The 57,105-nt window shown below is 64.7% G+C and carries 55 protein-coding genes and 3 riboswitches (2 of these 58 running past the window's edge); of the genes, 41 read left to right on the top strand and 14 right to left on the bottom strand.

Features of this window, described 5'->3' with window-relative positions; translation table 11 throughout:
* A protein-coding gene (locus tag ABH924_RS04205) for a GAF and ANTAR domain-containing protein (protein ID WP_404497134.1) crosses the window boundary here: on the top strand, positions 1-479 show its 3' portion. It extends 235 nt beyond the left edge of the window; 479 of the gene's 714 nt are visible here — the last part of the coding sequence; the start codon falls outside the window, past its left edge; its stop codon occupies positions 477-479.
* Positions 480-500: 21 nt separating this feature from the next.
* On the opposite strand, the gene ABH924_RS04200 is transcribed toward ABH924_RS04205, so the two are convergent.
* Positions 501-722, bottom strand: coding sequence for a hypothetical protein (locus tag ABH924_RS04200; protein ID WP_404497132.1), 222 nt, complete (start codon positions 720-722; stop codon positions 501-503).
* Positions 723-956: 234 nt separating this feature from the next.
* On the opposite strand from ABH924_RS04200, the gene ABH924_RS04195 reads away from it, so the two are divergent.
* From ABH924_RS04195 to ABH924_RS04150, 10 genes are all read left to right on the top strand, one after another.
* Complete coding sequence (locus ABH924_RS04195; RefSeq protein ID WP_404497130.1) at positions 957-1,853, top strand: flagellar motor switch protein FliM; 897 nt, start codon at positions 957-959, stop codon at positions 1,851-1,853.
* A complete protein-coding gene (gene fliN, locus ABH924_RS04190) occupies positions 1,850-2,581 on the top strand; it encodes a flagellar motor switch protein FliN (RefSeq protein WP_404497128.1) in 732 nt (243 codons plus the stop codon). Before ABH924_RS04195 ends, fliN begins: the two co-directional genes overlap by 4 nt.
* Entirely contained in the window at positions 2,582-3,034 is a 453-nt protein-coding gene (fliO, locus tag ABH924_RS04185; RefSeq protein ID WP_404497126.1) for a flagellar biosynthetic protein FliO, read from the top strand.
* A gap of 2 nt (positions 3,035-3,036) precedes the next feature.
* Complete coding sequence (gene fliP / locus ABH924_RS04180; protein ID WP_404497393.1) at positions 3,037-3,906, top strand: flagellar type III secretion system pore protein FliP; 870 nt, start codon at positions 3,037-3,039, stop codon at positions 3,904-3,906.
* The gene (fliQ, locus tag ABH924_RS04175; RefSeq protein WP_078106307.1) at positions 3,906-4,181 is read left to right on the top strand and encodes a flagellar biosynthesis protein FliQ; all 276 of its coding nucleotides are present in this window, start codon (positions 3,906-3,908) and stop codon (positions 4,179-4,181) included. The genes fliP and fliQ overlap by 1 nt, the downstream gene beginning before the upstream one ends.
* 1 nt (position 4,182) lies before the next feature.
* The gene (locus ABH924_RS04170; protein WP_404497124.1) at positions 4,183-4,941 is read left to right on the top strand and encodes a flagellar biosynthetic protein FliR; all 759 of its coding nucleotides are present in this window, start codon (positions 4,183-4,185) and stop codon (positions 4,939-4,941) included.
* Positions 4,941-6,044: a flagellar biosynthesis protein FlhB gene (locus ABH924_RS04165; protein ID WP_404497122.1), complete on the top strand. Its 1,104-nt coding sequence runs from the start codon at positions 4,941-4,943 to the stop codon at positions 6,042-6,044. Before ABH924_RS04170 ends, ABH924_RS04165 begins: the two co-directional genes overlap by 1 nt.
* Before the next feature lie 79 nt (positions 6,045-6,123).
* On the top strand, positions 6,124-8,172 hold the full coding sequence (locus ABH924_RS04160; RefSeq protein ID WP_404497120.1) for a flagellar biosynthesis protein FlhA: 2,049 nt from the start codon (positions 6,124-6,126) through the stop codon (positions 8,170-8,172).
* Positions 8,150-9,151 (top strand): hypothetical protein, encoded by a 1,002-nt coding sequence (locus tag ABH924_RS04155; protein ID WP_404497118.1) that lies wholly within the window; start codon positions 8,150-8,152, stop codon positions 9,149-9,151. The genes ABH924_RS04160 and ABH924_RS04155 overlap by 23 nt, the downstream gene beginning before the upstream one ends.
* Before the next feature lie 4 nt (positions 9,152-9,155).
* Positions 9,156-9,404 carry a carbon storage regulator gene (locus tag ABH924_RS04150; RefSeq protein WP_236815615.1) on the top strand — a complete coding sequence of 83 codons (249 nt, stop codon included), beginning with the start codon at positions 9,156-9,158 and terminating at the stop codon, positions 9,402-9,404.
* A gap of 328 nt (positions 9,405-9,732) precedes the next feature.
* Here ABH924_RS04150 and ABH924_RS04145 read toward each other — a convergent pair whose 3' ends face one another.
* Positions 9,733-10,332, bottom strand: a complete 600-nt coding sequence (locus ABH924_RS04145; RefSeq protein ID WP_404497116.1) for a hypothetical protein — start codon at positions 10,330-10,332, stop codon at positions 9,733-9,735.
* Positions 10,333-10,507: 175 nt separating this feature from the next.
* Between ABH924_RS04145 and ABH924_RS04140 the strand changes: the two genes are divergently transcribed.
* Positions 10,508-11,341 (top strand): sigma-70 family RNA polymerase sigma factor, encoded by an 834-nt coding sequence (locus tag ABH924_RS04140; protein WP_234751530.1) that lies wholly within the window; start codon positions 10,508-10,510, stop codon positions 11,339-11,341.
* A 41-nt stretch (positions 11,342-11,382) separates the two neighbouring features.
* Here ABH924_RS04140 and ABH924_RS04135 read toward each other — a convergent pair whose 3' ends face one another.
* Positions 11,383-12,924 carry an MFS transporter gene (locus ABH924_RS04135; protein ID WP_404497114.1) on the bottom strand — a complete coding sequence of 514 codons (1,542 nt, stop codon included), beginning with the start codon at positions 12,922-12,924 and terminating at the stop codon, positions 11,383-11,385.
* An 82-nt stretch (positions 12,925-13,006) separates the two neighbouring features.
* Here ABH924_RS04135 and ABH924_RS04130 point away from each other — a divergent pair, with 82 nt between their 5' ends.
* The 6 genes from ABH924_RS04130 (at position 13,007) to ABH924_RS04105 (ending at position 21,904) form a co-directional block, all read left to right on the top strand.
* On the top strand, positions 13,007-13,555 hold the full coding sequence (locus ABH924_RS04130; protein ID WP_404497112.1) for a TetR/AcrR family transcriptional regulator: 549 nt from the start codon (positions 13,007-13,009) through the stop codon (positions 13,553-13,555).
* A 188-nt stretch (positions 13,556-13,743) separates the two neighbouring features.
* Positions 13,744-13,841, top strand: a riboswitch (glycine riboswitch).
* A 161-nt stretch (positions 13,842-14,002) separates the two neighbouring features.
* Positions 14,003-16,873, top strand: a complete 2,871-nt coding sequence (gene gcvP / locus ABH924_RS04125; protein ID WP_404497111.1) for an aminomethyl-transferring glycine dehydrogenase — start codon at positions 14,003-14,005, stop codon at positions 16,871-16,873.
* A 12-nt stretch (positions 16,874-16,885) separates the two neighbouring features.
* Positions 16,886-18,019 carry a glycine cleavage system aminomethyltransferase GcvT gene (gene gcvT / locus ABH924_RS04120; protein ID WP_404497110.1) on the top strand — a complete coding sequence of 378 codons (1,134 nt, stop codon included), beginning with the start codon at positions 16,886-16,888 and terminating at the stop codon, positions 18,017-18,019.
* Positions 18,020-18,526: 507 nt separating this feature from the next.
* Positions 18,527-18,910: a glycine cleavage system protein GcvH gene (gene gcvH, locus ABH924_RS04115; RefSeq protein WP_404497108.1), complete on the top strand. Its 384-nt coding sequence runs from the start codon at positions 18,527-18,529 to the stop codon at positions 18,908-18,910.
* Positions 18,907-20,229: a serine hydroxymethyltransferase gene (gene glyA / locus ABH924_RS04110; protein ID WP_404497106.1), complete on the top strand. Its 1,323-nt coding sequence runs from the start codon at positions 18,907-18,909 to the stop codon at positions 20,227-20,229. The genes gcvH and glyA overlap by 4 nt, the downstream gene beginning before the upstream one ends.
* Positions 20,230-20,473: 244 nt before the next feature.
* Positions 20,474-21,904: an L-serine ammonia-lyase gene (locus tag ABH924_RS04105; protein WP_404497104.1), complete on the top strand. Its 1,431-nt coding sequence runs from the start codon at positions 20,474-20,476 to the stop codon at positions 21,902-21,904.
* Here the strand turns inward: ABH924_RS04105 and ABH924_RS04100 are convergent.
* On the bottom strand, positions 21,885-22,049 hold the full coding sequence (locus ABH924_RS04100) for a hypothetical protein (RefSeq protein WP_234751539.1): 165 nt from the start codon (positions 22,047-22,049) through the stop codon (positions 21,885-21,887). The genes ABH924_RS04105 and ABH924_RS04100 overlap by 20 nt on opposite strands.
* Before the next feature lie 229 nt (positions 22,050-22,278).
* Here ABH924_RS04100 and ABH924_RS04095 point away from each other — a divergent pair, with 229 nt between their 5' ends.
* Positions 22,279-23,352: a lipid II:glycine glycyltransferase FemX gene (locus ABH924_RS04095; protein WP_404497101.1), complete on the top strand. Its 1,074-nt coding sequence runs from the start codon at positions 22,279-22,281 to the stop codon at positions 23,350-23,352.
* A gap of 78 nt (positions 23,353-23,430) precedes the next feature.
* The gene (locus ABH924_RS04090) at positions 23,431-24,909 is read left to right on the top strand and encodes a threonine/serine exporter ThrE family protein (protein WP_234751541.1); all 1,479 of its coding nucleotides are present in this window, start codon (positions 23,431-23,433) and stop codon (positions 24,907-24,909) included.
* Positions 24,910-24,947: 38 nt separating this feature from the next.
* Here the strand turns inward: ABH924_RS04090 and ABH924_RS04085 are convergent, their stop codons facing one another.
* Both ABH924_RS04085 and ABH924_RS04080 read right to left on the bottom strand, forming a co-directional pair.
* Entirely contained in the window at positions 24,948-25,787 is an 840-nt protein-coding gene (locus ABH924_RS04085) for a siderophore-interacting protein (protein ID WP_404497099.1), read from the bottom strand.
* Positions 25,788-25,802: 15 nt separating this feature from the next.
* Positions 25,803-26,570: a uracil-DNA glycosylase gene (locus ABH924_RS04080; RefSeq protein ID WP_404497097.1), complete on the bottom strand. Its 768-nt coding sequence runs from the start codon at positions 26,568-26,570 to the stop codon at positions 25,803-25,805.
* A gap of 136 nt (positions 26,571-26,706) precedes the next feature.
* Here ABH924_RS04080 and ABH924_RS04075 point away from each other — a divergent pair, with 136 nt between their 5' ends.
* From ABH924_RS04075 to ABH924_RS04050, 6 genes are all read left to right on the top strand, one after another.
* Positions 26,707-27,042: a DUF3263 domain-containing protein gene (locus tag ABH924_RS04075; RefSeq protein ID WP_028266152.1), complete on the top strand. Its 336-nt coding sequence runs from the start codon at positions 26,707-26,709 to the stop codon at positions 27,040-27,042.
* A gap of 49 nt (positions 27,043-27,091) precedes the next feature.
* Positions 27,092-27,718, top strand: coding sequence for a LytR C-terminal domain-containing protein (locus ABH924_RS04070; RefSeq protein WP_404497095.1), 627 nt, complete (start codon positions 27,092-27,094; stop codon positions 27,716-27,718).
* 139 nt (positions 27,719-27,857) lie between these two features.
* A complete protein-coding gene (locus ABH924_RS04065; RefSeq protein WP_234751546.1) occupies positions 27,858-28,061 on the top strand; it encodes a cold-shock protein in 204 nt (67 codons plus the stop codon).
* Entirely contained in the window at positions 28,061-29,425 is a 1,365-nt protein-coding gene (locus ABH924_RS04060) for an ABC transporter substrate-binding protein (RefSeq protein WP_404497093.1), read from the top strand. Before ABH924_RS04065 ends, ABH924_RS04060 begins: the two co-directional genes overlap by 1 nt.
* Positions 29,426-29,722: 297 nt before the next feature.
* Positions 29,723-31,351, top strand: coding sequence for a chaperonin GroEL (gene groL / locus ABH924_RS04055; protein ID WP_234751548.1), 1,629 nt, complete (start codon positions 29,723-29,725; stop codon positions 31,349-31,351).
* A gap of 136 nt (positions 31,352-31,487) precedes the next feature.
* Positions 31,488-32,582, top strand: coding sequence for an RNase H family protein (locus ABH924_RS04050; RefSeq protein WP_404497090.1), 1,095 nt, complete (start codon positions 31,488-31,490; stop codon positions 32,580-32,582).
* A 102-nt stretch (positions 32,583-32,684) separates the two neighbouring features.
* Here ABH924_RS04050 and ABH924_RS04045 read toward each other — a convergent pair whose 3' ends face one another.
* From ABH924_RS04045 to ABH924_RS04030, 4 genes are all read right to left on the bottom strand, one after another.
* The gene (locus ABH924_RS04045; protein ID WP_404497089.1) at positions 32,685-32,975 is read right to left on the bottom strand and encodes a WXG100 family type VII secretion target; all 291 of its coding nucleotides are present in this window, start codon (positions 32,973-32,975) and stop codon (positions 32,685-32,687) included.
* 150 nt (positions 32,976-33,125) lie between these two features.
* On the bottom strand, positions 33,126-34,607 hold the full coding sequence (locus tag ABH924_RS04040) for a sensor histidine kinase (RefSeq protein ID WP_404497087.1): 1,482 nt from the start codon (positions 34,605-34,607) through the stop codon (positions 33,126-33,128).
* Positions 34,608-34,609: 2 nt separating this feature from the next.
* On the bottom strand, positions 34,610-35,320 hold the full coding sequence (locus tag ABH924_RS04035; protein WP_234751552.1) for a response regulator transcription factor: 711 nt from the start codon (positions 35,318-35,320) through the stop codon (positions 34,610-34,612).
* An 84-nt stretch (positions 35,321-35,404) separates the two neighbouring features.
* Positions 35,405-36,040 (bottom strand): LysE/ArgO family amino acid transporter, encoded by a 636-nt coding sequence (locus ABH924_RS04030; RefSeq protein WP_404497085.1) that lies wholly within the window; start codon positions 36,038-36,040, stop codon positions 35,405-35,407.
* 69 nt (positions 36,041-36,109) lie between these two features.
* Between ABH924_RS04030 and ABH924_RS04025 the strand changes: the two genes are divergently transcribed.
* Together ABH924_RS04025 and ABH924_RS04020 are read left to right on the top strand one after the other, a co-directional pair.
* Positions 36,110-37,018: a LysR family transcriptional regulator ArgP gene (locus ABH924_RS04025; protein ID WP_404497083.1), complete on the top strand. Its 909-nt coding sequence runs from the start codon at positions 36,110-36,112 to the stop codon at positions 37,016-37,018.
* Positions 37,019-37,087: 69 nt separating this feature from the next.
* Positions 37,088-37,309, top strand: coding sequence for a hypothetical protein (locus ABH924_RS04020; protein ID WP_404497081.1), 222 nt, complete (start codon positions 37,088-37,090; stop codon positions 37,307-37,309).
* A gap of 33 nt (positions 37,310-37,342) precedes the next feature.
* On the opposite strand, the gene ABH924_RS04015 is transcribed toward ABH924_RS04020, so the two are convergent.
* Genes ABH924_RS04015 through ABH924_RS04005 form a run of 3 tightly spaced genes read right to left on the bottom strand, consistent with a single transcriptional unit; the run spans position 37,343 to position 41,724 of the window.
* A complete protein-coding gene (locus ABH924_RS04015; protein ID WP_404497079.1) occupies positions 37,343-38,986 on the bottom strand; it encodes a DNA repair helicase XPB in 1,644 nt (547 codons plus the stop codon).
* A gap of 10 nt (positions 38,987-38,996) precedes the next feature.
* Entirely contained in the window at positions 38,997-41,459 is a 2,463-nt protein-coding gene (locus ABH924_RS04010; RefSeq protein WP_404497077.1) for a helicase-associated domain-containing protein, read from the bottom strand.
* A 49-nt stretch (positions 41,460-41,508) separates the two neighbouring features.
* On the bottom strand, positions 41,509-41,724 hold the full coding sequence (locus ABH924_RS04005) for a hypothetical protein (RefSeq protein WP_234751558.1): 216 nt from the start codon (positions 41,722-41,724) through the stop codon (positions 41,509-41,511).
* Between the two features lie 243 nt (positions 41,725-41,967).
* Between ABH924_RS04005 and ABH924_RS04000 the strand changes: the two genes are divergently transcribed.
* The 3 genes from ABH924_RS04000 to ABH924_RS03990 are packed head-to-tail and all read left to right on the top strand — an operon-like array spanning position 41,968 to position 44,241.
* Positions 41,968-42,351 carry a cold-shock protein gene (locus ABH924_RS04000; protein ID WP_059388199.1) on the top strand — a complete coding sequence of 128 codons (384 nt, stop codon included), beginning with the start codon at positions 41,968-41,970 and terminating at the stop codon, positions 42,349-42,351.
* A 7-nt stretch (positions 42,352-42,358) separates the two neighbouring features.
* Positions 42,359-42,913: a DUF3027 domain-containing protein gene (locus tag ABH924_RS03995; protein ID WP_404497075.1), complete on the top strand. Its 555-nt coding sequence runs from the start codon at positions 42,359-42,361 to the stop codon at positions 42,911-42,913.
* 44 nt (positions 42,914-42,957) lie between these two features.
* Positions 42,958-44,241, top strand: coding sequence for an MFS transporter (locus tag ABH924_RS03990; protein WP_404497073.1), 1,284 nt, complete (start codon positions 42,958-42,960; stop codon positions 44,239-44,241).
* A gap of 91 nt (positions 44,242-44,332) precedes the next feature.
* Here ABH924_RS03990 and serC read toward each other — a convergent pair whose 3' ends face one another.
* Entirely contained in the window at positions 44,333-45,463 is a 1,131-nt protein-coding gene (gene serC / locus ABH924_RS03985) for a phosphoserine transaminase (RefSeq protein WP_234751561.1), read from the bottom strand.
* Positions 45,464-45,814: 351 nt separating this feature from the next.
* On the opposite strand from serC, the gene ABH924_RS03980 reads away from it, so the two are divergent.
* The 10 genes from ABH924_RS03980 to ABH924_RS03935 all read left to right on the top strand — a co-directional run.
* Positions 45,815-46,510 carry a metal-dependent transcriptional regulator gene (locus ABH924_RS03980; RefSeq protein WP_234751562.1) on the top strand — a complete coding sequence of 232 codons (696 nt, stop codon included), beginning with the start codon at positions 45,815-45,817 and terminating at the stop codon, positions 46,508-46,510.
* Positions 46,511-46,636: 126 nt separating this feature from the next.
* Positions 46,637-46,844: riboswitch (cyclic di-AMP (ydaO/yuaA leader) on the top strand.
* Between the two features lie 2 nt (positions 46,845-46,846).
* Complete coding sequence (locus ABH924_RS03975) at positions 46,847-47,665, top strand: M23 family metallopeptidase (protein WP_404497071.1); 819 nt, start codon at positions 46,847-46,849, stop codon at positions 47,663-47,665.
* Positions 47,666-47,794: 129 nt separating this feature from the next.
* Positions 47,795-47,977: riboswitch (cyclic di-AMP (ydaO/yuaA leader) on the top strand.
* A 5-nt stretch (positions 47,978-47,982) separates the two neighbouring features.
* Positions 47,983-48,747 (top strand): NlpC/P60 family protein, encoded by a 765-nt coding sequence (locus ABH924_RS03970; RefSeq protein ID WP_234751564.1) that lies wholly within the window; start codon positions 47,983-47,985, stop codon positions 48,745-48,747.
* A 248-nt stretch (positions 48,748-48,995) separates the two neighbouring features.
* Entirely contained in the window at positions 48,996-49,496 is a 501-nt protein-coding gene (locus ABH924_RS03965; RefSeq protein WP_028266173.1) for an HNH endonuclease, read from the top strand.
* A 37-nt stretch (positions 49,497-49,533) separates the two neighbouring features.
* A complete protein-coding gene (locus ABH924_RS03960) occupies positions 49,534-50,166 on the top strand; it encodes a molybdenum cofactor guanylyltransferase (RefSeq protein ID WP_404497069.1) in 633 nt (210 codons plus the stop codon).
* Between the two features lie 31 nt (positions 50,167-50,197).
* Positions 50,198-50,485, top strand: coding sequence for a DUF6457 domain-containing protein (locus ABH924_RS03955; RefSeq protein WP_234751566.1), 288 nt, complete (start codon positions 50,198-50,200; stop codon positions 50,483-50,485).
* On the top strand, positions 50,482-51,807 hold the full coding sequence (locus ABH924_RS03950; RefSeq protein WP_404497067.1) for a molybdopterin molybdotransferase MoeA: 1,326 nt from the start codon (positions 50,482-50,484) through the stop codon (positions 51,805-51,807). The genes ABH924_RS03955 and ABH924_RS03950 overlap by 4 nt, the downstream gene beginning before the upstream one ends.
* Before the next feature lie 62 nt (positions 51,808-51,869).
* On the top strand, positions 51,870-54,200 hold the full coding sequence (locus ABH924_RS03945) for an FdhF/YdeP family oxidoreductase (protein ID WP_404497065.1): 2,331 nt from the start codon (positions 51,870-51,872) through the stop codon (positions 54,198-54,200).
* Position 54,201: 1 nt separating this feature from the next.
* Entirely contained in the window at positions 54,202-55,128 is a 927-nt protein-coding gene (gene fdhD, locus ABH924_RS03940; protein ID WP_404497391.1) for a formate dehydrogenase accessory sulfurtransferase FdhD, read from the top strand.
* Between the two features lie 196 nt (positions 55,129-55,324).
* Positions 55,325-57,105 carry the 5' portion of an alpha-mannosidase gene (locus tag ABH924_RS03935; protein ID WP_404497063.1) on the top strand. 1,246 nt of this gene lie beyond the right edge of the window, so only the first 1,781 of its 3,027 coding nucleotides appear in the window; it begins with the start codon at positions 55,325-55,327; the stop codon falls past the right edge of the window.

Raw genomic sequence — 57,105 nt, 5'->3', positions numbered from 1 at the left:
GCTCCGGTCCTTGTGTTGAGTGCTACCGGACAGGAACGCCGGTGGTCGTGGAGGACATACGCTCCTTGAGCGGCCAATGGCCGGAATTCCGGGAGGCCGCCCTGTCACAGGGATTCCGTTCTGTCCACGCAGTACCGATGCGCGTTCAAGGCAGAACCATCGGAGCCATGGGTCTTTTCGGCGAACATTCCGGCGCCTTGACGCCGGAGGACGTTGCCATCGGCCAAGCGCTCGCAGACGTGGCGACCATCGGCATCCTGCAGGAACGCACCATCCGCGAATCGGCGGTGGTCAACGAACAGCTGCAGCGCGCCCTGAACAGCCGGGTCCTCATCGAACAGGCCAAAGGGGTCGTTGCCTACACTGCCGGAGTGGACATGGAAGAGGCATTCGGCCGCTTACGCTCATTTGCACGCGCCAACAACCAGAATCTGCATGACACGGCGGCGCGCGTCATCGACCGGACCCTGACCCTCTAGGCGGCAAAGCCGTCCGCCGGGCTATGCTCTGGTGACCGAGCGAATCCGGAGAAATTCCTGGTGGGACGCTAATTCGATGCCCAGCGCCGCCGCCGAAATATCCTCGAGGGCGTCGATCATCGATTCAAAGGCAGCCCCGTTTCCGGGTTCCGAAGCCTCATCGCCGAATTGGATCGACCGGAAGAACGTAAAGCGCGCCACCTTTATTTTCAGCTCCGAGATGAGCTCCTCGATCTCCGCCAACGGATAATCCCGCCAAATTTCGGAGTCTGGTGGGGCAGAGGGGTGCCTGGCGTGAGAGGTGCGTGTGCTGGGGGCGCCTGGCATGATGTGTGATGTCCTCCTGAAGCGTGCGCCGACAAAGGGCGCTGCCAAGGTCCGGGGCAACACGCCCAGCCTATCCGACATCCAGTCACGCGGAAAGGCTCCGATAATTAGTCCCTTACGCTCACACTTTCCTTGCCGATAGTGGCAACCGTGAGTGAACAGGAAGATCAATCGGCGGGACGGCAGCGCACCGTGGACGTCTATGACTTCCGGAGGCCCACAACTTTGCCGCGCCAGCACAGCCGCGTCCTGGAAGTCGCCTTCGAGACGTTCGCCCGCCAATGGGGAACACAGCTCACGGCCAAGGTCCGCGTGAAATCCGCCGCGACCCTGGAACAGCTCATCATGCAGAGCTACGACGAATACGCCGCGTCCCTCCCTTCGGTCACCTCGATGGTGCTCTGCCGCATTGAGGGCAGCGAGTCGCGGCTGGTCATGCAGTTTCCTGCTACGGCGGCATTGTCCTGGGTCACCCGCATGTTGGGTGGCGCCAGTGAGACGGCGGTCCCGGACCGGAAGTTCACCCAGATCGAGCAGGCGCTCATCAGCCGCATGGTGGAAGACGGACTGGAGGACCTGAGCTATTCGCTTGGCGCCCTGCTGACCACCCCGGTGCGCATGGACGTCATCCAGTACAACTCCCAGTTCGCCCAAGCCGCTGCTCCGGCGGAGCTCATGATCGTGGCCTCATTCACCGTGAAGGTGGGCGAAAGCCTTGCGGCAGCCAGTCTCGCGATGCCCGCAGACGTCCTCCTTTCCGGGCTCGGCGACGTGAATCCCACTGTCCACAGTCGCGACGCCGAGGCGCTGGTCCGCGCCCAGGTCACCCAGGTGCCGGTAGACGTAGCCATCCAGTTGAGCCCCACTCCGGTGACGCCGGCGCAGATCCTGGGCCTCGCCGTCGGGGACGTCATTCCGCTGCCGCATCTGGAGAACCGGCCGTTCGACGTCGCCATCAACGGCACCCGCCTGGCCACCGCAGCACCGGCCCGCAACGGCTCCCGTGCAGCCGCCGTCATCGTAACAATCGAGGAGAACCAGCGATGAGCATCACCCTGACCCTGCACGAGTCCGCGGCCGAGCGTTTGGCGATGCAGTTGCCGACTCCTGCCACGCTTCAGGTCACCGGCATCGTCCCGCCCCAGGCCGCTGCGCCATATGCACCCCTGGCGATCACGGCCACTTTCGTGGGTGCCGTGACCGCGGACTTCGCACTCCTCCTCACGGACCGTTCCTTCCTGGCCGCTGCCGGCGGCGGCTTGAGCGGCGTCGTCTCCGCCGTCGACATCTTGCGTCCGGCGATGGAACACGCAGCCGACGCGTTCGACGCCGGCGTGCTGGGGGAGTTGCGCGAAGAAGACGCCGCCGGGCTGCTGTCCGACTCCGAAACCGCTGTTTTTGAACTGCGCCAAACTACCTTGTCCGACGGCGGGCAGGCGTTCGGCTGGTTCGCCGTCCGGGTCCGCGAACACGGGACCGTGCGGGACACCGCCGCCGCACGGAACGCCCAGTCCGGTGCGGTTTCGGCCCGCCTCGGACTGATCAGCAACGTCGAAATGGCCCTCACCGTGGAAATCGGCCGCACCCGTATGTCCGTGCGCGACGCCCTCGCCCTGGAACCGGGCAAAGTGATCGAACTGGACCGCTCGGCCGGTGCACCCGCGGATGTCCTCCTCAACGGACGGCTGATCGCGCACGGTGAAGTCGTCGTCGTGGACCAGGACTACGCGGTGCGCATCACCCGCATCCTGGACGTCGCCGAGGGAATCTACTAGATGGATTCGCTCATCCTCGGGCTGCGCGTGCTCGTGGCCTTGGGTGCGGTACTGGGGCTCATCTGGATCCTGCAGCGCCGCCTTCTCAAAGGAAAGGCCAAGGGCCGACGCCGGGCCAACACCACCTTGACGGTGGTCAGCCGGCAGACTGTCGGCCAAAAGGCCTCCGTGGTGGTGGTCGACGCCGGCGACAAGCGCTTCCTTTTGGGTGTCACCGAGCACGCCATCAACGTCCTGCACAGCGGCGACGTCCCCGTGGAAATTCCGGAGAGCTCTCCCGCACCCGAGAGCTTCGCCGACATCTTCCGCGACGCCGGTGGCGGTGGACTCACGCGCCGCAGCGAGATCCACCGCCGCAGCGAGCTGGACAAAGCACAGCCAATGCACGGCTCCATCCTTGCCGGTTCCACCTGGCGGCAGGCCGCCGAGGCCATCAGGGGACGCCGGAATTGATTCTGACCCTTGGGCCTGCCGATGCCCGCCGCACCGGCAGGATATTGCTTGCAGTGCGCAGGACGCTTCCCGCGGTGCTCTGTGTCCTGTTGCTGACGGCACTGTTCCTGTGGCTGGGCATGTCCACCGGGCATGCGGCACCGGTCAGCCCGACGCCACCCACCGCGCCAGCAGTTCCCACCGCACCGGCCCAACCGTCCAACGGCAACGTCAGCATCAATATCAATGGGCTGGACGGAAAGCCGTCCACCGCAGTGGTGACCCTGATCGGGATCACGCTGCTCTCCGTGGCTCCTGCCCTGCTGCTCATGATGACCTCGTTCACCAAGATCTTCGTGGTGCTCGCCATGACCCGCAACGCCTTGTCCCTCCCGTCCATCCCGCCCAACCAGGTGCTGGCCGGGCTGGCACTCTTCCTGTCCCTGTTCGTGATGTGGCCCGTGATTTCGGAGATCAACAACGTCGGGATCCAGCCCTACCTGAACGGCACGCTGGACTTCAACGGAGCCGTTTCGGCCGGATCCGCGCCGCTCCAGCACTTCATGGTGGCCCACACCCGGCAAGAAGACATTGCCCTCATGACCCGGGCCGCCAAACTGGATAACCCGGCCAACCCGCAATCGGTCCCGTTGCAGACCCTGATCCCGGCGTTCATGATCTCCGAGCTCCGGGCAGCGTTCATCATCGGCTTCGTCATTTTCATCCCGTTCCTGGTGATCGACCTGGTGGTCTCGGCGGCGCTGATGTCCATGGGCATGATGATGCTTCCGCCGGTGATGATCTCGCTGCCCTTCAAGATCCTGCTGTTCATCCTGGTGGACGGCTGGGGACTCGTGATCACCGCCCTGATCCAGAGTTATTCGAGCGGCTGATGGATACCAACGCAGTCCTGGACATTTGCCTCCAGGCCCTGATCCTCGCGGCCAAGCTTGCCGCGCCCGCCTTGGTGACCGCGCTGGTGGTGGGACTCGCCATTTCCCTCCTGCAGTCCATCACCCAGCTTCAGGAAGCCACCCTCTCCTTCGTGCCCAAGGCAGTCGCCGTGGCCGTGGCCTTGGTGGTGTGCGGACACTGGATGATCACCGAGGCTGTCTCCTTCACCAATGAGCTCTTTGCCCGGATACCCGGGCTGATAGGCGGAGCGTGAAGTGGAGCTCCCCTTCAACCAGTCCTGGCTTGAGGTCCTGTTATTGGCCTCCGTCCGGATGACGGCCTTCTTGGTGGTGGCCCCGCCCTTCTCGCACCAGGCAATTCCGCTGCGCATCAAAGCGATGCTCGGCATCGGTTTGGGGCTGGCCGTTTCCCAACGTCTCTCGGTCGGCTACACCTCCAAGGACACCGCTGGCTTCATCACGGCCGTCGTTCTCGAGCTCGTGACCGGCCTGGTCCTTGGCTTCCTCGTCCTGCTCGTCTTCGCGGCCATCCAATCGGCTGGCAGCCTGATAGACCTCTTCAGCGGCTTCCAGATGGCCCAGGGCTTCGATCCCCAGATGATGATCAACGGTGCCCAATTCACCCGGCTGATGCAGATGGCCGCCCTGGCACTCCTTTTCGCCTCCGACGGCTACCAACTCGTGATCGGCGGCTTGACCGGTAGTTTCACGGCCTTGCCGCTGGCCGGGGGACTGGACATGGCACAGCCTGTACACGCGATGATTTCGGCTGTCACCGGGATGTTCCTTTCCGCGGTGCAAATCGCCGGGCCGCTCCTGGTGGTGCTTGTACTCGCCGACATCGGCTTGGGGCTCCTCACCCGCGTAGCGCCCGCCCTGAATGCCTTCGCCCTGGGGTTCCCGCTCAAGGTCTTCATCACCCTGGGGCTCGCAGGGTTCCTGTTCCTGGCACTGCCGCGGCTCGTTGCCATGCTCGCCGAGCAAGCGGCGAACACACTGATGGGGATGGGCTGATGTCGGATTCACAGGAGAAAACCGAGCAAGCCACTGACAAACGGATGCGGGAGGTCCGGTCCAAGGGGCAGCTTTCCCGCTCGCAGGACCTCACCGCCTGGCTCGCCGTCGGGTCCGCGGCAGCCATGATCCCGTCCACCATCGAGCGTGCCTCCAACGCCGCGGCTGACCAACTCTTCACCGTCCGCGGAGTCATCGCGAACCCCGAGCCTGCCAAAGCCGTGGCAGCGCTCGAAGCCGGGTTCGGTTCCTTGGCCCAGGTGCTGGGGCCGTTGTTCGTGGTGGTCATGGTGGTAGTGCTGGCCGGATCCGCGTTGCAGGGCGGCATCCACTTCAAGAAGTTCCGCGCTGAGTTTGAACACTTCAACCTTGTCGGCGGCCTCAAGCGGATCTTCGGTGGCCAGGCACTGTGGGGCGGCCTGAAAGCGCTCCTGAAGACCGCCGTCGTCGGGCTTGTCCTCTACGCCGTAGTGCAGGGGCTCATCCCGGTGCTGCTTACCGCAGGGGGACTGCCGGTGTCCGGCATCCTGTCGGCAGCGGCCGGGGGCATCGGTTCGTTGATCCAGTTCGCCGTGCTGGCGGGCCTGGTCCTAGCCGCCGCGGACATCTTCGTGGTCATGCGCCGCAACCGCAAGAAGACGCGCATGTCCAAGAAGGAAATCAAGGACGAAAACAAGAACAGCGACGGCGATCCCCTCATCAAGTCCCAGCGGCGCTCGCGCCAATTGAGCATGAGCCGGAACCGCATGATCGGCGCGATCGCGGACGCCGACGTCGTGATCGTCAACCCGACGCACGTCGCCGTAGCGCTGAAGTACGACGCCGGCAAAGCGGCACCGCGCGTGGTGGCCAAGGGAGCGGGGGTGATCGCTGCCCGTATCAGGGAAGAGGCGGAGGCGAAATCGGTCCCGATGGTCCAGGACATCCCGCTGGCGAGGGCACTGCACTCGGCCTGCGAGCTGGGCCAGGAAATCCCCGTGGAGCTGTACCGGGCCGTGGCGGGAGTCCTGGCGTTCGTCATGTCGCTCAAGGCCAGGGGAGCGGCACGCGGAATGCATCGATTGCCGGGCGTGGCAGGAACCATGGCCGGAGCCCACGCATGAGAGGGCGTTCACGCATGAGCCGGGGCCCTAACCCCCGAACCGCACCCAGCAAGCACCCCACCCCGGACAGGACACAGCAATGAACAACAGATTCGCCAGGCTCACCGTGCCGGTGGGAATCGTGGGCATCGTGCTGCTGCTGGTGGTTCCCGTTCCGGCGCCGCTGCTGGACTTCCTGATCGTCTGCAATATCCTGCTGGCCCTGTTGATCCTGCTCACCAGCATGTTTGTCAAGAAGCCCCTGGACTTCTCCGTCTTCCCGTCCCTGCTGCTCGTGGCTACGCTGTTCCGGCTGGGGCTCAACGTCGCCTCCACCCGGCTGGTCCTGGGGCAGGGCTTCGCCGGACAAGTGATCGACGCTTTCGGCAAGGTCACCGTGGGCGGGTCCATGATCATCGGCGCCGTGGTGTTCCTGATCCTGGTGGTCATCCAGTTCGTGGTGGTCACCAAGGGCGCCGAACGCGTGGCCGAGGTGGGGGCACGGTTCACCCTGGACGCCATGCCCGGCAAACAGATGGCCATCGACGCCGACCTCAACGCCGGCCTCATCACGGACGCCCAAGCCCGCAAGCGCCGCGCCGAGGTGTCCGCCGAGGCCGACTTCTACGGCGCCATGGACGGTGCCTCGAAGTTCGTCAAGGGCGATGCCATCGCGGGCATCATTATTATCATCATCAACTTCGTTGGCGGCATTGCCATCGGCGTGCTGCAGCGCGGCATGAATGTCGGCGACGCGCTGAACTCCTACGGTCTTCTGACCATGGGCGACGGGCTCGTTACCCAGATCCCGGCCCTCCTCATGGCCGTCTCCACAGGCATGATCGTCACCCGGTCCAATGCCGAAGAAGACATGGGCCGCACGGCCTCCTCGCAGCTCATGCAGTCGCCCAACGCCTTGCTAATCGCAGGACTGGCCGCAGTGGCCATGGCACTTATCCCCGGCATGCCCATCGTGCCCTTCCTGCTGGTGGGCGCTGCCCTGCTGTTCGGTTCGAGGCGCCTGGCGGCGCAGCAGAAGAAGCAGAGTGAAGCGGAGGACGCCCAGGAAGCAGCCACCCTGAGCTCCGAAGAAGACCCCAACGAGCGGCTCATGCAGGACATGCGCGTCCACCCCCTCGAGATCTTGTTGGCTCCTGACCTTGTTGACATGGTCTCCGGTGCCTCGGACGACCTCCTGGCCCGTGTCCGCTCTTTGCGTCACAAGATCGCCATGGAGTTGGGGATCGTGATTCCGCCCGTCCGAACGCGCGACAACGTCGAGCTGCCACCGGCCACCTATGCCATCCGCATTGCCGGGGTGGAAGCCGGACGCGGCACCGCGCCGTCGGGCAAGTTGCTGGCCCTCGGCGATTATCTTGACGCCCTGCCCGGTACCTCCACTGTGGAACCGGTCTTCGGGCTGGCCGGAAAGTGGATACCCACCGAGATGCGCCACAGCGCCGAAATGACCGGGGCAACCGTGATCGACCGGGTTTCCGTGCTGGTGACCCACTTGTCGTCGATCGTCTCGGCCAACGCCGCAAGGCTCCTCACCCGCGAGGACGTCAGGGTGCTGACGGAAGGCGTGCGCAAACAGAGCCCGGCCGCCGTCGAGGAACTCATTCCGGGGCTCATGTCCTTGGCCGAAGTGCAGCGGGTGCTGCAGGGACTCCTCGAAGAGCAGGTCCCCATCAACGATCTTCCCCGCATTTACGAGGCCCATGCCCTGCGAGCCAAGGTTTCCACCGAGCCCGAGGCTTTGGTCGAAACAGCCAGGCAATCCCTCGGCCCCGCGCTCGCAGCCAAGTTCCTGGACGGCTCGGTGCTCAATGTGATCATGATCGATCCGCTCCTAGAACAGTCCATGCTCGAAGACATGCGCCCGGCCGAAGGGGGTACCCAGATCGTCATGAGCCAAGCACGCTTGGACGCAGTCCTGGCCTCTGTGCAGTCTTCGGTGGAGGCCGCGGCAAATGCAGGACGGCAAGCTGTCCTGGTGTGCGCCCCGGCGTTGCGGCCCGCAGTCCGGCGGCTCGTGGCTGCTCCCGACGGCGGTGTTCCCGTGTTGTCCTATCGCGAAGTAACGTCCGCGAACATCCAGATCGAAACCGTGGGGGTGGTCCGCCATGCCGAAGCAATACAAGCTTAAGGGCGCATCCCTGGACGCCATCCGGGTGAAAGCCGAGCAACAGTACGGTCCCGGGGCGCGGATCGTCTCCGCCGAGAAGGTCACCAATCCGGGGATCGCCGGGCTCTTCGCAGCCAATCGCTACGAGGCTACGATCGAGGTTCCGGCAGAGGGTTCCACCCAACTAGCTAACAGTAGTTGTCGTTTTGACGGCTCAGAACGACAACAAGTGCGAGCCAGTTGGGATGCCCACCTTGGCGGGGAGGCGCAGCTTGCCGGGGCTGCGCATCTAGGCGCGGCGGCGCATGCGTTGCAGGGGCCCGCTATCGCCGCGCTCCTGGAGCAAGCCGACGCGGCCGAGATGGACCTGCATCGTCCCGCGGCAGCTGTTTCAACCGCCTCCCCGGATTTCGCCGGGATGTTGGAGCAGTTAGGCAAAGAGTTCCGGGCGCCGGCCGCCGCCGTCGGGCACGCCGTTCCTGTGCCCGTACCAGCGCCACTTGCCGGCAGCGGCAGCCTGATCGTCCTGCTTGGCCTCGGCGACGACGCTCTGGGACCAGCGCTGGAAATGTCCATCGCCGAGGGCGGTTCCGACGTCCGGACGGCCGGAGCGTTGACCGCTTTCGGCCACCTTCACGTGGCGGGGCGCCAGGGCGCGACGGCGGCGCGCGCCCAAGCGGTGCTCACCGGCCAAACCGTGCTGGTGGCGTACGGACTCGGCAGGCCGAGGGAAGCCGTGACGCATGCGGCGGATATCGCAGCGCTCGCCGCAGACCAGTTGTGGCTGGTTTCCGACGCCGGACGGAAAGCGGAAGACACGGCAGCGTGGGTCCGGGCGCTCTCCGCCGCATTGACCGCTGAGCGTGTCCGTGTCGACGCCCTTGCTGTTTTCGGCGCGTCGGAGACTGGAAGTCCCGAGACGGTCAACGGACTTGGCCTTCCCATCGGGTGGGTGGACGGCAAGCCCGCCCGCGTTGCAGTGCTCGGAAAGGTAGATTGAGAGCATGCTGGTACTGACACGCAAGCCGGGCGAACAGATCATGATTGGTGAGGACATTGTCATCACCGTCATGGAAGGCCGCGGCGACGGCGTGCGGATCGGGATCGAGGCGCCCCGCGGGGTGTCCATCCAGCGTCGCGAAGTGGTTGAGGCGATCGCCGCGGCCAACCTCGCTGCTGCCCAGGCCGGCCCCGAAGCCGAGGAACTCGTTGCCGGGCTGCGTCCGCCTGTCCGGAAACCGAAGGCGGATTAGGCGCGCGCAAGTGATCCAAGTTGTCTACAAGAATGCGATCTGACTGATTGCGATGAAGATTCGGACGATTGACGAGCGGGACATGAACTTGATCTGTGTCGATCCGTCTTTCCGAGTGATAGACGTCTGGCTCGACCCCAACAGTGGTGGTTGGGACAAGTCGCAGGCTTTCGATATTTCGTCTAGCAGCCTCTTGGAAGTACTTGAGTGGGCGAAATTGGACAGGCAATCGTGCAACTTTTCGGAGGTTTACGCCTACGATGCAAACCCGAACTCGGGACAGCCAAGCTTTATTCTCTTGCACACTGTCGTCCATCGGTAGCCGTCGCTACTCCAAGCCCAGGAACTCCTTGAGGAGCGGCAGCGAGCAATCCCTCGTTACGGCCAAGGCCCGTTCGATATTGGCGTTTTCGGCGAGCAGCATCACGTCATCCGCCGTGTCGGCCTCGGCGACCGCTCCCGGCGCCGCTGGGGTCCCATCGTCGCCGGGTTGCACGGAGCCAAGCGGCGGGTTCCCGGCCTGTGGCCCCGTCAGGAGAGCCTCGAGGTTGGCGGCCGCGGTTGTTTCGACTTGCTTGAGCACCAAGACCAGCTCACGGTGGTGTTCCTGCATCAGTTCCGGCCAGATTCCGGGCGGGGCCACTGAAGCGATCATCGGCAGCGTGGCGTTGGCCGATAGGTGCCATTCGATGGCCAGGGCCGAAGACTCGATGTTCCGGGCAAGGGTGTCGAACCGAAGGTTTTCCAAGACCTTTTCCACGTCAGCGGCAGCGAATTTCAACCAATGCCAGTTGCCTGCCCGAACGTGCAGCAACTGTGTTTCGAGCCGGTACAACAGCAGTTCCAGCTGTCTCCGCTCGCGCCACAGCATCGCCGATAGCTCATCCGCCCCCACGGTTCCACACTCCCCGGTTTGGCCTGCGAACATGAATCCGAGGCCTCTTTTGTATCTTTTTCATGAGCGTACACGCATTGTTATTTTTCAGATGGTATGTTCACTGAATACATGTCTGTTCCATGTAATCTTCGGCACGTTGCATCGTCTCAGCAGCTCGCCCATGAAGCCCTTGGAATCAGACTTGGCAACTCAATAAACAGGTCTCATGGGGGGACTAATTTTGAATCGCGAAGAACGCAACGAGCTGGTGCTGCAGCACTTGCCACTCGTTGGCTACTTGGTGTCGGAGCTCTGCGCGAGAGCTTCTCATTTGTCGCGCGACGATTTCGCGTCGGTAGGGTCCGTGGCGTTGATAACGTCCGCCGATTCCTTCGATCCGAACCTCGGAGTCCCCTTCGGCGCATTTGCGCGCCGCCGGATCGTCGGAGCCTTTGCGGACGAGATGCGGGCCAGCGACTGGGCCACGCGATCTGCACGCAAACGCATCAAGGAGACCATGTCCGTCCAGGAGACGCTGTCCGGCGTCCTTGGCCGCACACCTTCGGTGGCCGAAACCGCGTCAGCCCTGGGTGTCGAACGCAGCGTGGTGGAAGCCGCGCTGGCCGACGCCGCACGGACGCTGTCGCCACTGGATGACGTCGTCGTCGACACTGTCGCAGCGGACACAATCTCCCCGGAGCACTCAGTCCTCGCCGATGAGCGCCTCAAGTACCTTCGCGCCGCCGTCGACGCCCTGCCGGAAAAGATGCGTTACGTCGTCGAGGAGATCTACTTCGGGGGGCGGACCGTCAAGGAACTCGCCGAGGAACTCGGTTCCACGCACGCTGCGGTCTCACAACAACGCGCCGAGGGCATCCGCCTCATGCGCGATGGACTTTCCGCCCATTACGCGGACGATCCCGAACAATCCTTCGAGCCCCAATCGCGCATTACTGCCCGACGCCGGCACGACTACCTCTCGACGCTTGCCACCGCCACTTTGGGCGGAATCACCCGTAGTTTCAGCTCGCCTGATGCTGCCTTGAACCGGGCCGTCTAGACTCCACGCGCAGGGCCATTGTGGTTGAAGGCAGCCTTGGCCTACTTTGCGGTCGGCACGCGGCGGAGCACGACGGCGGCAAGGACTGCCGCTCCCGCCATCAGTACCAGCCCGATCGCTGCCGTGATGTGGACGCCCGATTCGAACGCGGCTCGCGCGGCGGCGGCCAGGGCGTCGCCCAATGGCTGGGGCAGCGTGGCCGCGGTGTCCATGGCTCCGGCGAGCGTCTCCCTCGAGCGTTCGGCTGCGTGGCCGGACAATTCGCCCGGAAGCAACAAGTGGTGTTGGTAGGACGCTGTCAGGATGGAGCCAAGCACGGTGGTGCCCAGCAATGATCCGAGTTCGTAACCCGTTTCGGAGATCGCCGATGCAGCGCCCGCCTTGTCGGCAGGAACGGCGCCGAGGATGAGGTCGTTGGAGATGGTCTCCGCGGAGCCGACCCCTATGGCCAGCAGCAGGAGTGCCGTCAAAAGGTACCCCGGACCCTGGCTGTGGTTGCCCAGGGCGGCCACGAGGTATCCCACTGCGCTCAGCGCCAAGCCCGATGCCACCACCAGGCCCGGGCGGATCCGCTTGACCAACGGAACCACCACCAGGCCCGCCACGATGGTGGCCAGCAGTGCCGGAACCATCGCGATCCCCGCCTGCATGGGGGATTGGCCTTCCACGAGCTGCAAGTGCTGCGCGAAGAAGTAGATGAAGCCCGTCATGGAGAACAGGGACAAGACGTTGGCCGTGATGGCCGTGCTGAACACCTTGTTCCGGAAAAGCCGTACGTCCAACATGGGCGATGCCAAAGAGCGCTGCCTGCGGACGAAGACGATTCCCATGGCCAGGCCGAACGCCATGAAGGCCGCGGGTCCAGGGCCAAAACCGTGCACGGCGGCCTCCTTGATGCCATAAACCACGGGGGCCATCGTCAAGATGGACAGCACGACGCTGAGAACGTCCGGTTTGCCCGGCTTGCGATCCTTGGACTCCGGAATGAGGGACGGGCCGAAGGCGAGCAGGGGCAGCAACAGCGGCACTGCAACCAGGAACACGGCTCCCCACCAGAAGTGCTCCACGAGCCAGCCACCGAAGATCGGCCCGAGCGCGGCGCCGCCGGAGAATCCCGCGGCCCACACGGCGACGGCGAGCCGGCGGCGGTTCGGGTCCGGGAAGATGTTGCGGATCAAGGACAGCGTGGACGGCATGAGCATGGCGCCGAATATGCCCATGCTGGCGCGTCCAGCGATGAGCCATTCAGCCGACGGCGCGAAGGCGGTGGCCGCGGAAACGGCGGCAAAGCCCGTGCTGCCGATCAGCAGCAAGCGCCGGCGGCCGATCCGGTCTCCCAGGTTTCCCATGGACACCAACAGGGCTGCGAGAACCAGCGGGTACGCATCGACGACCCACAGCAGCTGCACGCCCCCGACCTCCAACGAACGGGCGATTTGCGGCAGGGCAAATGTGAGTGCCGTATTGTCCACAGCCACCAGCAGCACGGGGAACATCAGGAGTGCCAGGGCAGCCCAATCGCGCCACGGGGCGGATTGGATCGAAGGGGTGCGGGGGTGCTGGGTTGTGGACGGCGTGAACATGAAGATAACTGTACCGTCTGGACGGTATAGTTTCAATCTGACTTATAAAATTGCCGCATCGAACTAAGGGATGATGGACACCATGCCGCGAAAACCTATTGCCCGGGACGCTGTCCTGGATGCCTTTGAAGCCCTGCTGATCGAGGTGGGGGAGCGGGCTGCCACCCTGGACGCCGTCGCAAAGCGTGCAGGCGTCTCCAAGGGCGGCTTGCTCTACCATTTCCCCAACAAGGAAGCCATGATCAGCTCCTTGCTTGAACGCATGGACGGGCTTGCCGCGCTGGACATCGAGGCAATGAAGGCAGCACCCGAAGGCGCGGCCGCGTTCTTCATCAAGTCTTCCCTGTGGGCGGATACTCCCTTGGACCGGGTGTTCGTGGCAGCTACGCGGCTCGCGGAAGTGGCGCATGAAGAAACCCGCAGGCGCTTCGCCGGGATCCAGCAGCAATGGCTCGATGTGCTGGCCGAGGAAGTGGGGCCCGAAATGGCCAAAGCGGTCCGGTATATGGGCGATGGACTTTACTTCAACGCAATGCTTGAAGGCGGCGCCGGTGATACGGAAGTCAAGGCCAGCGCGAGGAGCGCCGACGTCGGTGCGCTGCTGGCCGCCGTCGAACGCCTCCGTGACTGAGTGGGGCCCAACTAACTCGCAGTTGTTGTCGTTTAGAGGCTCCAAAACGACATCTAGTGCGAGCTAGTTGGGAAAGCCGGGCGGGGTCGGTGACCACATTTGCGGACGCGGGCAGTCCATAGGACAATTGATAGTTGTGGTAGCCGTCACCGGCAACTACTGTCGATTTACATAACTGAATACGCCTTTGATCTGCGGCGGGAGAGTCCTGCAGGCAAGTGATGCAGGCGCCGTAGGAGCAAATCCTCCCCAGGAATCTCTCAGGCCCACGCACCGCCGCGGCAAGGCAACTCTGGAAAGCAGCACGCTGACGCGTGCTCACCGACGGTGCAAGCGAAACAGTGCCACAAGCACGGTTCCGCGGAAACTCTCAGGTCCAATACAGAGCGGGGAGGAACCCGATTAGCTGTGGCGTACCCTTCGCCGCCTTATTGATGGAGTTCCTTCGTGACGGTTAGTTCAACCTCCACTACGTTCGTTGACCGGCATATCGGCGCCCGCCGCCAGGCCGACATTGACATCATGCTCAAGTCTGTTGGCTACGACAGTGTCGATTCGCTCGTAGACACCGCGGTTCCCAATGACATCCGCCAGGACGTCGCACTGACGCTCCAGAACGCCCTCAGCGAGGTGGAAGTCCTGGCTGAACTACGCAAGCTGGCGGCCAAGAACAAGACGGCCGTGCAGATGATCGGCCAGGGCTACTACGACACCGTCACTCCGCCGGTGATCCGCCGCAACATCCTCGAATCCCCGGCCTGGTACACGGCCTACACCCCGTACCAGCCGGAAATTTCCCAGGGCCGCCTCGAAGCCCTGCTGAATTTCCAGACCATGGTCCAGGATCTCGTGGGCCTGCCCATCGCCAACGCCTCCCTGCTGGACGAAGCCACCGCCGTGGCGGAGGCGGTCCTGATGATGCGCCGTGCCAATAAGAACAAGACGGCCCATGACGGCAAGACCGTCCTCGACGCCGACTGCCTGCCGCAGACCATCGCCATCGTGAAGGGCCGCGCCGAGGCGCTGGGCTTCGAGGTGGAGATCGCGGACCTGTCCCGGGGCCTGCCCGACGGCGACATCAACGGCATCGTGCTGCAGCAGCCGGGCGTTTCGGGTCGGGTGTTCGACCACGCCGCCGTGATCGCCGCCGCCAAGGAACGCGGTGCCCTCGTCACCGTCGCCGCGGACCTGCTCGCCCTCACCCTGATCACGCCTCCGGGCGAGCAGGGCGCCGACATCGCCGTCGGCTCCACCCAGCGCTTCGGGGTGCCGTTGTTCTTCGGCGGCCCGCACGCCGCGTACATGGCTGTCCAGAAGGGCCTCGAGCGCTCGATGCCGGGCCGCTTGGTGGGCGTTTCCAAGGACGACGCCGGCACTCCCGCCTACCGCCTCGCCCTCCAGACCCGCGAGCAGCACATCCGCCGCGAGAAGGCGACGTCCAACATCTGCACCGCGCAGGCCCTGTTGGCCATCGTTTCCTCGATGTACGCCGTCTACCACGGCCCCGATGGCCTGAAGGCGATCGCCGAGACCGCCCACAACCACGCCCGGACCCTGGCGGCGTCCTTGAAGGCCGCGGGCCTTGAGGTCCTGCACGGCAGCTTCTTCGACACCGTCACCGTCCGGGTCCCGGGCAAGGCTGCCGCGATCGTTGCAGCCGCCGAGGCCAAGGGCATCAACCTGCGCGGCATCGACGCCGACACGGTCGGCGTCTCCGTCGACGAGACGACAACAAAGGAAATCGTCGGCGGCGTCCTTGATGCTTTTGGTGTCGCTGCAGCCTTCGGTGCTGTGGTGCTTGAGTCCGGCGAGGGCTTCGCCCTGGAGGCCGCCGTCGAGCGCACTTCCGACTACCTTCAGCACCCGGTGTTCAACACCCACCGTTCCGAGACCCAGCTGCTGCGCTACATCCGCAAGCTTTCGGACCGCGACCTGGCGCTGGACCGCACCATGATCCCGCTGGGATCGTGCACCATGAAGCTGAACGCCACCGCGGAGATGGAAGCCATCTCCTGGCCGGAATTCGCCTCGATCCACCCCTTCGCCCCGGATTCCCAGACCGAGGGCTGGCGTGAATTGATCGAAGACTTGGAAGCTGACCTCACGGAGATCACCGGTTACGACCAGGTCTCCATCCAGCCCAACGCCGGTTCCCAAGGCGAGCTCGCGGGCCTGCTGGCCATCCGCGGTTACCACCACTCCCGCGGTGACCTCCAGCGCAACGTCTGCCTCATCCCGGCTTCCGCCCACGGCACCAACGCCGCCTCGGCAGTGCTGGCCGGCATGAAGGTGGTCGTCGTGGCCACCGCGGCCGACGGCACGATCGACCACGCGGACCTGCAGGCCAAGATCGACGCCAACAAGGACGTCCTCTCGGCCATCATGATCACCTATCCGTCCACGCACGGCGTGTACGACGCCGACGTCCGGGAAATCTGCGACTCCGTGCACGCAGCCGGCGGCCAGGTATATGTAGACGGTGCGAACCTGAACGCGCTGGTCGGCCTGGCCCAGCCGGGCAAGTTCGGCGGCGACGTGTCCCACCTGAACCTGCACAAGACCTTCTGCATCCCGCACGGCGGCGGCGGACCGGGCGTGGGCCCGGTCGCTGCCAAAGCGCACCTTGCACCGTTCATGCCCGGCGATGCCAACAAGGCAGCCCATGAAGACGGGCACGGCGTGGCCATTTCCGCCTCGCGTTACGGCTCCGCGGGTGTGTTGCCGATTTCCTGGGCGTACGTGAAGCTCATGGGTGGCGAAGGCCTCACCGAAGCCACCAAGTCCGCGCTGCTTGCCGCGAACTACATCGCCTCGCGCCTCAACGAGTACTTCCCGGTTCTCTACACCGGTGAAGGCGGACTGGTGGCCCACGAGTGCATCCTGGACCTGCGCGAACTGACGGCCCGCACCGGCGTCACCGCAGAAGATGTGGCCAAGCGCCTGATCGACTACGGCTTCCACGCTCCCACCCTGGCGTTCCCGGTCGCGGGCACCCTGATGGTGGAGCCCACCGAGTCCGAGGACCTCGGGGAGATCGACCGCTTCATCGAAGCCATGATCACCATCCGCAAGGAAATCGACCAGGTTGCCCACGGCGACTTCACGGTGGAGAACAGCCCGCTGCGCCACGCACCGCACACCGCGGCCGCCGTCGTCTCCTCGGACTGGAACCGTGAGTACTCCCGCGAACAGGCCGTCTTCCCGGTCCACCACCTCAAGCAGGACAAGTACTTCCCGCCCGTCGGCCGCATCGACGGCGCCGCAGGCGACCGCAACCTGGTCTGCTCCTGCCCTCCGATCGAAGCCTTCGAGAACTAAGGACTCCTCACGATGACTGAGAACTACACGGCGCTCTACGAAGAGCACAAGAAGCTCGGCGCTTCCTTCACCGATTTCGGTGGCTGGCAGATGCCCCTGAAGTACTCCTCCGAACTGGCCGAGCACCACGCCGTCCGCCAGTCCGCAGGCCTGTTCGACCTTTCCCACATGGGCGAAGTCTGGGTCACCGGCCCGGAAGCCGCGGCATTCCTGGACTACGCCTTGGTGGGCAAGATCTCCGCCATGTCGATTGGCAAAGCCAAGTACTCGCTGATCTGCCAGGAAGACGGCGGCATCATCGACGACCTCATCACCTACCGGCGTGGCGATTCCAAGTTCCTGGTGGTTCCGAACGCCGGCAACGCTCCCGTGGTTGCCGAGGCGTTGGCACAGCGCGCTGCCACCTTCGACGTCGTCGTCGAGGACGCCTCCGCGGCAACCTCGCTGATCGCCGTCCAGGGCCCCAAAGCGGAAGAAATCCTCCTCCGTTTGGTCCGGTCCGAACAGCACTCCCTCGTCACGGAGCTCAAGTACTACGCCGCCGTCGAGGTGCCCTTCACGTTTGCCGGGAGCACCACGGAACTGCTGCTTGCCCGCACCGGCTACACGGGCGAGGACGGCTTCGAAATCTTCGTAGACAACGATGCCGCTGCCGCCCTGTGGCAAGCAATCGCTGCAGTTGCCCAGGACGGCGAACTGATCCCCGCCGGCCTGGCCTCGCGTGACTCCCTGCGCCTCGAAGCCGGCATGCCGCTCTACGGCAACGAGCTCTCCCGCGAAGGCAACCCCTTCTCGGCAGGGCTGGGCCCCGTTGTCTCGCTCGCCAAGGAAAGCGACTTCGTAGGCCGCACCGCCCTGGAAGCCCTGAAGGCTGCGGGCGCCGGTTCAACCAGCGGCCGCAAGCTGGTTGGCCTCAAGGGCCTGGGCCGCCGCGCCGGCCGCAGCCACTACCCGGTCCTCAAGGACGGCATAGTGGTCGGCGAAGTCACCTCCGGCCAGCCCAGCCCCACGCTCGGCTACCCGGTCGCGCTGGCCTACGTCGACGTCGAACACGCCGAGCCCGGCACGGCCCTGGACGTCGACCTGCGCGGCAAGTCCGAGCCCTTCGAAGTTGTCGCACTGCCCTTCTACAAGCGAGCCAAGTAAGTCGTCTCGCCTTAAGCCCGTCGGATCCGCTGAGCGGGGGACCGTGGTTGCGTTTGGCCCGTCGGGTCCGGCATCCTCTGCATGCTCGGTCGCGAAGACGCCCGCTGAGCGGACGTGTCGCTCCCTTAGACGCATGCTGCCGGGTGCCGGCACCCGATTGGGCCGTGCAGCTCACTTTCGAATCAGCTCACCGCGGGTTCAGTTTCAGTCCGGCACCTTTGGCTCGCTTTCGAAAGCCAAAGGTGCTGGATGATGGGCCACCTGCCGCAGCTTGGCCCACGGGAACTGGATTGGCCCGCGGGAACCACGGGGCACCGACTAAACCCGAAAGGGCCAGCGTTCTTTTCCGGAACTGTTGGCCCCGAAAACTGAACACGCCTCTAGCGGTGGGGGAGCGGCATCCGGCAGCGTGCGTCCAAGCGACGAAGGAGCAGCACGCCGAGGAATTCCGTTATCCGCCACCCAACCCGACCACAATTTGTTTTAGACCAACGCAAAGGAAAAAACATGGCAAAAGTTGCACCTGAACTCCAGTACTCCGACGAGCACGAGTGGGTTGCCCGCGAGGCCGGCAATCTTGTGTCTGTCGGTATCTCGGCCGTGGCCACCGATGCCCTCGGCGACATCGTGTACGTTGACTTGCCCGGGGTCGGTTCCGCCGTAACTGCGGGGGAGACCTGCGGCGAGGTTGAGTCCACCAAGTCCGTCTCGGACCTGTACTCCCCGGTGACGGGCGAGGTCACGGAAGTGAACTCCGCCGTCGTCGACGATCCTGCCCTGATCAACAACGATCCCTACGGTGCGGGCTGGCTCTTCAAGGTCGCCGCGCAGTCCGACGGTCCGCTGCTTTCCGCTGAGGAATACGCTTCCAAGAACGGTGGCGAGCTGTGAGCGCCGCGAACGGAACGGCTGTGTTCGAGCAGGTTGTTTCGCCGAGCCTGGACACGGTGTTGTCCGAGCTGGATCCGGAGATCGCGGCGAAGATCGACGACGAGCTGGACCGCCAGCGTTCGGGCCTGGAAATGATCGCGTCCGAGAACCACACCGCCGTGGCCGTCATGCAGGCGCAGGGCTCGGTCCTGACCAACAAGTACGCCGAGGGCTACCCGGGCAAGCGCTACTACGGTGGCTGCGAGCACGTGGACGTCATCGAGCAACTCGCGATCGACCGTGTGAAGGCTCTCTTCGGTGCCGGGTACGCGAACGTGCAGCCGCACTCCGGCGCCCAGGCGAACGCCTCGGTGATGCACGCCCTGATCAAGCCGGGCGACACGATCATGGGCCTGAACCTGGCGCACGGCGGGCACTTGACCCACGGCATGCGGATCAACTTCTCGGGCCGCCTGTACAACGTTGTCCCGTACCAGGTCCGCGAAGAGGACCACCGGATCGACATGGCCGAAGTGGAGCGTCTGGCGCTCGAGCACAAGCCGGCCCTGATCGTGGCCGGCTGGTCCGCCTATGCGCGCCAGCTGGACTTCGCCGAGTTCCGCCGGATCGCCGACCTGGTGGGCGCGTACCTCATGGTGGACATGGCGCACTTCGCCGGCCTCGTGGCCGCCGGGCTGCACCCGTCGCCGGTCCCGCACGCGCACGTCACGACCTCGACGACGCACAAGACCCTCGCCGGTCCTCGCGGCGGCATCATCCTGACCAACGATGCCGACATCGCCAAGAAGATCAACTCCGCGGTCTTCCCGGGCCAGCAGGGCGGTCCGTTGGAGCACGTGATCGCCGGCAAGGCCGTGGCCTTCAAGATCGCCGGCTCCGAAGAGTTCAAGGAACGCCAGGAGCGCGTGCTGGCCGGTGCCCGGATCCTGGCCGAGCGCCTGGTCCAGCCGGACGTCACCGCCAAGGGCATCAACGTGATCTCCGGCGGCACCGACGTGCACCTGGTCCTCGTGGACCTGCGCAACTGCGAACTCGACGGCCAGGAAGCCGAGGACCGCCTCGCTGCGATCGACATCACCGTCAACCGCAATGCCGTGCCGTTCGACCCGCGGCCGCCGATGGTCACGTCCGGTCTGCGGATCGGCACCCCGGCGCTGGCCACCCGCGGTTTCGGTGAGGCGGCGTTCCGCGAAGTCGCGGACATCATCGCCGAGGCACTGATCGCCGACGCCGGCGCCGACCTCTCCGGCCTGCGTCACCGCGTGGAGGCACTCGCCGCCGCGCACCCGCTCTACCCGGGCGTCGCGAACCTCAGCTGAGGTTCTCCGGACCGGCAAGCCCGTCGGGTCCGGCAGACCCCAGTTTTCACGCGTGCTGCTCCTTCGTCGCTTTGACGCACGCTTTCGAAAACCGCGGCCTGTCGGCCCCTCGGAGGGGGCCGGGCATCCGGCAGCATGCGTCTAAGGGAGCGTCACGTCCGCTCAGCGGGCGTCTTCGCGACCGAGCATGCAGAGGATGTCCGGTTCCCTCCCCACCCGACCACAACTAACTAAGGAAACCGACATGGCTGTTGGCGTCTTCGATCTTTTCTCTATTGGGATTGGTCCTTCGAGTTCGCATACCGTGGGGCCGATGCGGGCTGCTGCGGTCTTTGCGAGCGAGCTGAAGGAGTCCGGTGCCCTGGAACGGGTATCGTCTCTGCGCGTTGACCTGTACGGTTCACTGGCCGCCACGGGCCGCGGGCACGGCACCATGACCGCGGTGCTTTTGGGCCTGGAGGGCTACCACCCCGAGGAGATCCTCCCCGAGGAAGTGGAGGAACGGCTCGCCTCGATCGCCGAAACCGGCACACTGAACCTTTGCGGCGCCGTCGAACCCGAGTCCGGGGTGGCGCTGCCGTACGGGGAAGCGGACATGATCCTGCACCCGCTCACGGTCCTTCCCCGGCACACGAACGGGATGAAGTTCTCTGTGTCCGACGCCGAGGGCGAGGTGCTGCACGAGGCCACGTTCTTCTCCGTGGGCGGCGGCTTCATCGTCCGCGAAGGCGAAGAGGACGCAGCCCAGAAGGAACTGGAGGAGTCCAAGAAGGAACTCCCGCTGCCCTTCCGCACCGCCGCCGAACTCATGGGCCGCTGCTCCTCCAAGGGGCTCGGCATTTCCGACATCATGTTCATCAACGAACGCGCCTCCCGGACCGAAGAGGAAATCCGCGAAGGCCTGCTGCACATCTACTCCGTCATGGAGGCCTGTGTTGAAACCTCCCTCAAGCGCGAAGGCGTCCTGCCCGGCGGACTGAAGGTCCGCCGTCGGGCCCCCGACTGGCACGAGCGGCTCCTGAAGGAAACCAAAGACCAGGACCCTGAGTACCGGGACCCGAAGTACTGGCAGGAATGGGTGAACCTGATCGCCCTGGCTGTGAATGAGGAAAACGCGTCAGGGGGCCGCGTGGTCACCGCGCCCACGAACGGTGCCGCCGGGATCATCCCCGCCGTGCTGTACTACGCCCTGCATTTCGCCCCCGGCATGGACAAGGCCACGCAGCAGGACCGGGACGACGTCGTGGTGAAGTTCCTGCTCGCCGCGGGCGCCGTCGGGGTGCTCTACAAGGAGCAGGCCTCGATCTCCGGCGCCGAAGTGGGCTGCCAGGGCGAAGTGGGTTCAGCGTCTTCGATGGCGGCCGCCGGATTGGCCGAAGTCATGGGCGGCTCGCCGGGACAGGTGGAGAATGCGGCCGAGATCGCGATGGAACACAACCTGGGCCTGACCTGTGACCCGATCGGCGGGCTCGTGCAGATCCCGTGCATCGAACGCAACGCGATCGCCGCGGCGAAGGCCATCAACGCCGCGAAGATGGCGCTCTGGGGCGACGGCACCCACCGCGTCTCCCTGGACGAGGTCATCGTGACCATGCGTGAGACCGGCAAGGACATGTCCTCCAAATACAAGGAAACCGCCATGGGCGGCCTCGCCGTCAACGTCGTCGAGTGCTGACCCCCGCTTCCTGATGTTCGAGGCGGCGGGCACCGGACGGCCAGGCAGGGCCGAGCAATGCCGCGGATGCCATGGCAGCGAATACCGACCAAAAGCTGTTGCTGCGGCCGGTGGAGAGCGGCGGAATGGGGCGGTAGACGATCATCGGATCCTCCTGGTTCGGCTTTTGTTATAACCACTTTCCGCCGCCGGAATAGTTGTGGACTTTGGGGAACCTTTGCGCCGCCTGTGAGAAATCGAAGGGCCCCACGTGGAGGCGTTGGAACGGACCAGGCTGTAGCTCCCCCTGGGGGCCGATAGACTTGAGGTTGAACGCCTGCGCCGCACACCGGCGCCTGCTGCCTCAAGTAAGCAACTGATTGGACACGGCCCCCTTGCGAGAATTTACCGCACGCTTTGCCACCGCCGAGGAAATCGAACACTGGGACAAACACGTCACGGCCAATCCCAACGGCGGCAACCTCCTCCAATCCGAGGCATTTGCAGACGTAAAGCAACACTTCGGCTGGAAGCCCTTGCATCTCGTGTACGAGACTGCGGACTACAGCAGCTACAACCTGGTCCTGGAGAAGTCGTTTCCACTGCTCGGCAAGCTCTGGTACCTCATCAAGGGCCCTGACGTTGCCGGTGTCGAGGACATTCCCGGGATCATCCAGGCCAACCGGGAATTCGTGAAGCGGGACAAGCTCGGGGTTTTCGCCGTGAAAATCGAGCCGGACATCGTCCTCAGTGGCGAAGCGCGGGACGCGATCGAGGCCACCGGGGTCGTCAAGACCCCCAACCTGCAGCCGAACGACTCCACAGCCTTGTTGGACATCTCTCCCGAGGAAAACCAGCTGCTGCGCAACCTCCATTCCCGCGGCCGCAACGCCGTTCGCCGGGCCATCCGCGAAGGGGTTGAAGTGCACACCATGGAACCCACGGAAGAGAACTTCCGTTCCATGTATGCGCTGATGACCAACACCGTCGAGGCGAAGTCCCAAGTGCGGGTCCGTGAATTCGGGTACTACCGCCAGTTTTGGACCAACTTCATCGAGCGTGGCCAGGGCAGGCTCTTGTTTGTCTTCGAAAGCGGTGTCCCATCCGTCGGAGCCTTCGTCATCAACTATGGCCGGAAGGGCACCTACAAGGACGGCGGATCGCTGCAGAAACGCGCGCAGTACGGCGATTCGCACTTGGTCCAGTGGATAGCCATCAACCAGGTCAAGGAACTGGGTTGCACTGAGTACGATTTCTGCGGCACTCCGCCCGCGGACCGGCTCAAAGACACCTCGCACCCGTTCCACGGACTTGGCCTGTTCAAGACCAGCTTCAGCAAGACCGTCACCGACTTCGTCGGCTGCTATGACCAAGTCATCAGCCCGCTGAAGTACAAGCTGTGGACCGCTGCCGGGGAGCGCATCGCGCGGCAGATCTACACCCGCCGCACGGGCCAGCAGTTCTACTAGAATCGCAGCGCCACCCCGCCTACTGCATGTGCACCACACCGTATTTGGAGGAACCACGCCCTTTGGAGGAACACCCGCGTGACTGACCGCCCCGACAACAGGCCCAACACGGACGGCTTGCCCAAGACACAGCCGCTGAAGCCATCCCAGGTGCGCCAGAATGTCAACGCCAAGCGCATGCTTCGCAGGCTCGTGCAGGGCGAGAATCCTCCCACCGCCCCGATGAGCATCGTCGATCGCCTGGCGGGCAGTCCCTACGCCAACCCCATCATCCACGTGGGCGGTGTTGACGCTTCAGCCCGCAAGACCATCGACTTCGCGCTGCACATGGCCGAATCCATGTTTCGTTACGGAGCCGGTGCCCTGGAGGTCGAGACCAGCATCATCGCGGTCACGGCGGCACTCGGGTTGAAGAACATCGAAGTGGACATCACCAACCAGTCAGTCCAGATCAACTACGCGCCCAAGGACCAGACCCCGCTGACCCTGCTCCGGGTCGTCCGTTCCTGGACCAACAACTACGCAGGTTTGGCCCAGGTGCACCAGCTCGTCACGGATATCGTGGCCGGCGGGGTGGGCAGGGCCGAGGCCGTGCGGCGGCTGGATGAGATCATCCGGAGCAGCAAGCCCTTCCCGCGGTGGATGGTCACCATGGCGTTCGGCGTCTTCTCCGCTGTTTTCGTCGGGGTACTGGGCGGGGGACTGGGAGCGTCCGCTCTGGCATTCGTCTCCAACATGCTTGTCAATCTCGTGGCCCGTCAATTGGGCAAGTGGCGCACGCCTGACTTCTTCGTGACGGCGGCGTGCTCCTTCCTGGTCACGTTCATCGCGCTCATGCTCCACTGGGCCGGGGCGGACATCCCGCCGTCGATCGTCGTGGCGGGAGGCATCCTCTTGCTCTTGCCAACGGGCCGGCTCGTCTCTTCGGTGCAAGACGCCATCAACGGATTCCCCGTGACTGCGGCGGGACGTTTCCTGTCCACGATCCTGACCTTCGGCGCGATCGTTGCGGGCATCGCCGTCGCGGTGGTTGTGGGTGACCTCATCGGCAGCGTCGCGATCGACGTCACGCAAACATTCCCCGAGGCGTATCCATTGTGGGGCCAGGCCATCCTGATCGCCGTGGCCGTGATTGCCATCGGCATCACTGAACAGACACTGCTGAAACTACTGCTCCCGACGGCGGCAGTGGGCTTGGTGGGTTACTTCGTCTTGTGGGGGGCCTCCAACCTTGGCTTCGGAGACCGGCTCTCTCCGGCGATTTCCGCCGTGATCATCGGCCTGCTCGCCCGAATGGTGGCACTCAGGCTCGGGGCCCCGCAACTGGTGGTAGCCGTTCCGGCAGCCCTCATCCTGCTCCCCGGGTTGAAGATATTCCGTTCCATGTATGTGTTGACGGTGCAGGAAGCGGATGTCTTGCTGGGTTCGGGCGGCATGCTCAACGCGGGAGCGATCGTGCTCGGCGTGGCCGCAGGAATCGTGCTGGGCGACAACCTGGCCCGGCCGCTGACCAAGGGCCTGGCCAGCAACGAGCGCCGCCGCGTCCGCCGGCGGTAGCCCGCCGCGCCCGGAGGGCCACCCGGCGGACACAGCCCCTAGATCTGTCCGATCGGGAGTTTCTTCTCCGCCTGGAAATCGTCCTCAACGCGTCCCTGGGCCCAGTATCCGGAAAGCGACACTTGGGAACGCTCCAGCCCACGCTGCTTGAAGAAGATGTCCCGCAGCCCCTTCATATAGCCGCGCTCACCATGCGCAAACACGTCGACGCGGCCGGGCAGCCACTCGGCTTCGCCCAAGGCATCAAGCAGGATCGAGCTTGATCCTGCCGGGACCCCGGAGCGAAGAAGCCAGCGCAACTCCACGCCGTCGGGCGCCGTGATGCCAAGGATGTCGGCGTCGCTATCGACTTCGAGGTAAGCAAGGCCCTTGGCGTCGGCCGGCAGGGATTCGATCGCCGCGGCAATCGCCGGGAGCGCGGCGTCGTCGCCCGCGAAAAGGTACCAGTCGGCGTCGGGCGCCGGGTTGTAGGCGCCGCCCGGACCCGTGAAAACAAGCGTGTCTCCGGGCTGGGCTGCGAGGGCCCACGGGCCTGCAAGGCCCTCGTCGCCGTGGACCACGAAGTCGATTGCCAGTTCCTGCGCAGCTTGGTCCACCCAACGGACGGTGTAGGTGCGGGTGTAGGGCCACTGTTCGCGTGGCATGGTCTCGCGGATGGCCCAAAGATCCAGGGGCAGCTCATAGTCGACACCGGGCTGCGGGAACACGATCTTCACATACCGGTCCACGAAGTCGTTGTTCGCATAACCCGCAAAACCGGGTCCACCGGCAATGATGCGCACCATGTGGGGCGAAAGCTGTTCCGTGCGCAGCACAGTCAGGTTCACTTGGGGGCGGGTATTGCGGGATGCAGACGACGTCGCGGGCAAAGATGTCATGTAGGCAAGCCTAAGCTAGGGCAGCGGTGGAAGCTCCCAGATGACGGGATCTGCGCCTTGCATACGGAGCAGGGTGTTGGCCCGGCTGAACGGGCGCGAGCCGAAGAAACCTCGCGACGCGGAGAGCGGGCTGGGGTGCGCGGAAGAGATCACAGGGGCGCCTTCAAGCAGTGGCTGAACGGCTTCAGCGTCCTTGCCCCACAGGATCGCGACGAGCGGACTCCGCTGCCCGGCAGTGGTGCGGCGGCGGGCGACGGCGGTGACCGCTGCCGTCGTGATGGCCTCCCAGCCTTTGCCCCGGTGCGAGCCGGCCGCGCCGGCCGCGACACTGAGCACCCTGTTCAGGAGGAGTACTCCCTGGCCCGTCCAGGCCGAAAGATCGCCGTGGACCCGCGGCGGTAGCCCCAGATCGGACTCCATCTCCCGGTAGATGTTTGCGAGGCTGCGGGGGATGGGCCGGGTTGGCCCGGAAACCGCGAAAGAGAGCCCGACGGCGTGTCCCGGCGTTGGGTAGGGGTCCTGGCCCAGGATCAGCACCTTGACGTCTGCCAGAGGCTGCCGGAAGGCACGAAGGATGTTGGACGCTGCAGGCAGCACGTGGGTTCCGCGGCCGGCCTCGGCCGCCACGAAGGCCAGCACCGAGCGCAACTCGTCCTCGACGCCGGAGAGCGCCTCAGCCCAGTCCGGTGCCATGAGATCCTCCAAGGCCATTCCCGGGAGTGCCTCGAACCCGGCGGAGTGATCCTCGGATTCAAGCTCAAATAACGCTTCTTCGCCTGCCACCCAGCCATTGTCCCTGTCCCAAGGCCCTGGCGGAAAGCGGCGCCGGGGAAGTCGGCGGGGCAAATGACATCGGTGTTATTCGCCCGTTACCATGGGCGGGGGACATTTTTCAGTCAATGCGTCGAAGGAGTGTGTCGTGGCAGAACCCGCACGGGAACCCATGGCGTCCGAAGCAACTGGATTGGTGCTCGAAGACCTGTCCACCGGACTCCGCAGCGACTCGCCGCTGGGCGAGCGTGAACAGCAGATGCTCGCCCTGGAGAGGCAATGGTGGAAGTACGCCGGGGCCAAGGAACAGGCCGTCAGGGAACTCTTCGATCTCTCCGCGACCCACTACTACCAGCTGCTCAATGCCCTCATCGACACCGAGGAAGCACTGGCGCACGATCCTATGCTGGTCAAGAGATTGCGTAGACTACGTATGTCACGTCAGAGGGCCCGCACAGCGCGCCGTCTTGGTTCCGACGCATAGAGCACACGCTGATCCCCCAGCAAGCAAGCAGCAAGGACAAGGCTTCACCATGACCAAATTTGCCCGGGATGAATTCGACCGTGTCCCGCAGAGCTCATCGCGCCAAGGTGTCCACAGGCTCGTCGCGTCCGCTTCCCGGCCCGCCCTGTGGCCGGTGCTGCTCCTAGGCGGCATCGCGCTGGCCGTAGGCCTCGTTGCGTTCCTCGTCCTTCCGAAGCTTGGCTTCACCTCATCGACGGCGCCGCAAGCCGTCGTCACCGCGGACGCCTCCAAGCAAAGCGCCGCGGCGTCACCTTCCGCAAGCAGCTCTGCGCAGGCATCCAGCCAGCCGAGCCCGAGCGACACTCCGTCCAGCGCCCCGACACCGACACCCACTACAGCAACCCCCAGCACGGCGCCATTGGACAAGACGGCGGCAGTCGCGGTCTACAACGGCACCACCACTGGTGGCTTGGCTGCCCGCGTGGCCGGCCTCGTTCAAGGCGGGGGCTGGCCGTTGTCCACCGTCGCAAACTGGGGCGGCATGCCCCAGCAGACGTCGTCCGTCTTCTACAAAGGCGCAGCCCAGAAGGGCAATGCCGAAGCCCTCGGCAAATTGCTGGGCATTTCCAACCTTGTGGACAGCGCCGAATTCCAGCAGCCCGTGGTTGTCATTCTGGGCCCCGGCTACAAGTAGCAACTCGGTTACGCCTCAATAACATTGCGGCTACCCACACCCATGGTTGCGCTACGGCAACGTGACTGTGGTTACAGTAGTTGTGAGCTGGCCCGGAGATCCCGGAAGCCGGCCACTGCTAGTTGAAAGTGTGGGGATCATGGCTTTGGGAACCGTCAAATGGTTCAATGCCGAAAAGGGCTACGGATTCATCACCGTGGATGAGTCCGGTGACGAAATCTTTGTGCATTGGTCCGCCATCCAGATGGATGGCTTCCGTGCGCTCGAAGAAGGACAACGGGTCGACTTCGAACTGGGCGAGGGCCAGAAGGGCCCGCAGGCGGAAAGCGTGCGGCTTATCTAGTGGGTGTTGCGGCAACAGGGCTGTCCCAGCCCTTTGGAACCCAGCCCTTTGGAACCCAGCCCCTTCGAGGACGCCGGTCCCGGGTAGTTTCTCTTCTTGCAGGCTTCGCAGCCTTGGCCCTTGGACTGGCCGGATGTTCCGCCCCCATCGGCAACGCCAGGCTCAGCTCCGTTACCCCGAGCGGCGACGGCGTCCTGCGCATCGGCTTGATTCTGGACAACACCGGTAGCTCCGCATTCCTCAATGAGTCCGAGCTGGCGGCGGCCAAGTTGGCTGTCAAGCAGGTCAACGACGCAGGCGGATACAAAGGCCACCCTGTCGAGTTGCTTCCGGCGTCGGCGGCCAGCGAAGGCAGCAGCGCGGCGGCCTTCACTGCCGATACCGCGGCGCAAGCCAAGGCGTTGCTCTCGGCCCACGCCGACGTCGTTGTCGGGCCAACGGATTCCAGCCATGCTCCCGCCGCCATCGATGTGCTGTCTCCCGCCCGGATTCCGCTCATCTCGCCGGCCAACACGGCGTCGGGGCTGAGCAGCTACAAGAATGGCGGCTTCTACTTCCGTACTTCGGCCGCTGACGCCGCACAGGGCAGCGTTTTGGCGAAGCTTGCCCACGACGCCGGCGCCAAGAGGATTTCCGTCCTCCACGAAGCCGGGGACTACGGTACGCGCGTCTCCGGAGCGGTCATGGACGCTGCCCGCGGCCTCGGAATGAACGCCGTGTCCAACGCGGAATTCACGCCCGGCAAAGCAGCTCCCGCTGCGGCGGGCATCAAGTCCGGCACGCCGGACGCCGTCGTCGTGGTTGCCCGTGATGGTGCCCAGGGCGCCCTGGCCGAGCTCCTGAACGCTGGGCTGAGAGGCAAGAGCCTGATCCTGAGTGACGGTGCCATCCGCCAATATGGAACAGCGCTCGGTGCCGGCGGCCTCGACGGCGCGCGGGGAATTCTTCCGGGCGTCTTCCCTAGTGCGGAGTTCCAAGCCGATCTGACTGGCATCGACCCCAAACTCAAGGACACGACGTACGCTGCCGAGACGTACGACGCCGTCACCCTCGCGGCGCTTGCGGCCGCAGCGGCGGGCGACGACGCCGGTGGCTCGATCGCGGCCTGGCTCACAACTGTGTCCGGCGGGACGCGTCCGGCGTCCGGCGATGCGGCAACGAAAGAACGCACGTCCTGTACGTCATACAAGGACTGCCTCGAGGTGCTGAAGGGGCCCAAGCTCCCGGATTACGACGGCGAGTCCGGCACCATCGGGTTCGACGCCAACGGCGACGTTACCTCGTCCAATTACATCGTCTTCACCTACGGAGCTGACAACACTGCGCGCGTGAGCGGCAAGGAGACCGCCTCGCGGACTCCGTGATTGGCTTGAGCCCGTAGCGAATTCCCATGGCGTGGCGAGTAGTTTCCGGCCCTTGCTGCTTGCACTCTCCTCGGGTGAGTGCTAATTATTGATTAGCACTCACAAGCACTGACTGCTAATTCTTCGCGGCTCCGGCCGTAGGGAAATAGTGGCGGTGCCTGGGAGAACAAAGAAAACCTTGCTGGGGTGAGGTCCGGAGCACGCGGCGTACAGAGGCCGAATGTGAAGGATCGTCCGTCGCGGGCACCGCAGTGAAGGCACCTTCTTAACGACTGTCCCGAAAGGACTACCGCCGTTATGGCCAAGATCATTGCATTTGATGAAGAGGCGCGCCGCGGTCTCGAGCGGGGTCTGAACATCCTCGCCGACGCCGTCAAGGTCACCCTCGGCCCGCGTGGACGCAACGTCGTCCTCGAAAAGAAGTGGGGCGCCCCCACGATCACCAACGATGGCGTTTCCATCGCTAAAGAGATCGAACTGGACGACCCGTTCGAGAAGATCGGCGCAGAGCTGGTCAAGGAAGTTGCCAAGAAGACGGACGACGTCGCTGGCGACGGCACCACCACTGCCACCGTCCTGGCCCAGGCCCTCGTCAAGGAAGGCCTGCGCAACGTAGCTGCCGGCGCCGACCCGCTGTCCCTCAAGCGCGGCATCGAGAAGGCTGTTGAAGCCGTTATCCGCGAGCTGCTCGCCTCCGCCAAGGAGATCGAGACCAAGGAAGAGATCGCAGCCACGGCTTCCATCTCCGCCGGCGACTCCGAAATCGGTAACCTCATTGCTGAAGCCCTGGACAAGGTCGGCAAGGAAGGCGTCATCACGGTCGAGGAGTCCAACACCTTCGGCCTGGAGCTTGAGCTCACCGAAGGCATGCGCTTCGACAAGGGTTACATCTCCGCGTACTTCGTCACCGACGCAGAGCGCCAGGAAACGGTCCTCGAAGACCCGTACATCCTGATCGTCAACTCCAAGATCTCCAACGTGAAGGAACTCGTTGCGGTCCTGGAGAAGGTCATGCAGTCCAACAAGCCGCTGCTGATCATCGCCGAAGACATCGAGGGCGAGGCCCTGGCCACCCTGATCGTCAACAAAATCCGTGGCACCTTCAAGTCCGTTGCCGTCAAGGCTCCGGGCTTCGGTGACCGCCGCAAGGCACAGCTCGCCGACATCGCGATCCTCACCGGTGGCCAGGTCATCTCTTCGGAGGTCGGCCTCAGCCTTGAGAACGCAACCCTCGAACTGCTCGGCAACGCCCGCAAGGTTGTTGTCACCAAGGACGAGACCACCATCGTCGAAGGTGCCGGCGACGCCGACGCCATCGCCGGCCGTGTGGCACAGATCCGTGCCGAGATCGAGAACTCCGATTCCGACTACGACCGCGAGAAGCTGCAGGAGCGCCTGGCCAAGCTGGCCGGCGGCGTTGCAGTCATCAAGGCCGGTGCCGCAACCGAGGTAGAGCTCAAGGAACGCAAGCACCGCATTGAGGACGCAGTCCGCAACGCAAAGGCTGCCGTTGAAGAAGGCATCGTCGCCGGTGGTGGCGTTGCCCTCATCCAGGCCGGTGCCAAGGCATTTGCGAACCTGCAGCTCGAAGGCGACGAAGCAACGGGCGCCAACATCGTCCGCGTTGCCATCGACGCTCCGCTCAAGCAGATCGCTTACAACGCTGGCCTCGAGCCGGGCGTTGTCATCGACAAGGTCCGCGGCCTGCCGTCGGGCCATGGCCTGAACGCTGCAACCGGCGTTTACGAGGACCTGCTGGCCGCCGGCGTCAACGACCCCGTAAAGGTCACCCGCTCGGCTCTCCAGAACGCTGCCTCCATCGCTGGTCTGTTCCTGACCACCGAGGCCGTTGTTGCCGACAAGCCGGAGAAGAACGCTCCGTCTATGGGTGGCGGCGACGACATGGGCGGCATGGGCGGCTTCTAAGCCTCCGCGCCGGCTCACTAGCCACACGCACGACGACGGTCCCCGCCTCAGGTGGGGGCCGTCGTCGCCGTTTAACGACGCTCGCTCAGGGCCTCGCGGTCCGGGAGTGTCGGGGTGGTCTGGCAGGATGGAAACCATGACGATTATTGCTGCCGCCGATGGTTCTGCCCTCGGCAATCCCGGGCCTGCCGGTTGGGCCTGGTACGTGAACGACTCGTGCTGGAGGGCCGGGGGGTGGCCGCACGGAACCAACAACCAGGGTGAGCTCATGGCGGTGCTCGACCTCTTCAGGTCCACAGCACATGTTCCCGATGAAGAGCTGAAGATTCTCTGCGACAGCCAGTACGTCATCAATTGCATCACCAAGTGGATGCCGGGATGGAAGCGCAAGGGCTGGCGCAAGGCGGACGGAAAGCCTGTCTTGAACGTCGATCTCCTCAAGGACATCGACCAGGCCATTGTTGGCCGCAAGTACACGTTCGAGTGGGTCAAAGGCCACGCCGGCCACGACCTCAACGAGGCTGCCGACGATCGCGCCCGTGCGGTCGCCACCGCGTTCCAGCAGGGAACAGCCGCTCCTGGCGGACCGGGCTATCCGGGAGCTGGTGAAGCTGCACGGTCCATGCCCCGAACGCCATCAGCCCGCACGCCGTCAGCCCGCACGCCGTCAGTCCGCACAGCGCCTGCGGAGGCGCCCTCGCTCTTCGACGACGACCACGACGACGCCGATGCCCCGGATGAAGACCTCACATTGTTCGGCGGTCAGGACCTCTTGAGCGGGTCGTCCTTGCCTAACGCGCCGGCGGTGTTCACGGAGCAGGCGACGTTCATCGAGCCCACGTTGTTCGCCGGTGACGACGAAGAAGCGGTCCTTGGCGAGGCCGGCGGGCGCTCGGACGAGGAAACGGTCATTCTTCTTGAGAGGGAGCTCCTGAGGCCCGACGTCAGGGGAGACCTTGGGCGTACGGGGATCCTGCTCCACCCGGACTTCACTGAGATTGGCAGCTCCGGACGTGTTTGGTCCCGCGACGAGCTCATGATGGCGTTGGAGGGCAATCCAGGCGAAACCGCGGAGGTAGAGATGATTTCCGCAGATCGCCTCTCCAGCAACACCATGCTGCTCAGCTACAGAAGTTATGGGCGAACCGGCTCGGCATTGCGGAGTTCGATCTGGTTGCTGGATGACGGCCGCTGGCGTTTGCGCTTCCACCAGTCGACGCCGGAGAAGTAACGGCGCAGAAGCAGACGGACACTGGAAAGCAACGGATCCAGGACGCAACCGGATCCCGGCGGGAGGGTAGATTAGCCGCCCGCCGGGATTTCCCAGCCGTTCTTAGTAGCTGAACCGCTGGGTGTTGCCTTGCTCGGTCTGGAGGTAGCTTGCCGCGGCGGAGGACAGTGCCAGGTTGATGGATGCCAGTGAGGCCTCCACCTTGCTCTGGGTCAACGTCCACTCCGAGACGAGGGCCTGGAAATTGTTGGCCGCTGATCCCTTCCACGTGGCTTGGAGCTCGTCCAGGCCACGTTTCATCGCTTGGACGTCGGCGCTGATGCGATCCACAGTGGCTTTGACGCTGGCGGACTTGAGCTGGAGAAGTTCGGTATCGACGGATATAACGCTCACAGGGCATTGCCTTTCAACTGAAGGGGTCCGCAGGTGCGGCTGGCTTTGTGGTCCACACAATGAGCCTAGAAGCCGTCACATGGCGCAGGCAGAGCCGAATCTCCCTATGTGGACAACTCGCAAAATCAAGCCGCCCAGCGTAGAAAAGCGCTAGTCGGAGATCTCCGCCTCGGCAATACCCGCATCTTCGGGCACCTCGGACATGTCGTCCTGGAAGGGGAGGCTGACAACCAGGGTGGCCCCGCCGCCGTCGGTCTCTTCGACCCTGACGGTACCGCCATGGGACCCCACAATTGCCGCAACGATCGCGAGACCGAGCCCGCTGCCGCCGGTCTCCCGCGTGCGTGAAGTGTCCGCCCTGTAGAAGCGCTCGAAGATCCGGGGCAGTTCCTCGGCCGGAATGCCGCTGCCGTGGTCCCGCACCTCAAGAACGGATAACGGACCGCCGGGCGTGTTCCGCACCCCGACTGCGAGCTCAATCGGCGTTCCTTCGGGGGTGTAGCGCAGGGCGTTGCCCACCAGGTTTCCGAGAACCTGGCGAAGCTTGGCTTCGTCACCCTGGACCGGGGCAGGCGCCGCCGCCCCGCCGTCGAGCCCCGTGAGCGAAATCTTCCGCTCGCCGGACGTTGCGAGTGAGTCCACGACGGCGTCGTTCGCCAGCAGGTGCAGATCCACCGGCTTGAGCTGTAACGGACGTTGTTCGTCCAGGCGGGCAAGCAGGAGCAGGTCTTCCACCATGGATCCCATCCGCTTGGCTTCGCTCTCGATCCTGCCCATCGCGGTGCCCACGTCTTCCGGGGTGGCAAGGGCGCCGTGGCGGTAGAGCTCGGAGAAGCCGCGGATGGTGACCAAGGGGGTCCGCAGTTCGTGGGAGGCATCGGCGGCGAATCGCCGCATCCTGGCCTCGGAAGCCGCCCGGGCCGCGAAGGACGCCTCGATGTGGGCGAGCATAGCGTTGAGTGAAGCACCCAAGCGACCGACTTCGGTGACAGGGTTTTCGACCTCCACGCGGCGTGAGAGATCACCGGCAGCGATAGCAGCTGCCGTCTTTTCAACGCGGGAGAGGGGACGGAAGGAACGTGCAACAGTCCAGGTGGCGATGAAGAACGCGAGCACCAGGGTCAAGAGTCCGACGCCGACCACCACGAGGGTGGCGTGTTCCATGACTCTGTCCACGGGGGACAGGGGCAGCCCGACGATCACCACCGCGTTTTGCCCGGTCCGGTTGTCCACGACGTTGACCGCCACCACACGCCAATCGCCGCCGGCGGTGCCGTTCACCTGGAAGGGTGCGTAATTGCGGTTCTTGGCTTCAACCGGGCTGATGGTGGCGATGCTCGGCCGGTCGGTCTTGCTGCCGCCGAAGGGATAGGGTGGCTGGCCCTGGACGTAGAGCGTCAGGGAATAGTCCGTGGGCACGGCAGGGCCCGCCTCAGACAGGTTGGCGAAAGATTGCTGTTGCTGGGCGATCTGGACAGCAGCCTTGAGCTTGTCATCCACTTGCCCTTGGAGGTAGCTCTTGACGAGCGTCAGCGTCCCGGCGCCCGTGGCGGCCAAGGCAAGGAGCAGCAGCCCCATGATGATGGCGACCAGCTGCGACCTGAGGGAGGCCGACTTCCAACGGTTGAACAAGGTCAGCGCTTCTCGGCCGTCCGCAGTACGTAACCGACGCCGCGCTTGGTCTGGATCAAGGCAGTGGCATCCGGGTCAATATCCACTTTGCGCCGGAGGTAGGAAATGTAGGACTCCACGATCGAGGCGTCGCCGTTGAAGTCGTATTCCCAGACGTGGTCCAGGATCTGCGCCTTGGAAAGCACCCGGTTGGGGTTCAGCATGAGGTAGCGCAGCAGCTTGAACTCGGTGGGCGACAGCTCGATGATGGTGCCGCCGCGGCGGACCTCGTGCGCGTCGTCGTCGAGCTCGAGGTCATCCACGCGGATGACGGCGTCGTCGTCTTCCATCGGCTGCGTGCGGCGTAGCACTGCGCGGATCCGGGCCACCACTTCATCCAGGCTGAAGGGCTTGGTGACGTAGTCGTCGCCGCCCACGGTCAGGCCCGTGACCTTGTCTTCCGTGTCGTCCTTGGCGGTCAGGAACAAGACAGGGAAATGCTTTCCGGCGGCGCGAAGGCGGCGGGTGACAGTGAACCCATCCATATCGGGGAGCATGACGTCCAGGACCGCGAGGTCCGGGGCGTGAAGTTCGGCGGCAGCGAGCGCTTCGCGGCCGTTCGACGCCGCAACGACCTCAAAGCCAGCAAAACGCAGCGAGGTGGAGAGCAGCTCACGGATGTTGGGTTCGTCGTCGACGACGAGGAGCTTGGCTTCGGGGCCGTTCTTTTTCATACCATTCATGATGCTCCCAGTTTCTGGGAGTTGACTGGATGCTTGTTGTGAGAATTATCGGGGTGTCGTGGTTGCGGGCCGGGGCTAACTGCCGAAAGCCAGCCCGACGCCGAGTCCCACCATGGTGACGGCAATCCCGCCGTCGAGGATCCGCCAGGACGCCGGGCGCGCAAAGAATCCGCGCAGCAGTTTCGCGCCGAACCCGAGTGAACAGAACCATAGAACACTGCCCAGCATGGCTCCGGCGCCGAACCACCACTGCAGCCCGGGCCCTTGCGCGTTCGCCACGGATCCCAGGAGCAACACGGTATCCAGGTAGACGTGGGGGTTGAGCCATGTCAGGGCCATGACAGTTGCCAGCGCTGCCGCCAGTCCGCTTCGGCCGGCGCCCGAAGGCCCGGGCTCAGCGGACACGAGCGCTTGCGGCTTGAGGATCCGCCGTGCCGCCATCACGCCGTACGTGACCAGGAATGCCGCACCGACATAGCGGAGAACGACGACGGCGGCAGGCGCCGCGGTGAGCAGGGCGCCTGTGCCGAGTACCCCGGCCGCGATGAGTACGGCGTCCGAGATGGCGCACACGGCAACGATTGCTCCGATATGTTCGCCGCGGATTCCTTGCCGGAGGACGAAAGCATTTTGGGCGCCGATGGCAACAATGAGGGCCAGGCCTGTGCCGAGGCCCAAGCCGGCAGCGTGGAAGACGTCGGGGGAGTTCATACTTCGAGGCTAAGTTTCACCGTCAACATTAGTCCAGCTAAATATTCTTAGGCATCGTAAGATCGCCTTATGGCCAGATTCTCTTCTGAACAGCTGCACACCTTCGCCGCCGTGCTCACGGAAGGCACGCTCGACGCCGCTGCCCGATCGCTGAACATCACGCCGTCGGCGGTCTCCCAGCGCCTCAAGGCGCTTGAACAAGCATCCGGCAGGGTATTGCTGCAGCGCAGCAATCCGGTCCAGGCCACGGAGTCGGGACACGTGGTGCTCAGGCTGGCGCGGCAGCTCGCCCAGTTGGAGGCTGACGCCGAACTGGAACTGGGCCTGCCCGGCGAGTCGCCGATGGTTTCGGTTCCGATCGTGGTCAACGCGGATTCCTTGTCCGTCTGGTTCCTCAAGGCCCTTACCAGGGTCCCCGCGGCGCTGAACGCTGTCTTTGATCTTCACCGGGACGACGAGCAGTATTCCACGTCCATGCTGCGCGCCGGAACGGTGATGGCCGCCGTGACCGCGACTCCCGAGCCGGTGCAGGGCTGCCGCGTGGAGCCTCTGGGGAGCATGCGATACCGTGCCGTCACCACCTCGGAGTTCAGGGCGCGGTGGCTTCCCGACGGCGCCGATGTCGCCTCGCTGCGCGCGGCTCCGGCCGTGGACTTCGACCGCAAGGATGAATACCAGCACCGTTTCCTGGAACTCTTGGGCGGCGCTGGCCGTGGGATGGAACCGGCAGGGCCGCGCCACTATGTTCCGTCCAGCCAGGAGTTTGCCGAGGCCATTCGCTTGGGTCTCGGGTGGGGACTGCTGCCTGAATCGCAATGCGGCCGGGACATAGCCGATGGGTATTTGGTGGAACTCGCGCCCGAGCAGCCCTTGGACGTGCCCTTGTACTGGCAACGGTGGCGGACACCGTCGCGGATCTTGGACGCCGTGACTGAGGCGGTCCGGAGCACCGCCGCGGAAGTGCTGCGCCGGGCCTGACAACCGCGAAAAGCCAACACGCCGCGGGCACAGTCCTAAATTGTCGGAGCCCCGTTTCACACTGGAGCCATGGAAAACAAACAAGCCCCGCAACCTCAGAACGTCGAATTCCGTGTCAGCTACCTGGACACACTCTCTGGACGCATCGAGCACGAGGAGTTCAGCGACCGCTCCGCTGCTGAACGCTTCGCCGATGCGCAGCTCAAAGACGAAGACTCCTGGGCTGTCGTCGACGTCGTCGTGCTGCACGCAGCGCAGCAACAAGAGCGGGCGCAACGGCTGGTTGCCTAGCCCTAAGTTGACTAGCCCCTAAGGTGCCTAGCCCTACCCGGCGGGTACGTCCTTGGCGTCCATGATCCGGTAGGCGTAGCCCTGTTCGGCGAGGAAGCGTTGCCGTTTGGCAGCAAAGTCCTGGTCGAGGGTGTCCCGGGCCACCAAGGAGTAGAAGCGTGCCGCACGGCCGTCCTGCTTGGGGCGGAGCAAACGCCCCAAGCGTTGAGCCTCTTCCTGGCGGGAACCGAACGATCCCGATACCTGGATCGCCACGGAAGCCTCGGGCAGGTCGATCGAGAAATTGGCCACTTTGGACACCACGAGGGTCTTGATGTCACCGGCGCGGAAGGCATCGAACAGCTTCTGCCGCACCTTGACGGTGGTATCGCCCTTGATCACGGGAGCGTCCAAACGCTCGCCGATCTCATCCAACTGGTCGATGTATTGGCCTATCACCAGCAGCTGCTCGCCTTGGTGCAAGGCCACGAGCTGCTCCACCAAATGGGTCTTGGTCTCCGACGTCGCGCAGAGCCGGTATTTGTCCGCATCCTCCGCCATCGCGTAGGCCACGCGCTCGTCCCGGGGCAGGTCCACCCGGACTTCCACGCAGTCCGCCGGCGCAATATAGCCCTGGGCTTCGATGTCTTTCCACGGTGCGTCGTAGCGCTTGGGGCCGATCAAACTGAAGACCTCACCCTCGCGACCATCCTCACGCACAAGCGTCGCAGTGAGTCCCAGACGCCGGCGGGCCTGCAGGTCCGCGGTCATCCGGAAGATCGGAGCCGGCAAGAGATGAACCTCGTCGTAGATGATGAGTCCCCAGTCGTGCCCGTCCACGAGTTCCAGGTGCGGGTAAAGGCCTCCGCGTTTCGTGGTCAGGACCTGGTAGGTGGCGATCGTGACGGGCCGGACTTCCTTGACCGCGCCCGAATACTCGCCGATCTCCTGCTCCGTCAGCGACGTCCGCTTGAGCAGCTCGTCCTTCCATTGCCGGGCCGCGACAGTGTTGGTCACCAGGATCAGCGTGGTGGTGGAGCTGGTAGCCATGGCTGCAGCCCCCACCAAGGTCTTGCCCGCACCGCAGGGCAGCACGACGACGCCGCTGCCGCCCGCCCAGAAGTTCTCCGTGGCAAGCTTTTGGTATGGCCGCAGGTGCCAACCGTCCTCGTTCAGGGCGATCAGGTGCGGAGTGCCGTCCACGTAGCCTGCGAGGTCCTCGGCCGGCCATCCGAGCTTGAGCAACAATTGCTTGAGCTGTCCCCGCTGGGAGGAATGCACCACCACGGTTTCGCCGTCGATCCTCGGCCCCAGCAAGGGTGCGATTTTCTTGGCACGGATGACTTCCTCGAGTACGGGGTAGTCGGTGGTGCGCATGACCAATCCGTGCTGCGGGTCCTTTTCGAGGCGCAAGCGGCCGTAGCGGGACATAGTCTCTTCGATGTCGATCAGCAAAGAGTGCGGCACCGGGAAACGGGAGTAGCGCAGGAGCGTGTCGAGGACTTTTTCGGCGTCCAGTCCTGCGGCGCGCGCATTCCATAGGCCTAAAGGGGTGAGCCGGTAGCTGTGGACGTGTTCGGGGGCGCGCTCCAGCTCGGCGAACGCCGCAATCGCATGCCGTGCCTCGGTAGCGAGCTCGTGGTCGACTTCCAGCAGGATGGTTTTGTCGCTCTGTACGATCAGCGGACCGTCGCTCACTATTGCTTCCTCACTTGCGCGGATCGCCCGCGGGCTCCACATCGATGATGCGATGGATGGACAAGACTCTTTCGGTATCCCTGGCTGCGTCGAACACCCTGACGCGCCCTCCCGACACAGATACCGGAACAACGGTTTCGGTATTGGAATTCCCCAAGCCGTCCACCACGTTCATGGTGACCGCTTGCTTCAGCCGGATGGCCCTCTGCAGGGTTTCGAGTCCCAGTTGCGTTGCCGCCTCGCCGGTCACTTCGCCGTGGACCGCGCGATGGTGCCTCAGCACCGCGAGCTGGGCGTCGACGTCGTCGTCCGGTGGGGCAATGCGGGGAGCCGTGTAAACGGGGCGGACGCCGCCGGCAACCGCAGTCGTCCTCTTATAGCGCACGACGGCGGTCTCCGCCTCCTGCACGGCAGGCGAGAGTCCCAGCTCGCGCAGCACCCTCGCGGTCTCCCGGGGGCTCGCGGCGGAGGTCAGTACGGTGGGGGCAATCCGGACAAGTCCCAGGCTTGCGGCTCCCGGCTCGCGAACGAGCTCGGCGATGGCGGCCTCGTCGTCGCTTTGGATGAAACTGGGGCTGCTGGCGACGCGCAGCCGGCCGTGCCTCGAGGCGATGTCCTTGATCAAGTAGCGGAGCGGCTGGGGAACATCGGTGGCGGAGTGGGTGCGCAGGAACGCGAGGATGGTTTCCGCGTCCTGGCCGGCGTCCAACGCGCGCCGGATCGAATCTCCGGAGAAGCGGAAGATCGTGGCCGGACCCTGGCCTTCGGCGTCGGCGATCAAGAGCAGTTTTTCGCTCAGTTCAGGTGCCAGGTAACCCGGGGCGACGGCGGTCAGGTCTGCTTGGAGCAGGACATGGTTGACCGCGGCGGGCAGGTGTTCGCCGAGGATGCTGAGGGCCAGCTCGGGCTGTTCGGTGGCGATCGCAGAACCAAGCTGGGTCAGGGCGCCCGAGCCCATGAGCCCCAGGAGTTCGGCTTCGTGCAGGATGCCGCGGACAAGGGAGCTGAACCGCCGCGACATCCGGGGCTGGGCCCATTCCGCGCGTTCCATGACGGCTTCGGCGTTGAGCACGGGAGCCTTGCCGTCCGGTGCTTGTACCTCGAGGGTGAGCTCTTCGAGGATCTCCAGAATCCGTTTGCGGACCAGCGGGGCGTCAGGGCGTTGGGCCTCGGCGGACAGGGCATTGATGGAACCTGCCGGAGAGCCGGATCGCGGTGCCGTGGTGGCAGGCCCGGAGAGGGTTTGTCCCACGAGGGAAGGAGCGCGCTCGCTGGCGAGCCAGGCGTTGACCAGCCAGAGCCACTGATCCTGGCGGGGGAGCGTGAGCCATTCCACCGATGGCGGCTGCACCCAGGTGGAACTGTCCACATCGAGCCGCACCAATCCTGACAAGGCACTGAGCTCGAGGATCAGGGCGGTCTCGGACAACCCCAGGCGGAGGCTGTCGGCCAGGCGTTTGAGTTCACGCACACCTACCCCTCCGCTGCGCAGGGTAACCACCGGCTGCTCTCGGACCGCGTACAGGAGTTCACCCACCAGCCGGAGTACTTCGGCGATGGCACCCATGGCGGCATTCCGGCGCAAGGCAGCACTCGTCTGGCCCAGCTCCGGCACGGGAGGCTTCAACGTGAAGTGGTCCACGATCGCGCCGCCGCGCAGGGACAGACCGACACTGTGCGGGAGCTCAACGTGCCCGGCGTCCAAGGGGACAAGCAAACCTCGGGCCAAGAGCCAGTCCACAGGACCGACGTCGCGGCCTTCATGGAGCACGGAGGCCTTGCGCTGGGCCTGGGGAACGGCGCCCATGGCCCAACTGCCGAACTTGTTCAAAAGGGGACGCGTCCGTACGGGCGCCTCGGACAGGATGTGCTGAAGGTTCTCCGGCGTCGATGTCCAACGTTGCAGCGCCAACGCCGCGTCCATGGGCGTCGTGGCGGCCAGGATATTGGCGCCGCTCTGGTGAAGTTCGGCAACAAGATGCACCACCCGCTGGGCGAAGGCCGGTTGCAGCCGCACCAACTCGGTGTAGCTGCGGCCCAAACCGGCCGGGTAGATGCCGATGACGTCCTTGAGGCTGCCCACCGGCAAGTAGAAACGCTGACGGCCTGGATTGTGCACCGTGGCCGGCGGATCGGCCCGGTGGATGAGAGCCAGTTCCTGGAGCTTGTTCAGGATCGGCTCGAGCGCGGCAAGGGTGGCACCATTGATGCACTTCTTCAGTCCCGCCGCGGAGACGCTGTGGCCAGTGTCCGTGTTGGTGCACAGGTGGAGTGTCTCCAGTACCTGCATCTCCGGTTTGTTGAGCCGTTCCAGGGCGCGCTGCACGCTGACCCGGGCACTTGCCCGCGCCGCGAGTGCAGCGAAGTCCGGGACCACGGGGGAGATGAGGTCCGGCCGCGCGGCAAACAGGGCCCGCAGCGAATCATCGCTGCGCGCTTCCAGTTCCTTGCTGAGCGCGCGAATAAGGGACATCAGTTCAACGTTACAGCCAGCCGGGTCCGCCGTCGGGCTTTCCGGCTGCTCATTGACGACGCCGTGCCCACACAGAGTCAACCACCAACGCGGCCATCAAAATGAAGGCGAGCGGAAGCCCGTAGAGAGCGGTGGAGGTGACCCAGACCGGCGCCACGCCGTTGGCGAAGGCGACGGCCATGACGGCGGCTACGGCCGCCAGGGAAAGGACTGCGACGACTGCGGCAACGATCGTGAGCGGGCGGCGGAAGTCGTGGGGAATCATGGAAGCAACGCTAACAGTCCCGGGCCGCATCCCCTGTTCCAGGCCAGGATGCAGTCCGGTTGCGGACAAAAGACGGCGGGACCTGCCTGCGGGGTCTCAAAGCGCGAATCCGTGGCCGGGCAGGATAACCTTGAAGCAATAGACCAACACGGTCCAGGCAGTTACCCCTATTCCCGCAGTATCCTGCGGATGCGGTGGCGCGCCGGCTGTGTCTCGCAAGTAAGAACGAAGAAGGTTGATTACGTGCCCACCGGCAAGGTCAAGTGGTATGACAAGGAAAAAGGCTTCGGATTCCTCGCAGCAGAGGACGGCCAGGAAGTGTTTCTGCCCAAATCCGCACTGCCCGAAGGCGTAGCGGATCTCAAGGCGGGCACCCGGGTTGAGTTCGGCGTCGCCGACGGTCGCCGGGGCGCCCAGGCGCTTGGCCTCCGCGTGCTGGACAAGTTGCCATCCATCGCCAAAGCCAAGCGCATGAACGCCCGCGAGCTCGCTCCGGTAGTCCAGGACCTCGTCTCTGTCCTGGACAACCTCTCTGGCACGTTGTCCGCCGGTAAGTACCCTGAAGGCGCCAAGGGCAAGGCCATCGCCGCCGCCCTGCGCAAGGTTGCCGACGAGCTGGAAGCCTAAACCTGCCATGACATCGGAATCCGCTGAAGCCCGTCCTGAAGAAAACGGCACTGGTGCCGCTCCGGCAACGGCTGGTCCCGGTGCTGAGCGGAAGCCGGCAACGGCGAAACCCCGCACCGGCATTCCTGTGTGGCGAGTCGGCAAGCCGGACGCTTTCCTGGCGGCCGCCGTCGACGTCGCCCGCAACGCGGTGGAGACCATTGCCAAACCGGGTGAAATCGGACCGCATATTGCCGCGCGCTCCGAAGGCGAACGCGTGGTCACGCACCTGTTCGAATCGCGGCTGGCCGGCTACGGTGGTTGGCAGTGGTACGCCGTCGTGACCCGCAACTCGCGCTCCAAAGTGGTCACGGTCAGCGAGCTTGGCCTGCTGCCGTCGGAGGACTCCATCCTCGCGCCTGAATGGGTGCCTTGGGCAAAACGCGTCCGTCCGGAGGACGAGGCTACCGAGGCCGAAGAGTTGGCGGAGGAGGCTGGCGTAGCCGTTGACGAGGACGACGACGGCGGCCCCTCCGGTGACGGACAAGAGAACGACGACGCCGACGACATCGAGGCTGACTAGCCCTTGACGGACCCGGCGAATGAATTCCCTGAAGGTGGCAACTGATGTCCACCTTCAAATCGCTGGGTGTCCTTAACTACCGCATTTGGTTCATTGGTGCCCTCATTTCCAACGTCGGCACGTGGATGCAACGGACGGCCCAGGACTGGCTGGTCTTCGCCCATCTGAGCAACCACGATGCCGGCGCGATGGGCGTGACCTTGGCCCTCCAACTGGGTCCGCAGCTATTCCTGGCCCCGTGGGCCGGACTGCTTGCCGACCGCTACAGCCGGCGCAGCCTCCTGGTCATGACCCAATCGGCCATGGCGGTCCTGAGCACTGGCTTGGGACTCCTGGTTCTGAGCGGTGCAGCGCAGTTGTGGCATGTCTACGTGTTCGCGCTCTTGCTTGGTGTCGTCTCGGCACTTGACGCCCCGGTTCGCCAGACGTTCGTGTCGGAGCTGGTCAAGGACGACTATCTTTCCAACGCCGTTGCATTGAACAGCGCATCCTTCAACGTTGCGCGCATGATCGGTCCCGCCGTGGCCGGCGTGCTGACGGTGGCGGTGGGGCCGGGCTGGGTATTCATGATCAATACCCTGACCTTCCTCGCAATGCTTGGCGCGATCCGGGCCATTCCCCTTTCCTCTTTGCGCGTCCAACCCCGGGCCGCCGCGGGCAAGGGCCGCATCCGCGAAGGGCTTCGCTATGTCCGCAATCGCCCGGACATCGTGGTTGTCCTTGTTGCGATTTTCATCATGGGCACGTTCGGCCTGAACTTCGTCCTCTTCATCGCGGCCATGGTCGGCACGGAGTTCGGCATGGACGCGGGAGCATTCGGGCTCCTCAACTCAGTCATGGCGATCGGTTCCGTCGCAGGAGCGTTGCTTGCAGCCCGGCGCGGCCGGCCGCGGATGCGGCTCATCTTCGCCGCGGCGGGCGGGTTCGGAATAGCGAGCGGACTGGCTGCCCTGGCGCCGAATTACGCCATGTTTGCCTTGGCCCTGATTCCCTGCGGACTGTTTGCCCTGACCATGATCACGAGCGCCAACGGCTACGTGCAGTCCACCACGGAACCTGTCATGCGCGGCAGGGTCATGGCACTCTACATGGCCATCTTCATGGGTGGAACGCCCATCGGTGCACCGTTCGTCGGCTGGGTGTCCAACGTGGCCGGACCCCGATGGGCTGTGGGCGTGGCCGCCGTCGCGGGCGGCAGCACCGCCGTCGTCGGCATCGTGTGGATCATCCGCGCGCGCCGGCTGCGGCTCCGTTTCGACAGCACCGCCCGCGGCATGCGGTTCTTCCGCATTGAGTCCCAGGGCGCGGGTCCAGCCAATGGCCTTTAAAAGGGGCAGCACTGTTAAAGAGGCCAGCGCCGCCCGGGATCCCCACCCGGACGACGCCGACCAGTCCTGACCGCGGGAACGCAGCAGGCCCTTACTTCTTCAGTTCGCCCACCACGAAGTCGATGCTGGCGAGCAATGCAGAGACGTCGTCCGGCTCGATGGCAACGAAGGTAGCGATGCGCAGCTGGTTGCGGCCCAGCTTGCGGTACGGCTCGGTGTCCACGATCCCGTTGGCGCGCAGGACCTTGGCGATGGCCGCGGCGTCGATCGAATCATCGAAATCGATCGTGGCGATGACATTGGAGCGGTCCTCGGCCTTCGCGACGAACGGCGTGGCGTACTCGGAGGCCTCGGCCCAGTTGTAGATGCGGCTTGCGGAGTCCGCGGTGCGTCCGGACGCGAAGTCCAGGCCACCGCTCTTGTTGAGCCACTGGACCTGGGCATCCAATGTCACCAAGGTGGACAGGGACGGCGTGTTGTAGGTCTGGTTGAGCTTCGAGTTGTCGATAGCCGTCTGCAGGTCGAGGAAATCGGGGATCCAGCGGCCGCTTGCCTTGATGCGGGCGGCGCGCTCCAGGGCGGCGGGGGAGAAGAGGCCGAGCCACAGGCCGCCGTCGGAGGCAAAGTTCTTTTGCGGCGCGAAGTAGTAGACGTCAGCCTCGGCAACATCAACATCCAGGCCGCCGGCTGCGGACGTCGCGTCCACCAGGACCAAGGCGCCGTCGTCGCTGCCCTGGACGCGCTTGACCGGAGCGGCCACACCCGTCGAGGTTTCGTTCTGCGGCCACGCGTACACGTCCACGCCTGCCTCGGCCTGGGAAACCGGCCGGGTGCCTGGCTCGGACTTGATGATGGACGAAGCTTCAAGGAAAGGTGCCTTGTTGGTTGCCGAAGCGAACTTGGAACCGAACTCACCGAAGGAGAGATGCTGGGCCTTCTTCTCGACCAGGCCGAAGCTGGCGACATCCCAGAACGCAGTGGAGCCTCCGACGCCGAGAATCACCTCGTAGCCCTCGGGCGCACGGAAGAACTGGCTAAGTCCCTCGCGGACGGAACCCACCAGGTTCTTGACCGGAGCCTGGCGGTGGGAGGTACCGAGGATCGTTGTCGAGGCGGCGGACAGGGCCTCGATCTGCTCCGGGCGGACCTTGGAGGGCCCGGCGCCGAAGCGGCCGTCCTTGGGCAGCAAATCGGCGGGGATAGTGATGCTGTTGTCGCTCACGGGATGCTCCAATGGTGAAGTAGCGGCCTAGATGGGTCGTGGCAGGTGGCAAGCTGCCCCTTCGACTCCCCAATTCTGCCTGACGCCGGAGGCGGGGGCAGAACCGAAGGTGTCATAGTCCGCCACGTGGAAAGCATTTGTTCCGCCGGCTCTGGACGGGACAGTGGACGGGACGCTGGACCGGGCGCTGGACGGGGGCGCCGGAATTATCCGGAGTAATTCCAAATAAGCTAAGCTTGGAGCTGGCGCCCGGACCGGGACCGCCGGCGGTTCGGCCACCTGTTCGACCACTGAGGCGGCTGCGGTACGGTGGAAAATACGCAAGATACTGCGCTCGAGGAGCTGAGCTGGATGACGGATCTGATCGATACCACTGAGATGTATCTTCGGACCATTTTGGAGCTTGAAGAAGAGAACATCGTGGCTCTTCGCGCACGCATCGCCGAGCGCTTGCGGCACTCCGGCCCCACCGTTTCCCAGACGATCGGACGGATGGAGCGCGACGGCCTGGTGATTGTGTCCGATGACCGGCACCTTGAGCTGACTGAAACGGGCCGGAAACGCGCCACCGAGGTCATGCGCAAGCACAGGCTCGCCGAACGGCTCCTGGCAGATGTCATTGGACTGGACTGGGCTTACGTCCACGATGAAGCGTGCCGCTGGGAGCATGTCATGAGTGAGCGCGTGGAACGGCGGCTCTATGAGCTGCTGGACCACCCCACGGAATCGCCGTATGGCAACCCCATTCCCGGACTCGAAGCGCTGGGTGGAGTCGCCTCCCACGCCTTTACGGATGGCGTGGTCAACCTTCTCGACGCGATGAACGAATACTCACCTGAAAACCGGGTCACCGTCAGCCGCCTGGCTGAACCGATCCAGGTGGAACCGGAACTTCTGGTGCAGCTGGACGAGGGCGGAATCCGCCCCGGAGCCAGGGTTTCCCTGGAACGTGTGGGGGAGTACATCTCCGTTCGCGTGCCCAATATCGACGGCGCGCTGGAGCTGCCGCCTGAGGTAGCCTCGCACGTGTTTGTCACGGTCGCCTAGCCGGCCTGGCGAGGCGGCCAGCAAAGATAACGAAATTATTACCGCGGGGGCTTAATCCCCTATAGTTTATTACTGGCGCCGATACCAAAGCGTTACCTGATCCGAAGCCGAGTTCTGCCAGCGGATCAGGTGGATTAGTCCATTCACTGGCAGAAGCGGAGGAACCACCATCGGCTGTCGAAAGACGGCCTTGGGGTGAAGTCCGCAGCGGAAGTGCAAACAGCGCAGGGCCCCTTCGGTAGCTCTGCGCTTCGCGCCCTTCACGCGGACCGGGTCCACGATCTCTCTGGCCCGAATCCGACAGCTAACTTCGCAGGCTTGCCAGAGAGGAAAACCTTGACTACGCAGAACACCAGGGGCCGCAGGCGCGCGTCCGGTCCTACTGCTGAGCTGCGGAGCACAAGCGCCGTCGAGCACGATCGGCCCCGCGATCCCCATCGCGAACTTCGCCGCCGCAAGGGTCCTTTGCGGCAGATAGCCGAGTTCGCTGCGGCGAGCGGGGCGGGACAGAAGGCCGGAGTGGCCCTTGCCGCGACGGGCCTCATCCTGACGGTCGCCATGCCGGGCACCGGCGCCATGACGGCCACGGCCGAATCGAACCAGGCCGCCTCGGCGGTGGGCACCCAGCCTGAGATTCCGGCCGCGGCAAGCGCCACGATCGACTTCAGCCGTGCTGCGGTTTCCACCACGGCGGATCCGGACAGCAAACTCAAGCAGCTCTTGAGTGCGCAGTCCGTCGGCACCATCAAGACGTCGTCCTCCAAAGGCACCCTGGGGGCGCCGCTGGACACACTGACCACGGCCTCGCCTTTCGGCTATCGTGTGAATCCCATCACGGGCGGCTTGGGGGAGTTCCACCGGGGCCAGGACTTCGTGGCCCAGTGCGGCACCCAGGTCCATGCCGCCGCCGCCGGCAAGGTCACTTTCGCTGGCTGGCATCCGTATGGCGGCGGAAACCGCATTGTGGTGGACCACGGCAACGGCCTGGAAACCACGTACAACCATTTGTCTTCGTTCAACGTCCAGGTGGGCCAGACGGTCAGCCGCGGCGATGTCATCGCATTGAGCGGCACCACCGGCGCCTCTACGGGCTGCCACCTCCATTTTGAAGTCATGGTCAACGGCGACGTCGTTGACCCCCTGGGCTGGCTGTAGCCAATCCGATGGAAGCCTCTCGCATGCTTGTCACGCTCCGTGACCTGAATGTGACATTGAGCCAAAACTCATGTACCGTCTAAGACGCATCAACTTTTAGAGAGTTGATGCACTCGAGTGGATTGCCTAGCTCTGCCACTGCTCGAGGTTCCGTTCGCAAAACATCGTCTGGCAGAGGCGGGGGACCCACTTTTGGTCATCTTCACCGATGGCCTTGGGGTTAAGTCGCACAACTTCCGAGAGGGAGAAGTGTGGCCGGATGACTCCCATCCGAATCCGACAGCTTACCTCGCGGGCATAGGGAGAGGCCTCTTAACGTGTCTTCACGCTCTACTGTTGCGCGCCACCGTGCCGCGGTCACCAAGACCAACTCGCTTGCCGTTATCGCTAAGACTGTCGGCAGCAACGCCGGTGGCGTAGGCCGTCAGGCAGCTGTTATCGCAGCTGCTTCAGGTCTGGTGCTCACTAGCGGTATTGCAGCCAACGCTGCAGAAACCAACGTCCCTCGCGAGTCCACTTCGACCTCCGCCCTGGAAGTCCAGTCCATCGCCCAAGCCAGCATTTCGGCCGACTCCTCCGTCGCCATCAAGTACGAGCGCCCGGCGGTCTCTACCGAGGCTGCTCCGGTTGTCGCAGCTCCGGTTGCCACGCAGGAAGCTGCTCCGGCTACGCAGGCTGCAACGGGTGCCGCTACCGGCTCCTCGACGCTCTCTGTCACCGCTGCTGTTTCACCTGCAACGAAGGTTGCCAGCGGCAAGGGCGCAGCAATTGCTGCCGCAGCTTACGCACAGCTTGGCGTTGCCCAGGACTGCACCGCCCTGGCTTCGAACTCCCTGGCCGCTGTTGGGATCAACTTCCACGGCTGGCCGGCAGACTACCTCTCTCTTGGCCGTACGGTCAGCGCCGCTGAAGCGCAGCCGGGAGACTTGGTCTACTACCAGAACGGTGGCATGGGCATGGCCCACATCGCCGTTTACGTCGGCAACGGCATGGCAGTCCACGGCGGCTGGAACGGTGGCACCACCGCCCTTTACAGCGTCAATGTCGGCTCCGGCCCGGTCTTCATCCGCGTTGGTGGCTAAATAGCTCCGGTTACATAGCTTCACTGGAACATCCCCGCTGGTCCGCCCGCGGGGATGTTCTGTTTTAACCAGCATGCGCTATGTGTCCGGCACGTGAACTTTGACCGACACTGCGCTGGAACTCCGGCAAGGATTCGTTGATCTGGCCTCCGAGTGTTTACTCTTAGGTTGTCGATCCACAGCCCGTACATGCAGAGGGCAGCCGGCCCTCGCGCCCCTGACGGGTGCGGCCGTGAAGAGGTACGTGCATGCGCACACTCGTTCTGAATGCTGGATATGAACCGCTGGCGGTAGTAACCTTCCGCCGGGCGCTGGTCCTTGTGCTCACCGGAAAAGCGAGCGTAGTGGCCGAAGGCGACGAGCCTGTCGTCGGGCCGCAGGAGATTCTCGGACGTCCCTCCGTGATTCTGCTCAATCGCTACATCCGGCCGAGGTACAACACCATCACGGCGGTTACACGCCGCGGCGTCTTGCGCCGTGACGGTCACCGCTGCGCCTATTGCGGGAAAGCAGCCCACACCATTGACCACGTCCACCCCAAATCCAGGGGCGGCGCGGATTCCTGGGAAAACCTGGTGGCAGCGTGCTTGCGCTGCAACAACGCCAAGAGTGACCACACTCCAGCCGAGATGGGCTGGAAACTGAGGTTCACGCCGGCGGCGCCCACCGGGACTATCTGGCAGATCAAGGAGCTTGAGAAACCTGCGCCCGCATGGGATCCCTTCCTCCTGCCTGAATCGGCGGCCTGAACCGGAATTGAGCCTGCTTCCCGGGTAATCTGGGCGAGTGGACTTTGATGCGGTGATACTGGCGGGTGGCAAGTCCTCCCGCCTCGGCGGCGTGCCCAAAGCCCAGTTGAGGTACGACGGCGCCACCCTCCTTGAGCGTGCCGTGGCGGCCGTGCGCGGGGCCGGGAGGGTCGTCGTCGTCGGGCCGGATCCCGGCACTTTGCCGGACGGCACATTGACCGCGCGGGAGGACCCGCCCTTCGCCGGACCGGCTGCCGCGATCGCCGCCGGACTCGCCGCGCTAAAAGCGCAAGACGGCGAAGGGCAGGATGGCGAGAGCCCGTCCACTAAGCACGCGCCCTGGGTCCTCGTCCTGGCCTGCGATATGCCCCTGGCCGCCGCCGCGGTTCCGGTCCTGCTCCGGGTACTTGCCGGCCACGAAGAAGCGGAAGGGGCCATGTCCGTATCCGCCGATGGCCGGAAGCAGCCGCTGCTCGGGATCTACCGGGTATCCGCTCTGCAACGGGAGGTGCAGGCTGCGGAAGAACAGGGCGGCCTGGCCAACGCCGCGGTTTTCCGCCTGCTTGCTAGGCTTGATCTGCTGGCCGTGCCTGTCCCCGCCGGGTCCACCGATGACGTGGATACCTGGGACGATGCCGCGGCGCTTGGAGTGGACGGCGACCTGCCGTGACAACAGCTGTACCGGACAGTGGAGGCGGATCGTGAAGAGCCAGGAAGAAACGCTTGAGGAATGGTGCAGGAGCCTGCTGCAAGCATATGAGCTGGAAGACGTCGAGATCGACATCAACGAGATCCTTTCCTTGGCGGGCGTTGCAGCCCATTCAGTGGTCCGGCCGGCGGCTCCCTTGACCACCTTCATTGCGGGCTTCGCGGCCGGACTCGCTGCGGGTTCGGGACAAGCGACTGAAGCTGCGTCGATGGATGCCGCGATGGGCCTGGCACGCACGCTCGCGAAGGACTACACGAACCCCGGAACCGACGCCGGATGACCGAAGCCCCCGAGCATGTCCTGCATGCCGACCACTTGTGGGCCGAGGCGCGCCAACTTGCCTTCGATAGTGCCACGCCCATTCCCGCCGCACCCGTTGCGCTGAAGGACGCCATCGGCAGGACCTTGGCCTCGGATGTCCACGCCCTGCAAGACCTGCCGCACTACGCGTCCTCGGCGATGGATGGCTGGGCGGTCAATGGCAGCGGCCCATGGATCCTCGCGGAAGCCGGCCATCGGCTGGCCCCACACCAAGCGAGCCCGATCGCCACCGGCGGCCTGATCCCGCCGGGGGCCAAGGCCGTACTGCGGAGCGAGAGCGGGGTCCTGGCCACGGACGAAGATGGCTTACCGCTGCTCGCGCTCGGCGGGAACGCGAAGCCGGGCGAACCGCGCAACGGCCAACATATCCGCAACGCGGGAGAAGAAGCCGCGGCAGGCGAGCTGCTGATCAAGTCGGGCGTCGTCTTGAACCCGGCCCATCTCGCCCTGGCTGCCCTGGCCGGGCGTGATGAACTCGACGTGCTGGGCAAGCCCCTCGTGAAAATGCTCCTGACCGGCTCCGAAGTGGTGACCGCAGGTGTCCCGGCCCCCGGCCGGGTGAGGGATACCTTCGGTCCCCAGCTTGGCGCCGTCGTCGAACTTCTTGGCGGGATCCGCGGCGAGCAAATCAAGGTGGGCGACTCCTATGACGAGTGGCTCTCGGGCCTTGAAGAAGGCGAGCTGTCGCCGGACGCGCCTCCCGCCGACGTCGTCATCACCACCGGGGGAACCGGCCGTTCGGGCACGGACCACTTCCGGCGGGCCATCGCGGAGCTTGGCGGCCGCTTGCTGATTGATGGAATTGCGATGCGTCCGGGACATCCTGGCGTTTTGGCTGAACTGCCGGACGGGCGCTTTGTCCTGGGTCTCCCCGGCAATCCGCTCGCGGCCATGATGGTCCTCTTCACGATCGGCGCACCGCTTCTCGCTGGACTGGGGCACAGGGCGCTGCCGGAGGTCGGCGAGGTTCCTTGCGGTGCCATACTCGACGCCGACCCCGGGCGCACGCGCTTGCTTCCGTTCAGGTTCGTGTACGGCTTGGCCTCGCCGGCCCAGCATGCGGGTCCCGGGATGATGCGCGGCCTCGCCAGCGCGGACGGAATCATGGTGGTGCCACCGCACGGCGTGCAACTGGGAGAGGCAGTGCCCGCTTTTCCGTTGCCGTGGGGGCCGCCGCTTCCCCTGCCGAAGTCCTCGGAGGATAAAACCAAGAAGACTCCTGCCAAGCCAGCCCGCAAGGTTTCGTCCGGTCCGGTGGACTGGAGCGCCCTGACGGGCTGAAAGTTTCCGGTGCCGAATGGACCCGGGTGGATTAGCGAGTCAGGCCTTGCAATGATGGGGGCATGAACAGGCATGCTCCCGAGCAGGACATCAACGAAGATGACCTCCAGATCCACCCACCCAAGCGCTCCGCCGCAGGCATCAAGGCAGTCACCGTGGCATTGGAACGCGGTTGGGCCCAAGCGGGCGTCAGCCGGACCGTCAAGTCAATGCTTCGCGTCAACCAACGGGACGGCTTCGACTGTCCCGGCTGTGCCTGGCCGGAGTCCATCACCGGCAAACGCAGTCCAGCCGAGTTCTGTGAAAACGGGGCCAAGGCAATTGCCGAGGAGAGCACCACGCGCGTGGTCGACGCGGAGTTCTGGGCCCGGCACTCCCTGGCCGAGCTTGAGGACAAGACCGAATATTGGCTCGGCAGCCAAGGCCGCATTGCCGAGCCCGTTGTTATCCGCCCCGGCGACACACACTATTCGCCGATCAGCTGGACGGATGCTTTCGCCCTGATCGGCGAGCACGTGAACGCCACCACGCCGGACCGCTGCGTTTTTTACACCTCCGGGCGCACGGCCAACGAGACCGCGTTCATGTACCAGCTGTTCGCCCGCAGCCTTGGCACCAACAACCTGCCAGACTGCTCGAACATGTGCCACGAGTCTTCCGGGAGCGCCCTCAACCCGACCATCGGGATCGGCAAGGGCACAGTCTCACTGGAAGACATCCACGAAGCGCAACTTGTGCTCGTTGTAGGCCAGAATCCGGGCACGAACCACCCGCGCATGCTCTCCGCCCTGCGTGATTGCAAGAACAACGGCGGCAAGGTTGTCGCCGTCAATCCTTTGCCGGAAGCCGGGCTCCTGAACTTCAAGGATCCCCAGTCGCTCAACGGCGTGGTGGGCGGTGGCACGGACATCGCCGATGAATTCCTGCAGATCAAGGTAGGCGGCGACCTTGCCTTGTTCCAGGCGCTGGGCCACCTCCTGCTGGAGGAGGAGAAGCGGCAGCCGGGAACAGTGGTTGATCGCGCCTTCATCGACGCGCAGACCGACGGCTTCGAGGCCTACGCCGAGGCCCGGGCGGCGCTGGATTGGGTCGAGACGGAACGCGCCACGGGCTTGAGCCGCATCGAAATCACCAAGGTGGCCGGCATGCTGGCCGCGTCGAAGGGCACCATCATTTGCTGGGCGCTGGGCCTGACCCAGCAGCCCCACTCCGTGGATACCCTGCGGGAAATCATCAACCTGCTGCTCCTGCAGGGAAACTTCGGCAAGCGTGGCGCCGGCGCCTGCCCCGTCCGCGGCCACTCCAACGTGCAGGGCGACCGCACCATGGGCATCTGGGAGAAGCCTTCCGAGGGCTTCCTGGCAGCCCTGGACAAAGAGTTTGGATTCACCACGCCCCGGGCACACGGATACGACTCCGTGGAGACCCAACACGCCTTGGAGAAGGGCGAGGTGGACGTGTTCGTTTCCATGGGCGGCAACTTCGCCGCGGCAGGCTCGGACACCGTCGCGCTGGAGGAAGGGCTCAAGAGGGCCGGGCTCACGGTGCACATCTCCACCAAACCCAACCGCGCCCACGTGGTGCACGGCAAGACCTCCCTGATCCTGCCTACCCTGGGCCGAACGGACACGGACGACAAACACCCGGGCGGACGGCAGATCCTCTCCGTGGAAGACTCCATGTCCGTCATCCACACCACCCAAGGCCGCTTGACCCCGGTCTCGGAGCACTTGCTCAGCGAACCCGTCATCGTCGCACGCATGGCACAGGCGGTCCTCGGGGACAACCACCCTGTGGATTGGCGTGCTATGGCCGAGGACTACGACGTCATCCGGGACCACATCTCCAGGGTGATCCCCGGCTTCGAGGACTTCAACGCAAGGGTGCGGACCAAGAACGGCTTCGTGCTGCCCAATCCACCACGCGACACCCGCACGTTCGCCACGGACATCGGCAAGGCACGATTCACCGTGAGCCCGCTGGAGTACCTGGAAGCCCCGGCCGGCCACCTGATCCTGCAGACAGTCCGCAGCCACGACCAGTACAACACCACGTTCTACGGCTTGGACGACCGCTACCGGGGCATTTCCGAAGGCCGTCGCGTCATCCTGGTCCACGAGGACGATCTCAGCGAACTCGGCTTCGAGGACAGGGACATGGTGGACGTCATCTCCACTTTCGGCGGAACGGAACGCCGGGCGGACAAGTTCCGGCTGGTTGCCTACCCCACGGCGAAGGGTTGCGCGGCCGCGTACTTCCCGGAGGCCAACGCCTTGGTCCACCGGGAGCTCGTTGCCCGTGAATCCAACACTCCCGGCTACAAGGCCATGACTGTGCGGTTCGTCAAGCATGGGGAAGCCGCCAGGGAAGCTGCCGGGACGGTGGGTGTCTGAGATGGGGCGGGTGACCCAGCGCCGCAAGGTGCACAAATTTGTCCTGGATGGCTCCGCCCAGGCGCTGGAGCACCCGGTCCGCTACCGCGAGGACTTCCTGGCGGTTGAGGAACCGCTCGAGGTGCGCCTGGGGCACATGTCCTTCTCGGTGACCATGCGAACCCCCGGCGACGACTTCGACCTCGTGGCGGGCTTCCTGGTCTCAGAGGGCGTCATCTGGGACGCTGCCCAGCTCATTTCGCTGCGTTTCTGCGCCGGCGAGGACGAGAACGGCGTGCAGACGTTCAACGTGGTGGAAGCGCAATTGCGTCCCGACGTCGTCCTTCCGGAGACCGGCCGCAACGTCTACACCTCCAGCTCGTGCGGGATCTGCGGCACCGACTCGATCGAAGCAGTGCGCAAGTCCTCACACTTCAGCCCCGCTGGCGACCCCCTGAGCATTCCGGTCGAGGTTCTGGCCTCGCTGCCGGACCGTCTCCGCGAAGCACAGGCGGTTTTCGACAAGACCGGGGGAGTGCATGCCGCCGGCCTCTTCAGAATCCACGACGACAGCACCGGCAGTGCTGCCGAGCTACTATGCCTGCGGGAAGACGTGGGTAGGCACAACGCTGTGGACAAGGTGGTCGGCTGGGCGCTGCGCGAAGGAATGTTGCCCCTGCGCGGCACCGTCCTGCAGGTCTCCGGGAGGGCATCCTTTGAGCTGGTCCAGAAGGCGGCGCTTGCAGGAATCCCGGTTTTGGCCGCCGTCAGCGCGCCCTCCAGCCTCGCTGTGGAGCTCGCACAGGAGACCGGCCTGACCCTGGTGGGATTCAGCAGGGGGACCAGCCTGAACGTCTACGCGGGCAGTGACCGGGTGGGTGTTCCGGCGCGGGCCCACACCGGCGAGGGCCCCGGCCGCGGGCCCACGCCGGCGAGGGCCCCGGCCTGAGCTTGCGAAGGCTGGGAGCCGGTGGGGATTAGGGACTTGTAAGGATAGCCGCCAATCACTTGGCTATTGTTCAGGAACAACGTAGATTTTATCCATCGAATGGAATCCGTTTCCTCCGGACAGTGACCTTGCTTAGTAGGCTGCCCATAACGGTAAGGAAGCAATCAACCCAGCCCAGCGCTAAAGGGGACTTCAATTGCACGACGACCGCCGGATCACCGAGAAGCGGCTCGAACGTTTTGTCCGGGAGCGCATAGCCCCTGCCATCTATGGCCGCGCACTGCCTCTTGAACTGAGCAGCTGGGATGCCCCCGGAGAGCCGGTTCCGGTCTCGGAAGCACTCCGCCAGGTCTTTGAACCCCAGGAACACGGTGCTGCGTGGGGCAAGGCCTGGAGCACCAAGTGGCTGCGCCTTCGGGGCGAGGTCCCGGAGGGCTGGGGAGTTGCCGACGGCACTACGGTGGAGATCGTCGTCGATCTCGGTTTCAGCATCGACGCTCCCGGATTCCAGTGCGAAGGCATCGCCTGGCGGCCGGACGGCACCATCATCAAGGCCATCTCTCCGCGCAACCAGCACGTCCCGCTGAAGCTTCTGGGTGGCGGCCTCTCGGTGGACTTCTACGTGGAAGCCGCCGCCAATCCGGATCTCAGCCAGGGATGGACCTTCGCAGCAACCCCCCTCGGGGACAAGCGCACCTCCGGAGACGAGCCCCGCTACCGGCTCGGACGCATAGCCATAGCCGAACTCAACGAGGTGGTGTGGGAGCTCCACCAGGACATCTGGACCCTCAGCGGGCTGATGCACGAGCTGCCCTTCGAACTGCCCCGGCGGTATGAGATCCTCCGCGCCTTTGAGCGCATGCTGGACGTCATGGACCCGGACGATGTTGCAGGGACCGCAGCCGCCGGCAGGGAGGCCCTCGCCGAGGTCTTGAGCCGGCCCGCTTACGCCTCGGCCCACGAACTGCTGGCCGCCGGCCACGCCCACATTGACTCGGCCTGGCTCTGGCCGGTCCGGGAAACCATCCGCAAATGCGCCCGCACGTTCTCCAACGTTGTCGCCCTTATGGATGAGAACCCCGATTTCGTCTTCTCCTGCTCCTCGGCGCAGCAATTGGCGTGGATGAAGGAGTTCTATCCTGAGCTGTTCATCCGGATCCGGGAGAAAGTGAAGGCAGGGCAATTCGTGCCGGTTGGCGGCATGTGGGTGGAATCGGACACCAACATGCCGGGCGGGGAGGCCATGGCCCGCCAATTCGTGGAGGGCAAGGGTTTCTTCCTGGAGGAATTCGGCATCGACTGCCAGGAAGCCTGGCTCCCTGACTCGTTCGGATATTCCGGGGCCCTCCCGCAGATCGTCAAATCCGCTGGTTCCCGGTGGTTCCTGACCCAGAAGATCTCCTGGAACCAGGTGAACAAGATGCCGCACCACACGTTCAATTGGGAGGGCATCGACGGCACGAGGCTTTTCACCCATTTCCCGCCCGTGGACACCTACAACTCCGAGCTCCACGGCCGCGAACTCGCCCATGCCCAGCGCAACTACCGGGAGCACGGCCGGGGCACCATTTCGCTGGTCCCCTTCGGTTACGGCGACGGCGGTGGCGGACCAACTCGCGAAATGGTTGCCGCAGCCCACCGGACGGCGGACCTGGAAGGCTCGCCGAAGGTGCGCATGGGAACCGCGAAGGAGTTCTTCACGCAGGCCGAGGCCGAGTACCGCAATCTCCCGGTCTGGGTGGGGGAGATGTACCTTGAGCTGCACAGGGGCACTTATACGAGCCAGGCCAACACCAAGCAGGGAAACCGCCGCTCGGAGCACCTGCTCCGCGAGGCCGAGCTTTGGTGCTCGACGGCGGCAGTACGGACGGGCGGTTCGTTCACCTATCCTGCGGCGGACCTTAAACGCTTGTGGCGGCTTGTGCTGCTGCAGCAGTTCCACGACATCCTGCCGGGCAGCGCCATCGCGTGGGTCCA

This window comes from Arthrobacter sp. GAS37 (genome assembly GCF_044908325.1).
Taxonomy (GTDB): domain Bacteria; phylum Actinomycetota; class Actinomycetes; order Actinomycetales; family Micrococcaceae; genus Arthrobacter; species Arthrobacter ramosus.
This window is presented reverse-complemented; position numbering and strand designations above follow the sequence as displayed.

Coding starts and splice junctions, on each gene's coding strand:
- fliN (WP_404497128.1), top strand. CDS start 1,850: ATGAGCATCACCCTGACCCTGCACGAGTCCGCGGCCGAGCGTTTGGCG.
- fliO (WP_404497126.1), top strand. CDS start 2,582: ATGGATTCGCTCATCCTCGGGCTGCGCGTGCTCGTGGCCTTGGGTGCG.
- fliQ (WP_078106307.1), top strand. CDS start 3,906: ATGGATACCAACGCAGTCCTGGACATTTGCCTCCAGGCCCTGATCCTC.
- ABH924_RS04165 (WP_404497122.1), top strand. CDS start 4,941: ATGTCGGATTCACAGGAGAAAACCGAGCAAGCCACTGACAAACGGATG.
- ABH924_RS04160 (WP_404497120.1), top strand. CDS start 6,124: ATGAACAACAGATTCGCCAGGCTCACCGTGCCGGTGGGAATCGTGGGC.
- ABH924_RS04155 (WP_404497118.1), top strand. CDS start 8,150: ATGCCGAAGCAATACAAGCTTAAGGGCGCATCCCTGGACGCCATCCGG.
- ABH924_RS04150 (WP_236815615.1), top strand. CDS start 9,156: ATGCTGGTACTGACACGCAAGCCGGGCGAACAGATCATGATTGGTGAG.
- ABH924_RS04145 (WP_404497116.1), bottom strand. CDS start 10,332: ATGTTCGCAGGCCAAACCGGGGAGTGTGGAACCGTGGGGGCGGATGAG.
- ABH924_RS04140 (WP_234751530.1), top strand. CDS start 10,508: ATGGGGGGACTAATTTTGAATCGCGAAGAACGCAACGAGCTGGTGCTG.
- ABH924_RS04135 (WP_404497114.1), bottom strand. CDS start 12,924: ATGTTCACGCCGTCCACAACCCAGCACCCCCGCACCCCTTCGATCCAA.
- ABH924_RS04130 (WP_404497112.1), top strand. CDS start 13,007: ATGCCGCGAAAACCTATTGCCCGGGACGCTGTCCTGGATGCCTTTGAA.
- gcvT (WP_404497110.1), top strand. CDS start 16,886: ATGACTGAGAACTACACGGCGCTCTACGAAGAGCACAAGAAGCTCGGC.
- gcvH (WP_404497108.1), top strand. CDS start 18,527: ATGGCAAAAGTTGCACCTGAACTCCAGTACTCCGACGAGCACGAGTGG.
- ABH924_RS04105 (WP_404497104.1), top strand. CDS start 20,474: ATGGCTGTTGGCGTCTTCGATCTTTTCTCTATTGGGATTGGTCCTTCG.
- ABH924_RS04100 (WP_234751539.1), bottom strand. CDS start 22,049: ATGATCGTCTACCGCCCCATTCCGCCGCTCTCCACCGGCCGCAGCAAC.
- ABH924_RS04085 (WP_404497099.1), bottom strand. CDS start 25,787: ATGACATCTTTGCCCGCGACGTCGTCTGCATCCCGCAATACCCGCCCC.
- ABH924_RS04070 (WP_404497095.1), top strand. CDS start 27,092: ATGACCAAATTTGCCCGGGATGAATTCGACCGTGTCCCGCAGAGCTCA.
- ABH924_RS04065 (WP_234751546.1), top strand. CDS start 27,858: ATGGCTTTGGGAACCGTCAAATGGTTCAATGCCGAAAAGGGCTACGGA.
- groL (WP_234751548.1), top strand. CDS start 29,723: ATGGCCAAGATCATTGCATTTGATGAAGAGGCGCGCCGCGGTCTCGAG.
- ABH924_RS04050 (WP_404497090.1), top strand. CDS start 31,488: ATGACGATTATTGCTGCCGCCGATGGTTCTGCCCTCGGCAATCCCGGG.
- ABH924_RS04035 (WP_234751552.1), bottom strand. CDS start 35,320: ATGAAAAAGAACGGCCCCGAAGCCAAGCTCCTCGTCGTCGACGACGAA.
- ABH924_RS04030 (WP_404497085.1), bottom strand. CDS start 36,040: ATGAACTCCCCCGACGTCTTCCACGCTGCCGGCTTGGGCCTCGGCACA.
- ABH924_RS04025 (WP_404497083.1), top strand. CDS start 36,110: ATGGCCAGATTCTCTTCTGAACAGCTGCACACCTTCGCCGCCGTGCTC.
- ABH924_RS04020 (WP_404497081.1), top strand. CDS start 37,088: ATGGAAAACAAACAAGCCCCGCAACCTCAGAACGTCGAATTCCGTGTC.
- ABH924_RS04010 (WP_404497077.1), bottom strand. CDS start 41,459: ATGTCCCTTATTCGCGCGCTCAGCAAGGAACTGGAAGCGCGCAGCGAT.
- ABH924_RS04005 (WP_234751558.1), bottom strand. CDS start 41,724: ATGATTCCCCACGACTTCCGCCGCCCGCTCACGATCGTTGCCGCAGTC.
- ABH924_RS03995 (WP_404497075.1), top strand. CDS start 42,359: ATGACATCGGAATCCGCTGAAGCCCGTCCTGAAGAAAACGGCACTGGT.
- ABH924_RS03990 (WP_404497073.1), top strand. CDS start 42,958: ATGTCCACCTTCAAATCGCTGGGTGTCCTTAACTACCGCATTTGGTTC.
- ABH924_RS03980 (WP_234751562.1), top strand. CDS start 45,815: ATGACGGATCTGATCGATACCACTGAGATGTATCTTCGGACCATTTTG.
- ABH924_RS03965 (WP_028266173.1), top strand. CDS start 48,996: ATGCGCACACTCGTTCTGAATGCTGGATATGAACCGCTGGCGGTAGTA.
- ABH924_RS03950 (WP_404497067.1), top strand. CDS start 50,482: ATGACCGAAGCCCCCGAGCATGTCCTGCATGCCGACCACTTGTGGGCC.
- ABH924_RS03945 (WP_404497065.1), top strand. CDS start 51,870: ATGAACAGGCATGCTCCCGAGCAGGACATCAACGAAGATGACCTCCAG.
- fdhD (WP_404497391.1), top strand. CDS start 54,202: ATGGGGCGGGTGACCCAGCGCCGCAAGGTGCACAAATTTGTCCTGGAT.